This window comes from Parabacteroides sp. AM58-2XD, assembly GCF_003463685.1.
Classification (GTDB): Bacteria; Bacteroidota; Bacteroidia; order Bacteroidales; family Tannerellaceae; genus Parabacteroides; species Parabacteroides segnis.
Window position 1 is genome coordinate 57,672 of sequence record NZ_QSDP01000001.1, and the last position, 57,671, is coordinate 115,342.

Consider the following 57,671-nt stretch of genomic DNA (forward strand, 5'->3'; position numbering starts at 1 on the left):
GGCCGATACGTCGAAGTTTCCGATGCGGCGGGCATGTGAGAAGTCTATCCCTTCATAAATCGGGTTGCGGATACCTGAGAATACGTTTTTACGCAGGAATGGTTCTACCTCATATTTACCTTCTTTCCAGAAAGATTTGTCGCTCCACCGGTATTCCTCGTTGTCGGGATCGCCGTAAATACCTAAATAAGCACGCAAGGTCGTTACCGGTGTCAGGCTTGGCCGTTTGGTCCGGATGTTGATTACACCATTCAGGGCAGACGAACCGTACAGCACGGAAGAGGCCCCTTTCATAACTTCCACTTGTTCGATATTTTCCAGCGGAACGATATTCCAGTTAATGATTCCTGTACCCGAAGTAAGCGCACTCATTCCGTCGATCAGCACAAGACTTCGTGAACCGACGCCGTAGGTCCAGCCGTTACCGCCACGGATAGAAGGCTGTTTGTCGTTGATATCGACTCCCGGCATTGTATTTAGTGTGGCACTCAGGTCGGTTGGCGCTTGCTTGGTAATATCTTCGGCCTTCAGCAAATCCATGGAGACGGTGACATTACTTAGTTTTTGTTCAAAACGTCCGGCACTGACTACCACATCTCCCAACAGGTTGGCTTTTACCTGCATGAATATATTTCTTGTCTTCGTTTCATTCCGGTTGATTACTACCGGCACCTGTTCGTTCTCATAACCGATGTAACTGAACAGCAGGTCGACGCCCCCTTCCGGAAGGTTGATCTGATAAGAACCGTCTGCCTCGGAGATTGTACCGTTTGTTTCTCCCGTGATCCTTTTATAAGTAATGTTGACTCCGGCCAATGGTTCATTGGTCTCTTTGTCATATACGAACCCTTTCATGATCTGTCCGAAAGCGGGACCCGTCAGGAAGGCTAGTAAAAATAGTATTGTATATTTTTTCATGTCTGTACTCTTTATTTATTATTGTATCTCCTTTTGTTTGCTTAGCATCATGCCTAGTTCCAGTGTTTTTGTTTGTTGCAGGCTACTGGAAAGCATTTCAAGCAAAGATGTTATCATCGGTCCCATCGGTCCGCCAATTATTTCTTCCGGAAGAAGATCTTTTATTAAGGGTAACAGCGGAAGGAAAGCTGCAATTTCATCTTTATCCAGATACAGGAATATATCTCCCTTATAAGCGATTTGTTTGCCCATGCTGCTGTAAGGGGCTTCCGAATTTTTGCGGATATTCATCCGGATACCGGTAGTACTCCATTTATTAAGCTGCTGGTAAATGGCCGCGATAACGGAAGCATCGAGGCCGCCGTCTGCCTTAGTCTTATTCTGTTGAATCTGGTAAAGAATCATATCAATGTTGGGGACTATATAAAGTTCTGAGTCGTCTTTTACATAATAAGAAGCCAGATTGATCGGCGAAGTGAGCCATTCGCTCTCTTTTCTGTTCGGGGGAGTATTTATCAAGTCTCCAATAGCTTTGCCTTCCGGCATGGTGGCGTAGCGGGCTGTGATATTTCCATCCGGATTGAAAGAGACTTCATTGATAAACCAGCAGATCAGGTTTCCTGCAATAGGCTCCAGTATGGGAATTACCTGTCCCAGAAGAGCATTATCAGTTACCATATGAAAGGCATGGCGCATCAAAGTATATTCTCCCAAAACAGGGTCTGTTTCAGTAGATTCCCCACCTTGCACCGGATACCATGTTCCATTTGAAGTCAGTTGGTTCGATGCTATTTTTACATCGGTCAGATCGAGTGTCATTTTGCCTTTTTCAACATTTCCTTTATAAGCAAAAGTAGTGCCGTTGTTTCCGGTTCCGTTTCCTGAAAAAGAGTAACTGTTGCTTCCGGAAGTAACTGTTACGTTCTCCAGCAATGTTGTGGCTTCCCCGGGGAGGACGTAATGCAGTGTAATGGTTGCCGCATTGTTATCGGTTAGTTTGAAAGAGACATCCTTACCGATGAACTCACGTCCACTGTAAGTCAGGTTCAGTGTATTGCCACCTTCCGGTGTGCTCAACTTATTGGAATAGATTCCGTTTAATTCGGAACCGCCATCATCATCATTGTCATCGCAGGCAAACAGGAAAGGGACCATGCAGATAACATAAAGAAAGTTGCGCAATAAATACTTGTTCATTTACTTTTCTTTTTATTGTTTAATTTTGATGATACAAAGTACTGATATAACTTTGTACCAAACAATAGCTATATTTCAGAATCAATATTCCATTATTAAGAATTGACCTTTTGGTGGTATAATAACTATCTGTATATTAGTGTATGGTAAAATGACATTATTAATAATAGAATATCGAATGTGAAAAATAGACATTGACGGATATGTTTATATCTCCTTTCTTTGTTCTCATTATGTTAATGAGTATATTGTTAGGATTTTTAGCCTTTTTGGTCCGGATGCTTTTTAAAAGGAAGATAGCAGATAAAAAGGTAAGTGAGGCTTGTGAGGTAAAAGAACAATGTCTCCCGGATGGCAAAGAAGGCAAAGAAGTCTGATTTGTGATGAAAAAACTACGTGTAAAATATTGAAGAATGAAAATACTGCTTGTAACAAGAGGATCGCAAGGCGATGTACTGCCTTATCTGGCTGTAGCCCGCGAGTTGGTTAAACGGGGTCATGAGGTGACGGTAAATATTCCCCATGTTTTTGAGGAAATGGCAAAGAAATATCCTGTAAAAGTCGTTTTGCAGGATTTTGATAATATTGGCGGGATGATGGCCGACGCAGCCGAGAATAAACAGAGTTTCAAAAGGATTGTCGAGTGGACGCGCGATGCGATAGACAAACAGTTTGTGCAGGTAATTCCGCTTTTGGAACAGAACGATGTTCTTGTAGCTGCTAATACTGAATTTGCCGCTACGGGGATTGCCGCGTATTGCAAGAAGCCGTTCGTCCGCACTTCTTTTGCGCCTTTTCTTCCGGGCGAGAAAATGCCTCCTCCTGCTTTTCCTTATCCGAAACCCAATCCGTTCATTGCACCTAAATTGCTTTGGCTGATGATGAACCGGGTATCCAACTATATGGTGAAGGATACGATAAATAAGAATCGTCGGAAATACGGGTTGGCTCCAATCAGTAACTTTGGGGAGGATGCCGGAAAGAACAGCGATAACTTCTTATTATACAGCCGTTACCTGGGACATACCGATCCCGTCTGGGACAAACGTTTTCGCTGGAATATAGGCGGGTATTGTTTCAATGATACCTTTGAATATGATGAAGAGGCTTATCAGGAATTGATGGCATTTATCAAAAAGGAACAGACACCGGTTCTCTTTTTTACGTTAGGTAGTTGTACATCGAACGACCGGGAGCGCTTTTGCGGTATGCTGGCCCGTATCTGCAAACGGAAGCAATACCGGCTGGTGGTTGGTTCAGGTTGGGCAAAGACCGGAGAGACGTTGCAGGGGAATGAACAACTGTTCCTGATGCAAAAGCCGATTCCGCATCATCTGATTTTCCCTCATTGTGACGCTGTGATTCATCATGGAGGAAGCGGAACGACGCATAGTGTGGCACGTGCCGGGAAACCTCAGCTGATCACTCCTTTACTTCTGGATCAGCCTTATTGGGGGTATCGGGTCCAGGTACTCGGAGTCGGTCCGGAAAGAGTGAAGATCGCAAAGGTATCGGAAAGTGAACTGGAGCAAAAAATGAGTGACCTGATCAGCAATCCCGAATATAAAAAGAATGCGGCGATGCTCAGTGAGCAAATTGAAAGTGAAAAAGGAATCGAAAACATCTGTAATTATATAGAATCTTTGGCACGATAACCCGTTTTTTACCGCAGTTTGTTCTTGTTGAAATGCGGTCCAGCCTTGAAGATAAAAAAGAAAGTGGATAAAACTGTCAGGCAGGCTCCAAACAGATAAGCGTGGTTGAATCCGCCGAATTCCTGTGCGATACTTCCGCCGATCATTAATCCGATTCCGATACCGACATCCCAGCTAGTGAGGTAGGTGGAAGTTGCCGTTCCGCGCTGGCTGTTGGGTGCCAGATTGACAAACAGGGTGTTGAATGCCGGGAACATGGTTCCGAAAGCAACACCTTGTGATAAAGCGATGGCTATATATAAATAGGAAGTGAACGTCGGATTCCATTTCATCAATGCATCGAGGGAAGCGAGCGCAAAGAAACTGGCACATGCCAGATACATCCCCAATGTAATAACCAGTGTGATACGCCCTTTATCTACCTGCCGGCCGGAAAACAGCCTGGAAGTTGCGAGTCCGATCGCCATAAAGGTGAAATAAAGTCCCGAATTGACAGATATACCGATCTCGTCGGCATACATTGCCACATAGGTGGTTGTCATCCCGTAAGGAATGGAAAGCATTAGCAGTGAAATTCCAGCCCAAGTTCCTTTGACCAGGAAAAAGCGGTCGAGCGAAATCGGTTCTTTCTTTACCGGTTGCTTGTAAGGCGTTTTAACCAGATAAGCCATGATAAATCCCAAGAAGCAGGAAACCAGCGAGCAACTGAAAATCACTTCATAACTGAAACTGTTATGCATGAACAATCCGATCATCGGACCGAAACTCATCGCCAGATTATTCGCCATCCCATAATATCCGATCCCTTCACCACGGCGTGAAGAAGGAAGAATGTCAATCACGATCGTATTACCCGATACCGTGACCATCCCGAATGCGAATCCGTGAAGAATACGCAGCACAATGAAAATACTCAACACGCTGGCAATCATATATCCGGCGAAGATAACCATGAATATGGCATACGCCAACAGATATAACGGGCGACGGGCAAAGGTATCCAGCAGATATCCGGAAAACGGACGGATACAAAGACAGGCTATCGTATAACAGGACAGAATAAATCCGATCATCGACTTATCTGTCATAAACCGTTCCTGTAAATAGAAGGGCAGGATTGGCAGTATCAGGTAAAATGCAAAAAACAGCAGAAAATTAGCCGTTAATATGTAGCAAAAACCGAGTGATAATAACTTGTCTTTAGCCATTGCAGTGAATAGTAGAATGGTATTATTTGAAACCTAACTTATCAAAAAGTGCCCGCTCTTCTGTTGTCGCATTCTTTACCGTATAAGCGGCAAACTCCCGGGGGTGATGATAATTTGTCCGGAACCATTCGAACTTTTCCGGCGTTTCCCTCAGTGCTCTGTCTACAGCAAGCGGACTAAAACTTTTAAGTATTGCGTGTTCGATACGGTATTCCGTCACTCCGGCCAGATCGATAACAGGGTCGGCAGGCTCTGGCGGCATAACTTCTCTTAATTTCTCTATTTTCACACCGAAGAAACGTTCGATATTTTCCAGGCAGGTACGAGTCCCGTTGGCTTTGCCATCAGCGGAGAATCCGGCAATATGGGGAGTGGCAACGGCTGTAAGACTTAACAGTTCCCGGTCGATCGCCGGTTCGTTTTCCCAGCAATCTATCACTGCTTCGCTGATTTTTCCTGATTTCAGTGCTTTTATCAATGCCGTCGTATCGTGTACAGCTCCTCTTGAAGCATTTACAAACCAAGGCTTTTTTCGTGTTTTGTTGAAAAAACTTCGTTGGCAAGGTGACGGGTTGCAAAAGGTCCTTCTTTTGTCAACGGTGTATGGAAGGTGATGATATCAGCTTCTTCTGCGATCGTATCCAGCGAAACGAATCCTGCTGCTCCCTCTTCTTCTGCTCGTGGCGGGTCATTACGCAAGATATGTAAACCGTAAGCCGTACACAGTTTTTCCAGTTCTTTCCCGACATGCCCTACACCGACTATCCCGATCGTTTTTCCTTGAAGCGTTTCTCCTCTGCGAAGGGCTATCGTGATAAGTGAAGCCAATACGTATTGTGCAACCGAGACAGCATTGCAGCCAGGAGCATTTTTCCAGGTGATACCTGCTTCATCACAATATTTTATGTCGATATGATCGAAGCCGATAGTCGCTGTGGTGATCAGTTTGACACGGCTACCTTGGAGCAATTCGCGTGTACATTTGTCGATGCTTCGTACAATGAGAGCATCTGCGTCGTGGATGGTTGAAGGAGTAAACTCGTTTGAGTTGAGGTATTTTATTTCTGCGATTGGTTCGCTACGCCTTTCAGGTATGGGACCGTGTTGTCAGCTACTATTTTCATTTTATATGCTTTTTGCAGGGCAAAGATAGAGATTATTTGCGGAATAGACCGGTTGGTGATGACTTGAAATCAGAATATCCATTGATAGATTATCGAAAAAGATTTTCTACCTTTGTCAACAGTATTTACAGAAAGCAAAACGATTATTTATGAATTTCAGCGAACAGTGTTACCGGATATTTGAACAGGCTACGAAAGCGTATCATGTTTCTGATGATGTGGATGCAACCATGCATAATCCGTATGAGGTAAAAAGTATAGAGTTTTATCTTTATTTGAAAAACTGGATTGATGCTGTACAGTGGCATCTGGAAGATATCATCCGTAATCCGGCAATTGATCCGGTGGAGGCAGTGGCTATCAAACGTCGTATAGACAAGTCTAATCAGGACCGTACCGACTTGGTGGAATTGATCGACAGTTTCTTTCTGGATAAATACAAAGAAGTGAAAGTATTGCCGGATGCGACGATCAATACGGAAAGTCCGGCATGGGCGGTCGACCGGTTGTCTATCCTGACATTGAAGATTTATCATATGGCCGAAGAGGCTAACCGTCCCGATGCAACTCCCGAGCATAAAGCGAAATGTGAAGAAAAGCTGAACGTGTTGCTGGAACAGAAGGTTGACCTGTCAACGGCTTTGGACCAGCTACTGGCTGATATAAAAGCAGGACGTAAGTACATGAAGGTGTATAAACAAATGAAAATGTACAATGACCCGGCATTAAACCCTGTGTTGTACGGGAAAAAATAAAACGGAATGAAATGGCAAAATACTTATTATGCGACTCTCTGCATGGGGTATTTTGCCTGGTTTCGATGATTTTCTCTGTCGCTAAAGCGAATTATACTGAATGGTCTTGATGGCAAATTGATGTTGTTTTTAGGAATAATATATCTTATTGTCTTGTTTTAGGCAGTTGCTGTGATTGTAATGTTTGTCAGGATAATTGAAATAGGAGAGTCTAGTATACAATATTTAACATCGTGTCTATTTATATGAATTTCCAATCACCGTTTTAAATAAATTGTCATCTCGTTTAAAACGAATTTTTTTCATTTTAAATGAGATGAGGGTTTATTTAAGACGAAATATTTGTTAAATTCAGTCGGTGAAACTTTTTTGATGAGCCTTTTCCCCTTTAAAAACTATGCTGTACAGCAGATTTAAATTCCAGATGAAGCGAAAAGTTGTATTGGGTTTAAATATCTAATTCATATATTCATTTAGTCTTTTATATCATCATTTATGAATATTGACTATTGATAGATCAAAAGGATGTATTTGTGCAGTGAAAGTCTGAATAAGGATATTTGCTATCTTCTCCTGGGTGAGATAAAAGGTGCTGTGTCTGGTCAGGACTACATACAGCTTATTGCTGATAGGGGTAATTTGACATTTTGATAAATACGACGATATCCTGTCGTAACAACGATTGCTGTGACAATATGACAACGACATGTAATGAATTCAGATAACTTATTCCGGAAATAATTTATATCTTTGTGAACAGTATTGATAGAAGTTACGAATCATGAAAATGTATTAAATTCATTACATGGCAAAAATACTTGTTATAAGACTTTCTGCTATTGGCGATGTTGCTATGACGGTTCCAGTGATCTACTCTGCCGCCAAAGCAAACCCCCAACATACGTTTACTGTACTTACGCAGGCTTTCCTGATACCTGTTTTTATGAACCGTCCGGCAAATGTGGACGTGATCGGTATCAATACGAAGGCGGCAGAAAAGACATTGGGCGGATTGCTCCGGTTTGCCTCTGCGTTGGTCAAGTATGAGTATGATGTCGTATTGGATTTGCATAATGTGATCCGTACCATGATTATCCGAGGTATGTTCCGGATAAAAGGGAAAAAGGTTTATGTTGTGGATAAGGCAAGGAAGGAACGGAAACGGCTGACCGAGCGTAATCATAAGGAACTGAAACCCTTGCGTCCGGTGATAGAACGCTATGCCGATGTGTTCCGTGCTGCCGGTCTGAACTATACGGAAACTTTCACATCCCTTTATGAATCGAAGCCGGCCGATTTGTCGGCTATGGAAGCCGTGGCCGGAACAAAGACCGGTAAATGGATTGGAATTGCCCCGTTTGCCAAGCATCGCGGAAAAATCTATCCGGTGGACGATATGGAACAGGTTGTCGCTCGCTTGTCGGAAAATGAAGATTATACGATCTTTCTGTTGGGAGGTCGTGGTTATGAAGAAGCTGTTTTGGAGCAATGGGCATTCCAGTATCCGCGTGTAAAAAGTGTCGTCGGCCGTTATTCGCTGGATAACGAACTTGCTTGATCAGCCGGTTGGACGTATTGCTTTGTATGGACTCAGCCAATATGCATTTCGCTTCTCTGGTCGATACAAAAGTGATTTCGGTCTGGGGAGCAACGCATCCCTATGCCGGATTTTACGGTTATCATCAGGACCCGAAAAATGCCGTTCAACTCGATCTTCCTTGTCGTCCCTGTTCAGTCTTCGGCCAGAAGCCTTGTTTCCGGGGGGATTGGGCGTGCATGACACAGATTACGCCGGAGATGATTGTGGATAAGATAAATTCCACCTTGCAGAAATGAAAGTAGTAACGAATCCGGCATATCCTTTCCTGGCAGATTTTTTTTGTCATTTATCCGACCGTTTTGAGACGGAAGGAATCACGATATATGAGGGACGAAACGTGTTGAAGCGGTTTAATATCGAAGGATGTGAACTGGTGGTGAAGAGTTTCAAGGTCCCGTTCTTTGTCAATCGGGTTGTTTATACGTTATTCCGGAAATCAAAGGCCAGGCGTTCGTATGAATATGCTTTCGAGATATTGAAGCGGGGGAGCAACACGCCGGAACCTCTTGGATACATAGAAGAATATAAACATGGCCTGTTGAATCATAGCTATAGTGTTTCTGCGTATAGCGGAGCTCCGATATCCGGGAATACATGAACGGACAGCTGAAGGATAAAACCTTGTTGACTGCATTAGGTGTTTTTATAGCCAGTCTGCATCAGGCTGGAATTTTTCATATAGATTTATCACCGGGAAATATCCTGTATTATAAGGAACAGGAAACTTTTCGTTTCACTCTGGTAGATATCAACCGGATGCAATTTAAGAAAATAACAGTACAGGATGCGATCAGGAACTTTTCACGGTTGGCCATTTCCCGTGAAGCATTGTCATGTGTCACCTGTGAATATGCACGGATTCGCGGGTTGGATGAGGACTCTTTTGTACGGCAGACTAATCAATACAGTGATCGTGTTTATAAAAAGTACGCTTCCCATCTGGCATGTAAAGCCTGGAGGAAAGAGGGTGGAAATTGGTTTACCCAACCTTATTTCCAGTACGTCATGGCGAATCTGTTCAGTCATTGTCCTCTTTTCACGAAGGCTGTGCGAGATCGTTTCCATAAAAAACGTATCCGGATTTATACCTCTTGCATATTGCCGTTTGATTTCCGTAAAGTCTTTCCTGAAAGCTCTCAGGAGGATTGATCCTCTTTTTTTTGTGATTGGGAGGTCCAGCCTGTTATCTGTGAGCAGTGGCTGATATAATATGATTCTTCTTCCGACAGATTTTTAGAATCGTTATACCATGGCTTATGTTCAGCCTGATAAGGGTATGCCGTGCGGTATGCCTCAACCGACCGGCTTCTGCTCAGTCCGACATGCGGTCGGTAAAGGGCGAAAGTCGTATCGATGGGAGCCCGGAATAAACCGTTTTCGGTCGGACGGGCATAGTATTGTTTTTCCCAGTCAATTACTTTTTGCTTATGCTCGTACTGATCCGGCAGATTATCGATCCGTAATGAAAAACCGATTTTGCGGGCAAACGGATGCGCTTTCAGTTCTTTCAGGAAATAATCGATGAAATCGTCCGGACAATCAGCTATGGGGATGACATCTGAATCCGTATAGATATAATAGTCATTACAAAATTTCTTCTTCAACTCTGATTTCCACAAAGCCTTGAATCCGAGGTTCTCTTTAAGCCGGAATACGGTAAAGGGGCATGTCTGGTAATATTCCAGCAGAGGCGGGTAGGTTGAAGCGTTATCCAATATATAAATACGCGTATATCCTCTTGAAGTCAGACTGTCCGTCAATTGGATGAGTGTTGTCAACCGGTTGAAGTTATTGATGATAATAGGGATGTCCTTCCCGTTTGATATGTGGGATGGTATTATCTTTCCTTTGAGGAAATAATAATAATTCGCGATGGCTGTAGTCAGTTTCTTTAGCATATAGAGTAATAATTTATTTAGATGCTCTGATTAATCCTCTGCGTAAATAAGGGGGCTGCATGTCATGATTGTGTGTGTAGATCATGTAGCCTTTTGAAAAACTTGTTTTGAATCCGTTACCCTGCAATATGTCCGTTAATACAACTTCATCATCATGCCGGTGATAAGTACATAACGCAATTTGCATGGATTTATTTTCATTTATCAGACGTTTTGCCCCGTACAATAGATCTCGTTCTGCTCCTTCAACATCGGCTTTTATAAAATTCACAGAGGAGTCGTCAGAGAAAAACGAATCGAGAGTTATGCAGGTATCGGTATCTTTATTTCCGACAAATTTGTGAATAATGGATACTTTCTCTTTCCAGGGTTCAAATGTTTTTTCCAGAGCCTCTATCCAGTCGTTATCTGTTTCAAAAAGATAAACATGTTGTACTTTATCTATTACACTGAGCGAAAAGTTCCCTTCCGCAGCTCCGATATCTGATAGAATATCATTGTCTTTAACATTGAAATTTCCATCGGTATAACGGTGAGGAGAAGCTATGTCTTGTTCTGCTTGCAGGGCGTTGTAGGCACGCTGTATCCGCTTTACGGACCATTTACGTTTGAAATAAAGTCTTTTCTCTTCGTGCAGGACGTATTTTAGCTGAGAGTCGTCATCCGTGAAAACCTGAATGTCTTTCGCTTTGTACTGCTCCGTAAATGATGAAAGAAATGTTGTTATAGGATGTGATCTTAAGTATCCGATTGCTTCTTTCTGCTCATTGGATAATGAATTTTGCGGAAGAGAATCGAAATAAGACAGGATGACTTTTCTGAATAATTTTCTGCGGAGGCCGTGGGGTAAAATCCGACATTTGTAAAAAGAAGATAAAGCGAACATGATTGATCTGTTTTGATAGGTTTATTATATTTATTCTTGGAATGAGATGAATTCTGTCTGTACATAATATCCGGACAAAGATAATGATTTTCTTTTGTATGGTAGGTTGGAAGGCATGCATATTCTTACTGAATATTTTGCAGCTAAGAATCCATTCTCTACCTTTGTGGGGTAAAAGAGAGAAGAGATAGGCATTCTTTTCATATTATAAACTATATATGTATGATTCCGAAAGTAATTCATTTGTGCTGGTTTAGTGATGATCCTTTTCCTGTTGAAATAAAAATCTGTTTGGCAAGTTGGAAACGAATATTGCCGGATTATACGGTAAGGCGCTGGACGTATGCTGATGCGATGGCTATTGGCTGCGATTTTATAGTGGAGGCATTGCATGCTAAGAAATGGGCTTTTGCGGCAGATGCTGTACGTTTTTATGCGATTTATAAAGAGGGAGGAATATACATGGATAGCGATATGCTTGTAGAGAAACGCTTCGACTCTTTTATACCTCAGCATGGTTTTGCAACGTTTAATGAGCTGTGGGGTACGCTTTTTTTACAGGCTGCTTTCCTGATTGGAGAACAGGGAAATGCTTATTGTAAGGAGGTTTTTGAATATTACAACCAACGTCATTTTCTATTGCCTGACGGAGCTTTCGATATGTTGATCTCACCCAAGATTATGACGATGATTGCTGAGAAAAAAGGATATAAGAGGGAAGATGTCGAGCAGCGTTTGGGAGATGATATAATTATCTATCCAAGTTGCTACGTTTCTCCGTGTAAAACAATCAGATATCCTGAGGCTTTTGCCTGCCATCAGGTGTATGGCAGTTGGCGAAAACGTCGCTTCGGTAGAAAAATTGAGCGATTTTTAAAGCATATATGCCTTGTGGTTCGTTTTGCATTATTCAAACGGTAGAAAAAAATTGGATACGGAGAGTCTGAAAAGACTCTTATCGGCTTGGAATATCTAAAAGTGGATAATCGGTTGCCAGAACTTTTTCATTTTCCGTTTATACCATGAATGGCATCCGAAAGGTAACTGTCCGCCTGTCAGCTTATAACAGTAAGCCGGATATTTATCGAAGGCGAATCGGATTGCTTCCATAGCTTCCGGATAAATGAACCCTGTTGCTTCTGTTGCCCAGAACACGTCTTCATTATAGAGGTGATGCCGGTCTTGCGCCAGGTAGAAATTGATACGGTCTGCCTGTTCGCGGGTTACCCGGTAGTGGCTGTCGGTTTTGCGTAATGATAATCCTCCGTTCCCGATTTTGTTGTAGAGGTCTTGTTTGGATGGCTCTCCTTTTTGCCGGTGGTAGATATGTGCCAGATGCATAATGGTGGAGATAATGGGAAAGCGATATACCGGTTTTTGCAGCCAGGGAGCACCGATGTAATCATAGCCTTTGCTGCACCATTCCTTTAACTCATCCCGGAAAACAAAGGCATCCAGTTGGTAGATCAGTATATAAGTGCTGTCAAGGAACCGTTCGTAAAAAACGGAAGCAAGCATTAACCGGTTGTAACCACTGATCCCTTTAAAATAAGCATCATCGAATGACGTAAATGTCAATCTGGGAAATTCAGCCTGTAGTTCTGAAAGGTCCAAAGACTCGGGCTTTATTACAACCAGCGGATAAGCCTTTAAAATATCGTATGCCTGCATCAACGAACGTTTTTCCGTCGCAGTGAACGTATTTTTATAGATGGGTATGATTACTTTTACTAACTCCACAATTTACTACTATAACTTGTTATTGCGTCCAAAGATAACTAAAACTAAATAATTTGATCTAATCATGGTTGAGTGATTTCTGATCGAATGTAAGAAAAATCATTTCATAACAAATCTTTAACCAGACCAGAATACAGAACCATGACTTTACTACATATGGATGAACTATAGCCCTTCGGAAAAAGGGAGGTGTTAATTCCGTTGTAGAAATAGCGACGACGATAATGGTTAGTATAAGCAACCAATAGTTCAGTTTTTTATTTGAAGCAGGTGAGTTGACATACCAGATACCAACTCCGAGCATGGCCGTTACATAAGAACTAGCCTCGCTTCCGGAACTGAACAAGACTGTGAAAAGCAGTACATTGGCTAGTAGCAGGAAACGGAAAGAGAGACTTTTGTATTGCCTGATACGCAGATATGGAATAAAAAATAAAATGAGTCCGGGAACTATCAGCCATAAGTCGCTGTAATCGGGATTTCCGGATACCCTCCTGACTAATCCCAGTAAAGATACATTCTGTGAAATGGCGAACATATTATGTGAGTTTTTCTCAGTGATGGCAATAAACCAATCCTGATACTGGCTCATCGTATATTCCAATCCAAAGAAAGGAATCGGGAATATGAATAAAAGGATCGTCCAGAATAAACAAGATAGTAAGAATTTTATCTTGTGTTTTGAGAAAAAGAAGAAAGCCAGTCCGACAATTGAATATATTTTTACAAATGTACCGAGCAATATGACAAATGCTGCCCAAAAATCTTTTTTCTTTTCGATAAAGCAAAGGCCAACAGGATAAAGGCAGCGACAGATATATTGAATTGCTGGACTAACTGGGCTGTTATCAATTCGATATAAGCAGTCCAGCATATTATCGCTTTTTGGTTTTTTGACAGGGGCAGTTGCTGTATGGCGTAAAATAGCAGGGCTGTATTGGCCATTACCCATAATATCATTCCCAACCACTGGGGGAGAATGGCAAAAGGTGAAATGATAAAACTGAATATGATTCCGTAAAGATTGACGTCGCCATATTCTTCAGGATAAGGACCGTATAATGTGAGTCCGTGTATCGCGTGATTGTAAACACCTTCAAATATCTTGTAATTGTTGAACTTTCCGATAATCAACTTGGCTATGACTGTAATTGCTGCTGTAACCAGCCATATCGCAAGAATCGTTTTGTTTTCTTTCAGTTTAGGATTATGTAGAAAGGAGGTTACAAATTTGAGTTTACTGTTTATTTGAGGTCTGCTACTTACTATTCCCATTTTGTATTATGTTTTGTTGAAATGAAGAAAAGGTCATAAAAGTATAGTCCTTTTTTATAGAGAAGGATATCAAATCGTCCAATCGTTTTATCATACCTTCTCCCGAATGATTGGTTATGATAAATGGTAAATTCCATTTTTTCAGATTGGTAAATTCCCAGGGGTGAAAATAAGTAACAATGTAGCCATCGTGTTTCAACGTTCTCTGAAATAACCACCGATAGACTTTAGCCGGGAGGTTATGGTAGGCCAGCCAGAATAGAGGAAAACGGAAAACAGGAGAAACAGATGCAGGAAGTTGCAGGACGTCATCTTTGTAAAACCACGTGCGGGGTTTATCCAGGTGGTTGTATCTTCCTGGAATACATGTCGGGTTTAATGAAGAATTATATGTATATCCTGCTTTTTTTATTTCTTTTTCATCGATCGGCATCATACGTGCCATACGGAATCCTTTTACAGGCTGCCCGGTTTGTTGCTCAAGAAATTCGCGGGAGCGTTTCAAATCTTCCATTTCAAATGAAGAATGATAGTATCCGTGTGAGGCGATCTCATGACCGTCCTGTAGGATGTTCTCGATGATTTCGGGAGCGTGAGCAGCGAAATTGGCCGTGCAGAAGAAAGTGGCATGTATCTGGTGTCTTTTAAGGCAAGCCAATATCTTTCTGGTCCCTTCGATAGACACAGCCATTTGTTGTTCAAATGGCACTTCTATCCCATGTTCCAGGGGAACATCGAATTCTTCAATATCAAAACTGAGTAAGATCATTGCTGAGTAAAATTGAAAAAAAGTTTACCATTTCACGTTTTAGCACTTTGAATCCCATGTCGGATACTGTCAAGCCATCCCTGATACGTGACTGTACGGCCTGTATGTTCATTTTTTTCCGTTGAGCCTTGTATATGAACTCAGTATCAAACAAGAAGCTATTAACTTTTGTTGATAAAAAAATCGTTTTGCCTGAGCGGTTGAATCCTTTGAGTCCGCCTTGAGTATCACGTATTTTTAAACGAAGGAAAACTGCGTTGCATAAATGGGACGATTCGGAAAGAAATCTCCGGAAAGGCGGTAAATTTTTTGGTAATTCCTGTCCCTTATGGCAACAACGATATCTGCTCCGTTGAGTAATGTGTTGATTACCTGTCTGAAAGAACTATCTGTGTAGGGGAAGTCATAGTCGGTATATATGATATATTCCGATTGACAATGCCGCACAGCTTCACGCAGAGCGTATCCTTTCCCTCTGTTGGGACGATAGTCAATTACTTGGACTCCGGGGATTCCGTTTTTTAATGCGGCAACTACTTCCGGTTCGTATCCGCGTTTAGAACCGTCACTAACAATAAGCAAGTGAAAATTTACAGGATTAAACAAGGATTGTATCTCTTTGAATTTCCTGATAACCTTTTGCTCCCAGCCGGAAGGTGGGTTATAGCAAGGTAAAATAAGATCAATATCAGCTCTGCAATTCATCTTCTATTTCTTTAATCAACTCTATAGGTAAACAGATGCTCTACGTAAATATCTGATGCAAAGATATGATATTAAATTACTTGTATTGATGTTTAAACTAATTTGTACGGATATTGACAGACGTTTACAGTGTTGGCGTATAAATAAATATACAGAAATAAGTTGTATCTTTGCCTATCATTTCAGAACGGAAAAGAAGAATAAAATAAATGGAAAATATAAAGGTTGCAATTATTGGCCTGGGATATGTCGGGTTACCGTTAGCGCATTTGTTCGCAACCAGATATCCGGTTGTTGGTTTCGACATTAAGCAGGATCGGGTTGAGGCCTTAAAGAAAGGGCAGGATATAACGATGGAAGTCTCTGACGGAAAACTGAAATCTGTTTTATTGTCTCACTTACCGGAATTTGATGAAACAGGGCTCTATTTTACATCTGCTCCTTCTGATCTTCAGTCATGTAATTATTTTATAGTAGCTGTGCCTACTCCTGTAGATAGTCATCATAGTCCGGATTTGACACCTTTATATAAGGCCAGTGAAACAGTTGGGCGTGCATTATCAAAAGGGGATATTGTTATCTATGAATCAACTGTTTGTCCGGGCATTACAGAAGAGGAATGCGTTCCGATTCTTGCAAAGACTTCAGGATTGGTATATAATGAAGACTTTTTTGCCGGTTATTCTCCTGAGCGTATCAATCCGGGGGATAAGGAACATACGGTAGAGAAAATTATGAAAGTAACCTCCGGCTCCACACCGGATGCGGCGGAGAAGGTAGATGCGCTATACCGTTCTGTAATTACTGCCGGAACATTTCCGGTATCCAGTATCCGCGTGGCAGAAGCATCTAAAGTGATTGAAAATACGCAGAGGGATATTAATATTGCTTTTGTAAACGAGTTGTCTAAAATTTTCCATCTGTTGGATATAGATACAAACGAAGTGTTGGCTGCTGCCGGAACGAAATGGAACTTTCTGCCGTTCAGACCGGGGTTGGTTGGAGGTCACTGCATTGGTGTCGACCCTTATTACCTGATCCGGAAAGCGCAGGATTACGGATATCATCCCGGCCTGATCCTGTATGGGCGTCGTATCAATGATACGATGGGCGAATACATAGCCAACCGTGTGGTGAAATGTATGATTAAAAAGGATGTACCGGTTAAGAATGCGGAAGTGCTGGTGTTGGGTTTTACCTTCAAGGAAAATTGTCCGGATGTGAGGAATACAAAAGTAGGGGATGTTGTCCGTGTATTGAAAGATTACGGCATCAATGTCTCTGTGTATGATCCTTGGGCTCGTGCGGAAGAAGTCCGGGATGAATACGGAATAGAGTTGACCGGGTCTTTATCCGAAGGCAGGAAGTATGATGTGATTGTACTGGCTGTGGCTCATAAAGAATTTCTGGAACTTGACATCCCGTCGCTTGTCAGTGAAAATCACGTAGTATATGATGTAAAAGGTTGTCTGAATCCGGAATGGGTGGACGATCGGTTGTAAATATAAATCCACAACATTATAGAATGAAAACAAACATACTTTTTTCCCTCCTTGTTTTTTGCTGTAGCTTTTTTACAATCTTTCCTGCCAATGCAGATTGGAGGGATAAAATACCCTTGTTAAAGTATTCTCCCCGTTATTTTGGTGCGAATGCTTTCCCTTTTCCGGAATTGATGGGCGGGAAGTTATCTCCGCGCTGGGAGGTCGAATTAAGAGGTGAATATCATAAAATGACCGGGGATAAGACGAAAGACGTTTTTGCCCGTTTGTATATCCCTATAGCCAAAGGACGTGCCGGTGTATCGCTTTACGGGGTGATTCAGGAATGGTACGAAACATCACCGGAAGTGCGTGACGAGCGTAATGCTGTCGATGTGAAATCTCCGATCCCTTGTCATGGGGATTTTATATTGAGTTGCCATTATCAGGTGCTGAAAAGTGAGAAATGGGTGGATATCGTGGTAAATGCAACTCTGAGAACAGCCAGTGGGGGACGTTTGTGTGATGCCCGTTATACAGATGCGGCTGCTTATTGGTTCGATTGTAATATTGGACGGACGTTGTGGCAGAATCCGGAAAAAAATGCCTCTGTCCGTTTACAGGGAATGGCCGGTTTTTACTGCTGGATGACGAACGATCTGATACATCGGCAGAATGATGCTTTGACATATGCGATAGGGGCACAGGCTACTTATCGTGGTTTTACATTGAATTGTGACTATACAGGCATAAAGGGGTACAGAGGAGACGGGGACAAACCGATGATTGTCCGCTCAAAACTCAATTATGAGATAAAAAAGAACATTATCTCTTTCGGTTATAAACACGGTATACAAGATTATCTTTACGATAGTTTTTCGTTGGCCTATATCCGCTGTTTCTGAAAACCATCTTGAAGGAGGATTTTTCTGTTATTTCCGTCCGAAATCAGCCGGAATTTCCCCCCACACCGAAGTCTCCCATTTCAGGATCGTTGTAGTATAGGTGTTTGTATTCAGCCATTTCTCGGCACGTTCGATCAGATCGAAGATTTGCTCGTTGACAGGTTCACGTTCCAGCAGAGTCTTGCATTTCTTCTTTTTGACCCAACTGATCGCATTACGGCTATCCGAATAAATAGGCAGGTTGCTTCCTTTCTGCTTTAACAGTGCCAGACCATGAACGAGTGCCAGAAACTCGCCGACGTTGTTTGTCCCTTTTTTCAAAGGTCCGATATGGAAAATCTCTTGTCCGGTGGCTGTGTAAACACCCCGGTATTCCATATCCCCCGGATTTCCGCTACAGGCGGCATCTACCGCCAGGCTTTCGTTGATCGGTTTTCCGACAGGTGCTTTCGGTGCCAGATTGGCGGCAGCTTTGGCTGACGAAGCAGTTTTCAGGTAATGCGTATATCCTTTCTCAAAGGCTTCAACGGCCTCTTCGCGGGTTTCGAACGATTTGTATTTCGCTCCTTCTTGTCCTTCCACCTGCATTTTACACTCTGCCCAGTTGTCGTAAACACCTGGGTTAAGTCCTTTCCACACGACATAATATTTGTTCTTCGCCATCTTCTATATTCTTCGGATATGATTTGCAAAGGTAATATTTTGTTACTTTTCTATTGAAAGAAAAGTAATGAAGAAAAAAAACTTTACATTTGCGGTAAACAATCATATACGAGATGAAGCGTATTTTTTTGATAGGTTATATGGGAGCCGGAAAGACGACGGTCGGCAAAGACCTGGCCAAACGAATGGGGCTTTCTTTTATTGACCTGGACTGTTACATAGAAGCCCGCTACCATAGAACGGTCGGGCAGATATTTGCTGAAAAAGGGGAGGCGGCTTTCCGTGATATTGAACGGCGGATGCTCCACGAAGTGGCCATGTTTGAAGATGTACTGATCTCTACTGGCGGTGGTGCTCCCTGCTTTTTTGACAATATGGAGTTTATGAACGAAACAGGCTCAACCGTTTATCTGAAGGTGTCGGTGGAAGAGTTGGCTAAACGTCTTGAAATCTGTAAATCGACTCGCCCCGTACTGAAAGGACGTTCCGGTGATGAGTTGGTTGCATTTATTGCCGAAAGCCTGGAGAAAAGAACTCCCCATTATATGAAAGCTTCAATCGTGTTTGATGCCGAAGTGATGTTGACGGAAACGGATGTGCATGAGATTTCGGAAGCATTGGAAAAAATAGTATAATATATAATGTAAGGCAGTTAGGAATTGCCGGCCGTGGAATCGTATTATGGAAGCAACAGGAGACAAACAGCTTCAGGGTTCATATATTACACAGGAACTGTTGAAGGAATTGAATAAGGTAGGTAATCGTTTACTGATTGGTATCCCTTGTGAACGGAAAGAGGGGGAAAAGCGGCTTGCGCTTACTCCTGAGGCTGTTGACATGTTGACCGATCGCGGACATCGTGTATTGGTAGAGTCGGGTGCCGGGTTGGGGATCAATTACTCCGATAATCACTATTCCGAGGCTGGTGCCGAGATTGTCGCTACTCCGGCGGAAGTTTTTCAGGCGGATATTATTTTGAAGATACTTCCTCCTCTACCTCAGGAAATCCTGTTGATGAAACCTCGTTCTACTGTCTTTTCCATGGTGCAACTCAATCTGTTTGCTCAGGACGCTTTTGAACTGATGATGGCCAAACGCATTACGGCAATCGCTTATGAACTGATGTCGGACGATCAGAAAAGGTGTCCTATCCTGAATGTTATTTCAGAGATAGAAGGGACAGCTTCTATTACCATTGCTTCCGAATTGCTGAGTAATACCCAGGGAGGAAAAGGTATTTTGCTGGGAGGAATCCCCGGAGTGTCACCGACTGAGATTGTGATCGTCGGTGCAGGAAATGCAGGAACCGTGGCTGCCCGTGCTGCTTTGGCGCTAGGTGCATCCGTTAAGGTTTTCGATGATGATATCAACAAGCTGCGCACGATTCAGCAAGTATTGGGGCAAGGTTTGTTTACTTCGACTTTTCATCCGAATGTATTGCATAATGCTTTCCGTACGGCGGATGTAGTGATCGGAGCTATGCGGTATATCAATACACGTTACCGTTATGTGATTGCGGAAGAATTGGTCAGGACTATGAAACGGGGTTCTCTGGTGATTGATCTGCGTATCAGTCAGGGTGGTTGTTTCGAGACAACCTGCTGTCTGGCTAAATCCGATCCGACCGTTTTTGAGCAATACGGTGTATTACATTATTGTATACCTAATATAAGTAATCGGGTGGCACGTACCACCTCGATGGCTTTCAGTAATATATTTGTACCCATCTTTCTTGCTTTGGGAGATGCCGGGACAGTCCAGAATATGATAAAGTCGGATGATGGCTTTCGTTCAGGTGTTTACATGTATTGTGGGAAACCTGTAAACAATTACGTGTCTAATCATTTTAATTTATCATCAAATAACCTGGATCTATATCTTTCTGCTTTTTAAGCCTCAAAAGTTTTGAACTAGCCAAGTTTATTCTTTACTTTGCGGAAATCTAACTACAAACAAGCGATTAAGCTAATATAAATAATTATGGCAGAACAAACAAAAGTAACAACGTTGGAGAAGGTTGTGATCCGTTTTTCGGGTGACTCCGGAGACGGTATGCAGTTAACCGGAACGATCTTTTCTAATCTGTCGGCTATTTTTGGAAATGAGATTTCTACATTTCCCGACTATCCGGCGGAAGTACGTGCTCCTCAGGGAACACTGAGTGGTGTATCAGGATTCCAGGTGCATCTGGGATCACGTAAAATTTTTACTCCTGGTGATAAGGCGGACGTTTTAGTCGCTATGAATCCCGCCGCTCTGAAAGTGAATGTGAAGCATATCAAACCAAATGCAATTGTTATTATCGATACCGATTCATTCAAGAAGAGTGATCTGGATAAGGCTTTGTACACAACGGACGATCCGTTCAAAGAACTGGGTCTGAACAGTGTGCAGGTTGTCGCTGCCCCGATCTCTACGATGGTGAAAGACGGTTTGGCAGAGTTTGGCTTGGATAACAAGTCTGCGCTCCGTTCAAAGAATATGTTTGCCCTGGGCCTTGTTTGCTGGTTGTTTGACCGTCCTCTGGAAGAAGCCATGAACATGCTTCAGAATAAATTCGCCAAGAAGCCGGTGATCGCACAGGCTAATATCAAGGCGTTGACAGACGGTTATAACTATGGTCACAATATCCATGCGTCAGTTTCTACTTATCGTATTGAAAGTAAGAAAGCTGAACCGGGATTCTATACGGATGTAAATGGAAATAAGGCTACTTCCTACGGTCTGATTGCTGCTGCCGAAAAAGCCGGCCTGCAACTTTTCCTGGGTAGTTATCCTATTACTCCGGCGACTGATATTTTGCATGAATTATCTAAACGGAAAGATTTGGGCGTAATTACCGTTCAGGCTGAAGATGAAATTGCCGGTATTTGTACGGCTATCGGTGGTAGTTTTGCCGGTTGTCTGGCTGCTACATCGACTTCCGGTCCGGGTTTGGCGTTGAAGAGTGAAGCGATCGGTCTGGCTGTAATAGCAGAATTGCCGCTGGTTATCATCGACGTACAGCGTGGAGGTCCATCAACAGGTATGCCGACAAAGAGTGAGCAGACCGACCTGATGCAGGCGCTTTACGGACGTAACGGTGAAAGTCCGCTGGTAGTGATTGCCGCTTCTACTCCGACAGACTGTTTCGATGCAGCTTACTGGGCTGGTAAGCTGGCTGTAGAACATATGACTCCGGTTATCCTGATGACGGATGCTTTCATTGCAAACGGTTCGTCTGCCTGGAAATTACCTGATCTGGACAACTATCCGGAAATCAAACCGAACTACGTGTCCAACTATCAGGGAGAAAAGCCCTGGAAGGCATATCGTCGTGATAAAGATACACAGGTTCGTTACTGGGCTATCCCGGGTATGGAAGGATTTGCACACCGTTTGGGTGGTCTGGAGAAAGATTACGATACAAGTGCTATCTCGACCGATCCTATCAACCATCAGAAGATGGTTACCACCCGCCAGGCAAAGATCGACAAAATTGCTGATTTTATCCCGGAACTGGAAGTGCTCGGAGATCCCGATGCCGACCTGTTGCTGGTAGGCTGGGGCGGTACATACGGTCATCTGTATGAAGCAATGGAAACAATGCATGAACAAGGCAAGAAAGTGGCTTTGGCCCACTTCAAATTTATCAGTCCGCTTCCGAAGAATACGGCAGAGGTACTTTCCAAATATAAGAAAGTGGTTGTTGCTGAACAGAATAACGGACAGTTTGCCAACTACCTGCGTGGTAAAGTTCCCGGATTCAATCCGTACAGATTCAACCGCGTGAAAGGACAGCCTTTCGTTGTTGCGAGATTAGTTGAGGAATTCACTAAAATATTGGAGGCTTAAAAAATGACAGATATAAAATTCGAACCGAAAGATTATAAAAGCGACCAGTATGTACGTTGGTGTCCGGGTTGTGGAGACCATGCCGTATTGAACTGCTTACACAAAGCGATGGCGGAAGTAGGAGTGGCTCCTCATAATATGGCCGTTATCTCGGGTATCGGGTGTTCTTCCCGCTTACCTTATTATATGAATACATACGGTTTCCATACCATCCACGGACGTGGTGCTGCAATAGCAACAGGTGTGAAGACTGCCCGTCCCGACCTGAGTGTCTGGCTGATCACCGGCGACGGCGACTGTCTGGCTATCGGTGGTAACCATTTTATCCATGCCGTACGTCGTAATGTCGACCTGAACATTGTTCTGTTCAACAATAAAATTTATGGTCTGACCAAAGGACAATACTCCCCGACTTCCGAACGTGGCTTCGTTTCTAAAAGTTCTCCTTACGGAACAGTGGAAGACCCGTTTATCCCGGCTGAACTGGCTTTGGGAGCACGCGGAAACTTCTTTGCCCGGGTGATCGATGTGGATTTGAAGAATACAACTGAAGTATTGGCTGCTTCTGCACGCCATAAAGGTGCTTCTGTCACGGAAGTGCTGGTGAACTGTGTAATTTTCAATGACGGCATTCATAAGAGTATCGTTGATAAGGAATATCGTGCAGACCGTACCATCTTCCTTCGCCACGGCGAAAAGATGATTTTCGGAAAAGAAGGTAACAAAGGTCTTGTGTTGGATGGTCTTAAACTGAAAGCCGTTACGATCGGTGAAGGTGGCTATACAATGGATGATGTGCTGGTTCATGATGCCCATGAAAAAGATACGACACTTCATATGATGCTGGCTATGATGAAAGATGATATGCCTATTGCCCTGGGTGTTATCCGCGATGTGGATGCTCCGGTATATGATGAAGCCGTTCATCAACAGATCGAAGAGGTACAGGCAAAGAATCCTACCCGTAAACTGAAAGACTTCTTAATGAAGGGTGAAGTTTGGGAAGTGAAATAAGATTTTATTATAATAACTGGAATAGGAGGGGTGATCATATGGTCATCCCTTTTTGTATATCTTAATTTAATCAATATATGTATTGATTTATAGAATATTGCATGGTTTCGTTATGAATGAAATAATTTTTTAGGATAAAAGTGAGTATAAAATAAAGATTTCTGTGTTCTGATAAAAAAGCAGTAAACATAGAATGAATAAAGATTATACAAAATATAGATCAGAGGAGCTATTAGAGGATGACTTTTTCGTCCAGTCTAATCTTTCTCCCTCTTTGGAAACGATTCACTTTTGGAAAAAGCAGATTACTTCCGGATTGGATGAACATGAATACCAATTGGCGGTATTTTTCCTTAATTCGGTAAGAGTGAAAAAGTCACAGATGAGCGAGGAAAGACAGGGACAGCTATGGGAAAATATTATGCAGTTGAATAAAAAGCAGGAATTGATTCGTAATCGTCGATTCCATGCATTTATGTATTCTGTTGCTTGTATTGCAGTTTTGGTTATATTCTCAATTTCATATATATATATTAATACAGAAAATGTTCTGGATGTAGAATCGATCGCACAGATAATGCCAGTTATTCCCGAAACAGATGAAATACAATTGGTAATGCCCGATAAGCAAATCCCCATCAGTGGACAAGATTCCAAAATCGAACATGATAAAAAAGGTACAGTTGTTGTTAATTCGGAAAAAATAGCGGAAGTTATTGATAAGTCAGACAAACGGTCGGAAGAATTTAATCAGTTGATCGTTCCGAATGGGAAACGTTCGACATTGGTATTTGAAGATGGAACAAAGGTTTGGGTGAATGCCGGAAGTCGTGTTGTGTATCCGGTTACATTTGCGAAAAAGAAAAGAGAAATTTATGTGAATGGTGAAGTCTTTTTGGAGGTGACTCCGGATAAAAATAAACCCTTTATTGTGAAAACCAATAATATGAGTGTTCAAGTATTAGGTACCTCTTTTAATGTAATGGCTTATGAAAAAGATCTGTCGACTGCTGTTGTTCTGGTGACAGGATCGGTGCAGGTTAATATAAAGAATGAAGAAGATTTTCGTTTAAAACCGAGTGATATGTTGTCTTTCTCTGGAGGCCGAGGTGAAGTGAAACAAGTAAATGTCGAAGATTATATTTTATGGAAAGATGGGCTTTATACTTATAGAAGCGAAAGCCTGTCTGTCATTTTAGACCGTTTATCTCGATATTATGGAAAAAAGATTAGTTATCAACCGGATGTAGCTACATTGAAATGTTCGGGAAAGCTGGATATGCAGGAAGATTTGGATGTTGTGTTAGACGGATTGACAAAGACAGCTCCGGTTGTATGTAAAAAAATAGATGAAGAATATGTATTAGTCAAAAAAGGTGAATAGAGGTTGTGTTTGTGGTTATCTTGCATTTTGATAGAATAGTGTTAACAACTTAAATCAGCGATGCCTATGAAGAATGTGTGATGAATAGATTATAAAAATTAACGTGTAAGTACGTACTTACAAAGAAGCCGGATAACACTGCCATGTTATCCGGCAAGATTTCTAGATTAACGAGTTAAAAATTAACCATTAAAATCATTACAAAGATATGGTAAATAAGCAATTCTCCAATTTTTGGAGTATTAAATATCGAATTATGAAATTGGCTACAGTGTTCCTCATTATAGGGATAAATGTAAGTTTGGCTAACAATACATATTCGCAGTCAACAATGCTGTCTTTGAAAGTAAACAATAAGACAGTGACAGAAGTTTTTTCTGAAATAGAGAAACAGAGTGAGTATGTTTTCTTTTATTATGACGGGGTATTGGATGTTAATCGAAAAGTAAAAGTAGATGTATCCAACCAAACAGTGGATGTTGTATTAAAACAGTTGTTTGCTGGTACGAATAACACTTTTGTAATAAAAGATCGTCAGATCTTTATTTCTAAGAAAAATTCCGATAGTTTGGTTGGTCCCTTACCAGTAAAAAATCAGAATAGAAATACTTTCAGAGGCAAGGTCTTAGATGAGTTCGGTGAACCGTTACCTGGAGCTGCCATTCAGGTTAAGGGTAGTACTCGTGGGGTAACAACTGATTTGGATGGGTCTTTTGAACTGGAAGTAAGTAAATCGGATCGATTGATTATTTCATTCCTTGGAATGGAAGATCAAGAAATAGTGGTAGGTAACCAAAACGATATCGTTGTTAAGATGAAACCGAAAGCAGATGAACTGGAGGAGGTTACAATCGTCGCTTTTGGTAAACAAAAAAAGGAGAGTGTCATTGGTGCAATTACAACACTTTCGACGGATAATATAAAAATGCCGGTAGGGAAGATTTCTACTAGTTTGGCTGGTCAATTGGCAGGCCTTGTTGTTACACAAACTTCCGGTGAACCAGGGGCTGGTGCTAATTTTTGGATTCGTGGTATTAGTACGTTTGGTGCAAATGACAGACCTCTGGTTTTAGTAGATGGTATAGAGCGTTCTTTGGATTTAGTAGATGCTGAAGATATTGAATCTTTGTCGATTTTGAAAGATGCGACAGCTACTGCGGTATATGGCGTGCGTGGTGCAAATGGCATTGTATTGATTACAACGAAAAGGGGAAAAGAAGGAAAGCCTTCTATCAGAGCAAATGTAGAATATGGTTTGTCTACTCCGACAGTTATGCCTAAAACTGCCGATGCGGGACAGTGGATTGATTATTATAATGATATTTCTTTGGATGCGTATGGTCGTCCGGCTTATACTCCGCAACAAAAAGAAATGTTCTTGAATGGAACGGATCCTGATTTATATCCGAATGTGAATTGGATGAAGGAGATATTTAAAAACATGTCTAATTCACAGCGCGTAAATTTAAATATATCTGGTGGGGGAAAGAGAATTCGTTATTACATATCAGGTTCTTATTATTCGGAAGGCGGTATTTTTAATGTACAGAAAAATTCTCAATATGATGCATCTCTCCGTTATAACAAATTTAGCTTTCGGTCGAATTTAGATGTAGATTTATCTTCTTCGACTGTGTTGAATTTGAATTTGTCTAATCAATATGAAACAAAGAATAGACCGGGAACAGGATTGGGAGATTTCTGGATAAGATGTATAGATGTTCCTCCAATAACTATGCCTACGGTGTATTCTGACGGAACAATATCTTGTTATCCGGCAAGTAACAATCCTTATAATATGTTGAATAATTCGGGATACTCAACCGATTTTTGGAACAATACACAGTCATTGATTGGATTAACTCAGGATTTTTCAGAGTTGATAACAAAGGGGCTGAAGGCAAATGTGAAATTTGCTTGGGATGCATATAATGGGGCAACATTGGATAGAAAAAAATCACCAGCAACCTTTTACGCAACAGGACGTGATGAGGAGGGTAATTTGATTTTTCACAAGAATTCAGATGGTAGTGATTATATTGATTTGACAAATAAAGGCTATTCCGGAAATAGATCTTGGGCCTTAGAAGCATCTCTTACTTATGATCGTGTTTTTAATGATGTACATCGTGTAGGCGGATTATTTCTTTATAATATGAGGGAATATAATGATAATGTTCCAGGAAGTTATATCGCTGCGTTTGCCCATAAAAATCAGGGTATTGCAGCACGTGCTACATATTCGTTCAGAGATACCTATTTCATTGAAGGAAATTTTGGTTATAATGGTTCAGAGAACTTTTCTCCGGGACATAAATTTGGTTTTTTCCCTTCTATCGCTGCAGGATATTTGATTAGTAATGAAAATTATTTTTCGGGATTGAATTCTGTTGTTGACCTGTTGAAAATAAAAGGATCTTATGGGTTGATTGGTAGTGACGAAATTGGAGGACAACGTTTTGCGTTTAATTCTGAAATGAGTTGGACAGGAGGATATCAGTTTGGAGAAATGAAAGAGAATTGGATTAGCGGTATTGCTACGGGTCGGATTGGAAATCCTAGTATTTCATGGGAAACTGCAAAAAAATTGAATGTAGGTCTGGAGATGGGATTTTTTAATAAGTTAAAAGCCCAAATTGACTTTTTTCATGAGAAAAGAGAAGGCATTTATATAGAACAAGAAAGTGTTCCTTCTGTTGTTGGAAATAATATTCGTCAATGGATCAATTTAGGAAAAATGCAAAATGGAGGAGTTGATGCATCTTTAGAGTATACTCAGAATATTAATGATTTTATGATTCAGGGACGTGCTAATTTTACGTTTAATCGTAATAAAAAATTATATGATGATAAACCTACTCCAGTGTGGGCTTATCGTGAAGATGTTGGGGTTCCTTTATATCAACAGCGCGGATTGGTTGCTATGGGATTATTTGAATCAGAGGAAGAGGTGAATAACAGTCCCAGACAGTTGGAGGAGCGAAACCGGGTGATATTAAATATAAAGATATAAATGGTGATGGAATTATTGATACGAATGATGAAATTGCTATAGGTAGAACACATATCCCTGAAATTAATTATGGTTTTGGTCTCAGTATGGGATGGCGTGGTTTTGATTTATCATTCTTCTTTTCAGGAGTAGGAAATGTCACTCGTATTATACAAGGTGGTGCTATTTGGGGAGTTGGAGGTAATATAGAGGCTTTAGGTGGTTTTTTTGCTGAGGTTGCAGAAAATAGATGGAGGCCGGATAATCCGGATCCTAATGCAAAATATCCGAGAATGTATATGGCCCCAAGTCAAAATAATACTCAACCGTCAACATTTTTTCAACGAGATATGAGCTTTTTACGATTGAAAAACGCTGAATTCGGCTATACGATTCCTAAAAATTTAACAAAGAAGATCGGTCTTTCAACAATGCGCTTGTATATACAAGGTCTTAATTTGTTGACTCTTAGTAAGTTTAAAATGTGGGACCCGGAACTGGATACTAATTCAGGAATGGCGTATCCAAATATGACAGTTGTGAACTTTGGTTTGAATGTTAATCTTTAAATATATAGGTTTGATGAAGCGATTAAAATTATATTTGTTATTGTTATTGGCTCCATTTTTTCCTTCTTGTGAAAAATATATGGAGGTAGAGCTTAACAATCAGATTTCAATAGATGAGGTTTTTGATAAACGTAGTACTACGGAAGCTTATCTGGCACAAGTTTATGGTTTTCTTCCGGATGAAGGATACCCATTGGGAAATGAAGGTAGTGGTATACCGCGTAGTGATGAAGCTACTTTTTCCTGGCCAAATTTGGATTATACGCCAATGAATAATGGTACTTACGGAACGGATTATTGGGCGTATCAAGTTTGGGCGGATTATTATAAAGGAATAGCACAAGCTACTATTTTCATGAATAATGTGCATCGTTGTACAGAACTTTCAACGGAACAAAAAGATATAATGCATGCAGAGGCTCGTTTTATCAGAGCTTATATGTATTCATTACTTTTACGAGATACGGTCCGGTTTTTATTTGGGGTGATCAGGATCCTGATCAGGCAATCAAGCCAGAAACAATTGATAGGCATTCGTTAGATCAGAATGTGGAATTTATTTTATCCGAATGGGAAAAAGCAATAGCTGTATTACCACTTGAAATTGAATCGCCTCAGTGGAAAGGGCGTATAACAAAAGGAGCTGCGATGGCCGCGAAATCCCGGTTGACATTGTACATGGCTCGTCCGTTATTTAATGGTTGCGAATTGTATAAGGGTATGAAAAATATGTATGGAGATTTTTTATTTCCTCAATCAGAAGATCCTGCAAAATGGGATGTTGCAGCAAAAGCAGCAAAGGATGTAATTGATTTGAATTTGTATGCTTTATATGAAGACACGGAAGAGAATGATCAATTTCGCAAATATATCAAATCTTATATGGGAGTAATGTTTAAAAACTGGAATTCAGAGGTTATTTGGGGACGTTGGTCTAGTGCGTGGGATTGGCAGGTAAGATGTGCTCCTCCTCGTGTTGTTAAGGAAGGTTATGGGGGTTTTTGCCCTTCTTTAAAATTGGTTGATACTTATCCGATGGCAGAGTCCGGTCGTTATCCTGTTACAGGTTACGAAGCTAACGGTAATCCAATTATTGATCCGAAGTCAGGATATCAGGAGACCGGTTTTACTTCTCCATATAGACATCCTTTGGATACATTCGTAACGATTAATGCTCATAATAGTTGTGTAGGACGCGATGCTCGTTTTTATGCCTCTGTTTTGGCCAATGGTATGTATTGGATTAATACATTTAAAGGACAAAAATTGGTTACGTTTTATGATGGAGGAACCTCTTCTTATCAATCTTCAGGCGATGTGGTGAAAGTTGGGTATTTGTGGAGAAGAATGAATAATCCGGAAAATAATATAGAAGAAAACAGGTGGGGGGAATTTTGTTTTCCAACGTACCGTTTAGCCGAGATTTATTTAAATTATGCTGAAGCATGTAATGAAAAAACTTCTAGGGACGAGGCGGAGGCTTTGAGATATATTAATAAAGTGAGAAACAGAGTTGGATTGAATAATCTTGAAGTTGCTTATCCGGAAGTCAAGGGAAACAAATTGTTACTTAGAGAATTAATTCTGAAAGAACGCATGGTTGAGCTGGCTTTTGAAGGGCATCGTTTCCATGATATTCGTACATGGATGATTGCTCCGAAAGAGTTTAACGGTCCATATTATACACGCAATGTATTGTCTAAAACTTATGAAGGGTCATGGACACGTACAGATCAAATTTTTAATTATGAAATGGTTTTCGAAAATAAGCATTATTTTCAACCAATTCATGATAATCAAAGGAAAGAGATGGTTAATATGACTCAGAATTATGGTTGGTAATACAAATTTAAAGAATCATATAAAATGAAACTAAGAAAATATATATCACAATTCATTGTCTTTTCATTCCTGTTTGTGGGCATAATTGCCTGTGAGGACTATAGGTCTCATAATATGGTGGATGATACAGTTTATTTGTTGAAGCCGGATTATAATCAAATCAACGTTTTCCAATGGGGAAATTTTGATTATGATTTATGTGTTATAAAAAGTGGAGTAGGTCAACAAAATGCCGAGTTGGAATTAGTTGTTGATCAGGAAGTACTGGATACCTATAATATAAAGCAAGGAACAACCTATAAGGTCTTACCGGAAAATTGTTATACTCTGAAAAATTCTAAACTTGTAATTTCAGAAAAGGAATCATCTAAAGCTTTTGAATTCGTTTTCGATTCAAAGAAGATTCTAGAATTGCAGGATGATGGGAATATTGAATTTGTATTGCCTTGCCGCATCATCCCTTTAAATGCAATTTCGTCTGATCAGGATCGAATGTATACGATTATAGCTCCTTCTGTGAAAATGCCTTATATTGAATTTGCGAACTCTTCGTCATTGAATGTGGCAACAATTGATCCTACATCTTCTAATGAAGAAAAGTTTATCGCTAATATACAAACGAATTATAATAATAAATGGGATCTGACATATATATTGGGTATTGATCCGGATGCTTTGATCCCTTATAATGAAGATAGGGTATCAAAAGATATGAAACCTGTTGAATTATTACCGGCTGATGCTTATACTTTGGTAGAAGATACGTGGAAAATTCCGGCAAAAGCAAATGAAAAAGATTTTGAGTATGTCCTTCACAAGAATAAGCTGCAAGGAACAGATGGTTCTTATAAATTTGGAGAATATGCTATTCCTGTACGAATTGAATCCGTTTCTATGCATGGAATAAATCCGGATAAAGCAACTTTGATTTTACCAGTCTCTTTCCAGCCGATAACATTTGATCGTGCTACCTGGGAAGTAATTGATTGGTCTAGTGTAAGAGATGATGATGGCGGTGGCGTGAATACTGTATTGGACGGGAATTTGGATACTTATTGGCATAGCATGTGGGAGCCAGATGCAAGTTTACCACATTATTTGGTAATCGATATGAAAAAAGAGCGGGATGTGATGGCTATTGAATTGATCAGGCGTAAGAACAATTCGAATACTAAGTATGTGACATTCGAGTTAAGTACAGATGGAGAGACATTCGAACAGGTGTGTGATATGGATTTTGGAAATGCCGATAATTATGTATCTTCAATGGAAAAAACGATTGTTCCTAAAAAAGCGCGGTATATAAAATGTATCGTACATGAAAGCAACAATCCTCCTCACGCCAGTATTGCTGAAATCTTGGTGAAAGGTATTGATTGATTTATAATGAATATAGTGGCTTGGGGATATGTTTCTATATCCCCGGTTTCTTAAAAAGATTATCATGGAACATCGGTATGTAATAAGGATAGCAACACTGGTCATGGTATTGATTCTGGGTTGCCAGGGATTATCATCCCAAAAAGTAACAGAAGATTGGGATAAAATTCCGGTTAAAGCTCTTTTTTTAGCTCCTCCGCGCCCCGGTGGTATAGATGAGTTTTGTTATTTTGTTAAAGACGCTTTGCCTAGAGAAGGGATAAATACTTTAATACTTCGTTTTAATTACGGATATAAATTTGAAAGTCATCCGGAATTGATTGATATGTATGCTTTATCTAAGGAAGAGGTTCAACAGATAACCCAAGCATGTTTGGATGCGGGAGTAAGATTAATACCTAAAATAAATTTGTTAGCCCATCAATCGGAGCAGACACAAATAGGAAAATTATTAATTCATTATCCGGAATTCGATGAATCCCCGGGATTTGATCCTCCTAGTCCATGGATAGAGCCGAGTGCGCGAGGAGGCTTTTATAGTAAGTGTCTTTGTCCTCAACATCCGGATTTATATAAAGTAATATTTCCTCTTATAGACGAATTAATTGATGTATGTCAGGCAGATGCGTTTCATGTAGGTTTAGATGAAGCTTGGATAGTAGCACATGAGAGCTGTTCACGTTGTTTCGGTGCAGATCCGGCGGTTGTTTTCGCTAATCATATAAAGGCTTTACATATGCATCTTAAGAAGAAAAATTGTGAAATGTGGATGTGGAGTGACCGGTTGATAGATGGATACACTACAGGATTAGGGGCTTGGCAAGCTTGTATGAATGAAACGCATCGAGCTATTGATATGATACCAAAAGATATTGTTATTTGTGACTGGAAATACGAGGATGCTCCTCCAACGCCCGAATATTTTGCGATAAAAGGATTTAATGTGGTAGTTTGTACGTGTGTTAAAGCGGATGTGGGTATAGCTCAAATGGATATGTTGAATATGGTCCGACAAAATGGAAAAAGGCAAGATTATTCATGTGTTCTCTCTTCTCGTTTGAGAGGATTTTGCGGAACAGCCTGGGAACCTGCATATCGTTTTATTAAAACTTATTATGGACAACCGACCGATTTGGAAAGTGGAGCTGCTTTGGCTTTTAAAAAAATAATTGAACATATTAGAGAATTGGAGAAGAGAAATAAAACAAACTAAGATTAATATGCAACGTCGTGATTTTATAAAAGGTTCCACCTTAGGGTTTGGTGCCTTGTTAACAGGTGTGGCTGGAACTGCCTGTACTTCCGTAAAAGAAGCAGAAGAAACAGTGAGTAAAGCTGTAGAGAAAGGTAAAAGTAGGAAGCAGTTATTTAATATGTGCGGATATGCAGCTCCGGCGATTCCTACTGTCCGGATTGGTTATGTAGGGATTGGTAGTCGTGGCAGTTGGGCCGTGACACGTATGATGAATGTGAAAGATGTTGAAGTAACGGCTTTATGTGATCTGAATGAAGGTGCTGTAAAAAGAAATCAGGAAACACTTCAGCGCTTTAACCGCCGTCCTGCAAAAGAATATTTCGGAGATGATTACAGCTGGAAACAATTGTGTGAACAGGATGATATCGATTTGGTTTATATAGCCACTCCCTGGAAATGGCATACACCGATCGCTGTCTATGCCATGGAATGCGGAAAGCATGTGGCAGTGGAAGTTCCGGCAGCTGGAACACTGGAAGATTGCTGGCAACTGGTAGAGACTTCGGAGCGAACAAAGAAACATTGCATGCAGTTGGAAAATTGCTGTTACGATTTCTTTGAGATCCTGACAGTGAACATGGTACAGAAAGGTTTGTTCGGTGAAGTAATTCACGGTGAGGGTGCTTATATCCATGAACTGTTGAGCGGTATGTTCGGTGAACCGCAATGGCCGACCTGGCGGTGGGATGAAAACCATAAAAGCGGAAACCCTTATCCCACCCATGGTTTGGGACCGGTATGTTGGGCTATGAACATCAACAGAGGGGATAAGATGGAATATATGACATCTATGTCTACCGATGATTTTTTGATGGAAGCTAAAGCAAAAGAACTGGCAGTTCAGAACGATTATTATAAACCGATGGCTGCGATGAAGTACCGTGGAAATATGAATACATCGACGGTTCGTACAGCAAAAGGTAAAACGATTATGATACAACATGATGTGAGTACTCCACATCCTTACGATCGTTTACATGTTTTGACCGGTACTAAAGGTTTTTGCCGTAAGTTTCCCGAGCCGGGAAAGATTGCTTTTGGCGATAACTTTGTCAGTGAAGAAAAGATGCGTGAATTGGAAGTACAGTATACTCCGGAAATGGTAAAACATATTGCGGATGTTGCAAAAGTAATCGGTGGCCATGGCGGTATGGACTTCATTATGGATTGGCGTATGATTGATTGTTTGCGTAACGGTTTACCACTAGATATGGATGTGTATGATGCTGCAACATGGTGTAGTATTACTCCACTGAGTTACTGGTCGGTTGCTAATCGTTCGAACTCGATCGATGTCCCTGACTTTACTTGTGGTGCATGGATAACTAATAAGCCGGTCGACTTGACTCTGAGAGGAGGAGGAAATACAGGAGTTGTAATACCGTAAATTTATGCAAAACCGTTGTGAACCTTCATGGAGTATTTCTTCTGAAAATTTATCCGGGTAACTCCCGTGAACAGCGAACTTCAGGAAAAATTTGAAGTTAGAGTAGTTGCTTATAAAGTAAATAGACTTGAGAAGTTATGTTTACTTTATGAGCAACCCAATCTAGTATTGACTAACAGTAATAATACGAATTGCAATTCTACTTTAGAGAAGGTGCTACGCAGTTTTTTTAAAGACCTTTGAATTAGGTTTTGAGTAGACTGGTAGTTCATGTTCATGATTTGACAGATGTCTTCATACGACAGTCCTTCGACAAAGCGGTAATAGATGACCTCTCTTTGTCGTGGAGAAAGGATTTCGAGCATGCGGACCATCTTTTCATTCAGGAATTGCTTCTTTTCATTATTAATAATTTCATCTTCGATCGTGTATTCTGCAGCAAAGACCGGTTCGATTGTATCTATTTGACTGTAGGTATATCCTTCCGGAATACATTGAACAAATTATTTTTCAGTGCAATAAAAAGATATAGTTTGATATTGTCGGTCGTTTGAAGATGTTTACGATTCTGATATATTTTTACAAATACTTCTTGTATACAATCTTCTACTAATCCGCTATCAGGTGTAAAGTGCATACCGTAAGCATACAATGCCTGAGAATATTGTTTATAAATATATGTATAAGCTTCGTCATCTCCATGAAGGAATTGTTCCCAGATCATTTGATCGGAATATTCTGTTGTGGTTGTATCTACTGTAATCTTTGTGTTTTTTTGCATAAAAATATTACTGGTTAGATTCCTTATTTCAGTAACAGAACACAAATATTAAAAAAATCTACTCACTCTCATTGAAAAAAATGTTTTTTTTACAAGAGTCATATTTTGACATTTTTGTTCTAGATTGTAAAGTGCAGTTTGCAAATTGATTATCCGATTTGTTAATTGCATGGAAAAGAGCAATTATTACTGAAAAATTTCCTTAATAGAGTACCAGCTATAAAAAAATGTATTACTTTTGTACCGGTCTTAACAAGGCGCGATAATAGCAAGTTAGATGTAGGTATTGGAGCCCTGTTATTTTAATTTCGCGAGAGAGAAAAGTTATATAAAGTCAATCATTTAAATTATTATCAAGAATGGCTAATTTAGATTTAAGCAAGTACGGAATTACCGGTGTAACAGAAATTTTACACAATCCGTCTTATGATGTTCTGTTCGCAGAAGAAACAAAACCATCTTTGGAAGGTTTTGAAAAAGGTCAGGTAACAGAACTGGGTGCTGTAAACGTAATGACAGGTGTTTACACAGGTCGTTCACCTAAGGATAAATTCTTTGTAAAGAATGAAGCCAGCGAAGACTCAGTATGGTGGACTTCTGAAGAATATAAAAATGATAACAAGCCTTGTACTGAAGAAGCATGGGCTGATCTGAAAGCTAAAGCTGTAAAACAATTGTCAGGCAAACGTCTGTTCGTTGTCGATACATTCTGCGGTGCAAACGAAGCAACTCGTATGAAAGTTCGTTTCATCATGGAAGTAGCTTGGCAGGCACATTTCGTAACTAACATGTTCATCCGTCCGACAGCTGAAGAACTGGCTAACTACGGTGAACCTGATTTCGTATGTTTCAACGCTTCTAAAGCAAAAGTTGACAACTATAAAGAACTGGGGCTGAATTCTGAAACTGCTACAGTTTTCAACCTGAAGACTAAAGAACAGGTTATCCTGAACACTTGGTACGGTGGTGAAATGAAGAAAGGTATGTTCTCTATCATGAACTACATGAACCCGCTTCGTGGTATCGCTTCTATGCACTGTTCTGCAAACACGGATAAAGAAGGAACTAGCTCAGCTATCTTCTTCGGTCTGTCTGGTACAGGTAAGACTACTTTGTCTACTGACCCGAAACGTCTGTTGATCGGTGATGACGAACATGGATGGGATAACGAAGGTGTATTCAACTACGAAGGTGGTTGCTATGCTAAGGTTATCAACTTGGACAAAGATAGCGAACCGGATATCTACAACGCAATCAAACGCGATGCTCTGTTGGAAAACGTAACAGTTGCTGCTGACGGTACTATTGATTTCGCAGATAAGAGCGTAACAGAAAATACTCGTGTTTCTTATCCTATCTATCACATTGAAAACATCGTTAAGCCGGTATCTAAAGGTCCGCACGCAAAACAGGTTATTTTCCTGTCTGCTGATGCATTCGGTGTATTGCCTCCGGTATCTATCCTGACTCCGGAACAAACTCAGTACTACTTCCTTTCTGGTTTCACAGCTAAATTAGCAGGTACAGAACGTGGTATTACTGAACCGACTCCTACATTCTCTGCTTGTTTCGGTGCTGCTTTCTTGTCATTGCACCCGACTAAATACGGTGAAGAACTGGTTAAGAAAATGGAAATGACTGGTGCTAAGGCTTATCTGGTTAACACTGGATGGAACGGTAGCGGTAAACGTATCTCTATCAAAGATACAAGAGGTATCATCGACGCTATCTTGGATGGCTCTATCGACAAAGCTCCGACTAAGGTTATTCCTTATTTCGACTTCGTTGTTCCGACAGAACTTCCGGGTGTTGATCCGAAGATCCTTGATCCTCGTGACACTTACGCTGATGCTGCTCAGTGGGATGAAAAGGCTAAAGATTTGGCTGCTCGTTTCCAGAAGAACTTCGCTAAGTTCACAGGCAACGAAGCTGGTAAGGCTTTGGTTTCTGCTGGTCCGAAATTGTAATTCAAACGCCAGAGGTAAATCTTACCAAAGGTTAAGAATAATATCATCAAAAAGCGTAGAACATACCGTTCTGCGCTTTTTTTTGTATATCTACATTAATTTTATCATAAATGTTAGTTTGTTTTAAAATCTATTGTTATCTTTACCGCGTATTATCCGTTAATGTGTGGGTTTAAGGTATAATGATAAAACGTTTATTACTGATTTTAGGAGTCGCATTGTTTTTGTCGTCGTGCGGCAAGGACGTCTCTTACCGAATAGAAGGCAAGTTGTCTAATTTGGAAGATGAGACGCTATATGCTGTTTTTGAGAATGACAATTATAAAGTTGTTGATACCATAACCTGTGAGAAACCCGGACAATTCTCCCTGAAACGGAACGAAGGAGACTTCAATACCGTAACGATTTTCTTCGATAATAAAAAATGCTGGACTACGGCTTACCTGATGAAAGGAGAGAAAGTCACCATAACCGGCGATGCTCTTTACCCGGCTTTGCTTCAGGTGAAAGGCGGACGTGTCAACGACCAGTTGAATTCTTTCCGTAAAAGTGTTGCTCCCCTGCTGAAGGAACAGGCAGACCTGATCAAGATATTAACGAATAAAAGCAGTCATACAAATACAACGGAAGAAACTGATATCCCTTCCCGTCTGACGAATGTAAACCATACCCTGAGTGAACGGGCGATGGAATATATACAAGAACATCCGGATGAAGAAGCTTCGGCTGTTTTATTGCAATATTATTTTATGAATCCGGATGATACCCGCAAAATGGATGAATTGCTGGCCGTGTTAAGTCCGAAATTGAAAGACTTTTATCTGATTCGTAAATTGCAGGATTACAGCATGAAAGCACAGCGAACTTCTTTGGGCGCGGAAGCTCCGGGTTTTAATGTAAAGAATGTATATGGACATACTGTGAGTCTGGATTCGTTCCCGCAGCGATATTTGCTACTTGCCTTTACGGCTCCTTGGTGCGATATGTGCCAGACAGAAGATCTGTTTTTGGATAAGGTCGCGATGAAGTATCCGAAAGAGAAAGTCGATATGCTGTTGATCAGTCTTGATGACGACCCGCAGGAAGTACGCAAGTTGTTGGCAAAGGATAGTATCAACTGGAATTTGGTAACCGATTCTGCCGGACAAGCAACAATGCTCGTTGATCTGTATAATGTGAATGCACTTCCTCGCTGTTTTCTGATTGATGAGGATGGAAAGATCATCATGAAAACGGACAACGGTGTAGAAATAGAACAAACACTTGAAAAACTGGTAGAAAAATGAGATAACGAATTATAAACTTCCAACCAAAATCATTAATTATGTTAGTAAAATCTTATGCAGCCGCGGTGCAGGGCATCTCTGCAACTATTGTCACCATTGAAGTAAATTGTACGAAGGGAATCCAATTTTTTCTGGTAGGTCTTCCCGATGTAGCTGTACGTGAAAGCCACGAACGTATCATTTCTGCGCTTCAGGTGAGTGGATATAAATTTCCCCGTAATCGAATTGTGATTAATATGGCACCTGCCGATATTCGGAAGGAAGGTTCTGCTTATGATCTGCCACTGGCAGTCGGGATACTGGCAGCCGCCGAGGAATTGGACGCTTCGCGGCTGGATAAGTTTATCCTGATGGGCGAACTATCGTTGGACGGAAGCCTGCAACCGGTAAAAGGCGTGCTCCCTATTGCTATTAAAGCTAGGGAAGAAGGTTTTAAGGGTTTCATATTGCCCAGGCAGAATGCCCGTGAGGCCGCTGTTGTCAATAATCTGGAGGTTTATGGAGTCGAAAATATCAAAGAGGTGATCGAATTCATGGGCGGAAAGCGCGAATTGGAACAGACTGTTGTTGATACGAGGAAAGAATTTTATGCTCGTCAGGAGCAGTTCGAGTTTGATTTCTCTGATGTACGCGGCCAGGAAAATGTAAAACGTGCTCTGGAAGTCGCTGCGGCAGGAGGTCATAATCTGATTATGATCGGGCCGCCGGGAAGCGGAAAATCAATGCTGGCAAAACGGCTGTCCACGATCCTTCCGCCATTCACTTTACACGAATCGTTGGAGACAACTAAGATACATTCTGTGGCCGGAAAGATAGGTGTGGAAACTTCCCTGATGGTGCAACGTCCGTTCCGTTCGCCGCATCATACCATTTCAAATGTGGCAATGGTGGGAGGCGGTGCTTATCCTCAACCGGGTGAAGTGAGTCTGGCTCATAACGGCGTGTTGTTTCTCGATGAATTGCCGGAATTCAACCGGAGTGTTTTGGAGGTGATGCGACAACCGTTGGAAGATCGGAAGATCACTGTTTCGCGTGCCCGTTTCTCGGTCGATTATCCGGCTAGTTTTATGCTGGTTGCCTCGATGAATCCTTGTCCCTGTGGTTATTACAACCATCCCGACCGTCCCTGTCTTTGTCCTCCGGGTGCGGTACAGAAATATATGAACCGTGTATCCGGTCCGTTGCTCGACCGGATCGACATACAGGTGGAGATTGTACCAGTCCCTTTTGAAAAGATATCCGAACAACGTCCGTCTGAACCCAGTGCAGCTGTCCGTGAACGGGTTGTTAATGCCCGTTCGATCCAGGAAAAACGTTTTGCCGACTACGAAGGTGTATATTGCAATGCACAGATGACCACGCAACTTCTGCATAAATATGCTGTACCCGACGCCGCTTGCCTGTCTCTTCTTAAAACGGCTATGCAACGTCTGAGCCTTTCTGCCCGTGCTTACGACCGTATCCTGAAAGTTGCCCGTACCATTGCCGACCTTGATGCCTCTGAAAAGATAGAAACACGCCATCTTGCCGAAGCCATCAATTACCGGAATCTGGACAGGGAGAGCTGGGGATTGTAAAAATTATTCCGTACCTTTGCCCCTCAAAAAGAGAACACAAGGTATGGAAAAACATTTTAAGAGAACGCTGATAACTACGGCGTTGCCGTATGCGAACGGACCGGTACATATCGGACATCTGGCCGGGGTGTATGTACCGGCCGATATTTATGCCCGTTACCTTCGTCTGAAGGGGGAAGAGGTATTGATGATCGGGGGATCGGACGAACATGGTGTGCCTATTACCCTCCGTGCTAAGAAAGAAGGTGTTACACCGCAGGATGTAGTGGACCGTTTTCATGGTATTATCAAGAAGTCTTTCGAGGAGTTCGGCATCTCGTTCGATATCTATTCACGTACAACTTCGCCTACGCATCGTCAGGTGGCGTCGGACTTTTTCCGTACCCTGTATGAAAAAGGAGAGTTTGTTGAAAAGACCAGCGAACAATATTACGACGAGGAAGCTAAACAATTCCTTGCCGACCGTTATATAACCGGTACATGTCCGCATTGCGGCAACGAAAAGGCTTATGGTGACCAGTGCGAAGCCTGCGGTACATCGTTGAATGCAACAGACCTGATCAACCGAAGTCTGCCATTAGTGGTAGCGAACCGGTGATGAAGGAGACCAAACACTGGTATCTGCCCTTGGATAAGCATGAACCGTTCCTGCGTAAATGGATTCTGGAAGATCATAAAGAATGGAAACCAAACGTGTACGGACAATGCAAGAGTTGGCTGGATATGGGATTGCAACCGCGTGCCGTAAGCCGCGACCTGGACTGGGGTATTCCTGTTCCGGTGGAAGGAGCGGAAGGCAAAGTGCTTTACGTATGGTTCGATGCGCCGATCGGTTATATCTCCAATACAAAAGAATTACTTCCCGACAGTTGGGAGACTTGGTGGAAAGATCCTGAAACCAAGATGGTACATTTCATCGGTAAGGATAATATCGTGTTCCATTGTATTGTATTCCCAGCCATGTTGAAGGCCGAAGGTACTTTCAATCTGCCGGAGAATGTGCCTGCCAATGAATTTCTGAACCTGGAAGGCGACAAGATCTCTACTTCCCGCAACTGGGCGGTATGGTTGAACGAATATCTGGTGGATATGCCGGGAAAACAGGATGTATTACGTTATGTCCTGACTGCCAATGCGCCGGAAACAAAAGATAACGACTTTACCTGGAAAGACTTCCAGGCACGCAATAATAACGAGTTGGTTGCCATCCTGGGTAACTTCGTAAACCGTGCCCTGGTGCTGACTGAGAAATATTTCGAAGGAAAAGTGCCGGCAGTAAGCGAACTGACTGACTATGACCGTCAGACTTTGAAAGACTTCGAAGATGTAAAAGCAAATGTGGAGCGTCTGCTCGACACCTATCATTTCCGTGATGCTCAGAAAGAAGCCATGAACCTGGCCCGTATCGGTAACAAATATCTGGCAGATACGGAACCCTGGAAGCTGGCAAAGACAGATATGACTCGTGTGGCAACGATCATGAACATCGCTTTGCAGATCACAGCCAACCTGGCTATTGCTTTCGAACCGTTCCTGCCGTTCAGCATGGAGAAACTCAACAAGATGTTGAATGTAGAACCGTTAGGCTGGAGCCGTCTGGGCGCAACCGACTTGCTGGAAGCCGGACATCAGCTAGGCAAATCCGAACTGTTGTTTGAAAAGATCGAAGACAGTGTGATCGAAGCGCAGGTTCAGAAGTTGCTGGATACAAAGAAAGCGAACGAAGAAGCCAACTATAAAGCGAAACCGATACGCGAAAACATCGCGTTCGATGATTTCACAAAACTGGATATCCGTGTGGGAACGATCCTGGAATGTACAAAGGTGCCTAAGGCCGACAAATTGTTGCAGTTCCGTATCGATGACGGTTTGGAGAAACGTACAATCGTTTCCGGTATCGCCCAGCATTATGCCCCCGAAGAGTTGGTCGGAAAGCAGGTTTGTTTTATTGCCAACCTTGCTCCGCGTAAGTTGAAAGGCATCGTATCGGAAGGTATGATCCTCTCTGCTGAAAACTTCGATGGCAAGCTGTCTGTCATCACTCCGGAAAAAGAAGTGAAACCGGGTAGCGAAGTAAAATAACATAAGATCTCCGGTGCTATGGAACGTAAGAGTGCCGGAGGTATGAATGATAATAGAGCCGGTATTCTTATCTGTAAGAGTCCCGGCTCTCTCATAGGTAAGAGTCCCTGAGCTCTCACTTATCATAGAAAAGAATGTTAAAGGTCTTTTATGCAATAAAAGATTATTTGGAACGTTTTAATCTTCATAAGATAAACAGTGGTATACAATAGGAAAGATGTCTGAAAAACATATACAAATGGTTGACTTGCAAGGTCAGTATCATCGCCTGAAAGAGGAGATAGATGCCGCCATGCAAACTGTTATTGAAAGCAGTGCCTTTATCAATGGTCCTCAGGTGAAGGCTTTTGGCGATCACTTGGCTGAATATCTCGATATTCCCTATGTGATTCCTTGCGGGAACGGTACGGATGCTCTTCAGATCGCTTTGATGGCGTTGCAGTTGCAGCCGGGGGATGAGGTGATTGTTCCGGCATTTACCTATGTGGCAGCTGCCGAAGTGATCGCTTTGCTGGGATTGACTCCTGTGCTGGTGGATGTAGATCCGCGAACCTATAATATCGATCCCCGTAAAATAGAAGAATCTATTTCCCGTAATACCAAGGCAATCATTGTAGTTCACCTGTTCGGCCAGTCCTGCGATATGGCTCCGATCCTGAGAATAGCCGGCATGTATCATCTTCATGTGATAGAAGATAATGCGCAGTCCGTTGGTGCGGAATATACTTTCCCGGATGGGCAGGTGAAGAAAACGGGGACAATGGGCGTTATCGGTACGACTTCGTTTTTCCCTTCCAAGCCGCTGGCCTGTTTTGGTGACGGAGGCGCTTTAATGACTTCTGATGAGAGTCTGGCAAAGCGTATCCGTATGATCGCAAATCATGGTCAGGAAGTTAAATATCATCATAAGCTCATAGGATGTAACTCTCGTCTGGATACCCTGCATGCCGCTGTTTTGGATGTGAAGCTGAAGTATATCGATGAGTTTACAAAAGCCCGGCAGGTCGTTGCCCGAAGATATGACGAAGGTTTGGCTTCATGCGAGCAGTTGATTCTTCCGAAGAAGAGTGATTTCTCGACACATGTCTATCATCAATATACGGTTCAGTTGAAACCGGTTCCGGAGTATCCCGATACGGCAAAGCATCGGGAGGCATTACAAGCGGCTCTTAAAGAGAAAGGTATTCCTACCATGGTATACTATCCCGTTCCTTTACAAGCACAAGATGCTTATAAATGGATGGCACGTACCCCCGGAAGTATGGAAAATGCAGCCCGTTTAAGCAACTGTGTCCTATCCTTGCCGATTCATACGGAGATGACAGTGGAAGAACAGGAATATATAATAGATGTATTGGTAAAGGAGTTAGAAAATAGAAAGATTTGAGCTATCTGTTTATAGTGACGGTAGTAACCAATTCCCCTCTTGAGAGGGGAGCTAGGTACAATCGGTCAATAATCGGATAGTTCACATTTGATAAAATATGAAAGAAAATAAGATAAAATTCGCTGTAGTCGGTTGTGGTCATATCGGAAAGCGCCATGCCGAGATGGTAACCCGTGATCAGGATGCCGAATTAGTCGCTTTATGCGATATTCGTCCTCGCGAAGAATTGGGAATAGAGGCGTATGAAGTTCCTTTTTTTGCCGGTTTGCAGGAATTATTGCAGAGTGGCATTCAGATAGATGTCATTAATATCTGTACTCCGAACGGTTTGCATGCACCTATGGCGGTACAAGCCATCGAAGCCGGTTGTAATGTGGTGATAGAAAAACCGATGGCGTTGACACTGGCTGATGCGGAGAAGGTGGTATATGCTTCTTTGAAATACCGTAAACAGGTATTTTGCGTCATGCAGAACCGCTATTCCCCTCCTTCCGTGTGGATTAAGGATATGATCGACTCCGGGAAATTGGGTAAAATATACATGGTTCAGTTGAACTGCTATTGGAACCGTGACGAACGTTATTATAAACCGGTGGCTGGCATGGGGATGCAGCATTGGATGGGGGTACGCTTTTCACCCAGTTCTCCCATTTTATTGATATCATGTACTGGCTGTTTGGCGATATTTGTAATATCCAGGCTCGTTTCGCAGATTTCAATCACGAGAAACTGACTGCTTTTGAAGATTCAGGCTTCGTAAACTTCAACTTCGTGAACGGAGGAATGGGTAGTCTGAATTATTCAACTTCTGTATGGAACAGGAATATGGAAAGCAGTATGCTGATCGTGGCCGAGAATGGCAGTGTAAAGATCGGCGGTCAATATATGAACGAAGTGGAATATTGCCATGTGAAGGAGTATGAAATGCCCGAACTGGCCCCAACCAACCCGGGTAATGATTACGGCCCTTACAAGGGATCGGCTCAGAATCATAATTTCGTGATCCGCAATGTGGTCCGTGTCCTTTCCGGTTCAGGATCTGAATGTATCACGACCAACGTACTGGAAGGTATGAAAGTAGTGGACATTATACAGCGCATCTATGCTCAAAAGTAACGATTCTGAATAAGAAATGATGATCGGTAATTCCCCTTTCGTATAAATAACGATTTTAGAAGGGAAAGAATCCCTTCAAATTCCTATCTTTGTGGAAGTTTTGTCATTCCCGGCATGGGACTGACCAACATTGTTGTGCTCTCATTCTTATGAAAAGGACTGAGATATATAGAAAAACTCAAATTGAACAGATAGCATGAAACAGATTTTAGTTACCGGAGGAGCCGGTTTTATCGGCTCTCATCTTTGCGAACGCCTGCTGAAAGACGGGAATAATGTGATTTGTATGGATAATTATTTTACAGGTCTGAAACAAAACATTGTTCATTTACTGGACAATCCCTATTTTGAGCTGGTTCGTCATGATGTGACATTCCCGTATTATGTGGAGGTTGATGAAATTTACAATCTGGCTTGTCCGGCATCTCCGATACATTACCAGTTCGATCCGGTGAGTACGACTAAAACATCTGTTATCGGTGCTATCAATATGCTTGGGTTGGCTAAACGTACCAAAGCACGTATTCTTCAGGCTTCTACCAGTGAAGTTTACGGTGATCCGATCGTCCATCCCCAGGAAGAAAGTTATTGGGGAAACGTGAATCCGATCGGTTTGCGCAGCTGTTATGATGAGGGCAAACGTTGTGCGGAAACTTTATTCATGGATTATCATCGCCAGAATAAGGTAGACGTTAAGATTATCCGTATTTTCAATACCTATGGTCCCCGTATGCGTCCGGATGACGGCCGGGTTGTTTCCAACTTCATCATGCAGGCGTTGAAAGGTGAAGATATTACTATTTACGGTGATGGAAAGCAAACCCGTAGTTTCCAGTATGTCGACGACCTGGTGGAAGGTATGGTTCGTATGATGGCTTCCGAAAACTTTACCGGACCTGTCAATTTAGGCAATCCGGGAGAGTTCACCATGCTGGAGTTGGCAGAGATCATATTGAAGATGACTAATTCGAAATCAAAAATAATATTTACCCCTCTTCCTTCTGATGATCCCAAACAGCGTAAACCGGATATTACTTTAGCAAAAGAAAAACTGAATGGCTGGGAACCTAAAATCCGTTTGGAAGAAGGTTTGATAGATACAATTAAATATTTCAAGAGCCTTTAATTTTGCATTTTGATTATAAATTATGAAAATAGCGATAGTAGGAACAGGCTATGTCGGCCTGGTTACCGGAACCTGTTTTGCAGAAATGGGGACCGAAGTTTTTTGTGTAGATGTTAACACCGAAAAAATTGAAAACCTTAAAAAGGGGATAATCCCTATCTATGAACCCGGTCTGGAAGATATGGTCCATCGTAACCAGCAGGCCGGAAGATTACAATTTACAACCGATCTTACTGAATGCCTGGACGAAGTGGAAGTTTTGTTCAGTGCCGTAGGTACGCCTCCCGATGAGGATGGTAGCGCCGATTTGAAATACGTGCTTGAGGTAGCTCGTACTGTCGGTCGGAATATGAAGAAACATATTCTGGTCGTAACAAAAAGTACGGTTCCCGTCGGTACGGCAAAGAAAGTACGCCGGGCTATCCAGGAAGAACTCGATAAACGTGGAGTAGAGATCGAGTTCGATGTAGCTTCTAATCCTGAATTTCTGAAGGAAGGAGCAGCGATCAGTGACTTTATGAGTCCGGACCGTGTTGTTGTTGGTGTAGAATCTGAGCGTGCAGAAGAGCTGATGACTCGTCTGTACCGTCCTTTCCTTTTAAATAATTTCCGTGTGATTTTTATGGATGTGCCATCTGCCGAGATGACCAAATATGCAGCGAACGCCATGTTGGCTACCCGTATCAGTTTTATGAACGATATTGCCAACTTGTGTGAGATTATCGGTGCGGATGTGAATATGGTACGTAAAGGTATCGGTTCCGACAATCGTATCGGTAACCGTTTCCTGTATGCCGGTATCGGTTATGGCGGTTCGTGTTTTCCTAAAGACGTGAAAGCATTGATCAATACAGCCAAGCAAAATAATTATCCGATGCGTATCCTTCAGGCAGTCGAGGAAGTAAATGACGAACAGAAATCTCTTTTGTTCCATAAACTCGAAAAGCATTTTAATGGAGACCTGAGAGGTAAACGTATCGCTATCTGGGGACTGGCTTTTAAGCCTGAAACAGACGATATGCGCGAAGCTCCTTCTTTGGTTTTGATAGAAAAACTGTTGGCGGCAGGTTGTGAAGTATATGCTTATGATCCTGTAGCTGTAGAAGAATCCAAACGTCGTATCGGAGATGTTATCCATTATGCAAAAGATATTTATGATGCAGTAGTGGATGCCGATGCCCTGATGCTTGTAACGGAATGGAAAGAGTTCCGTATGCCTTCTTGGTCTGCAATAAAGAAACTGATGGCTACCCCGCTGGTTCTTGATGGCCGTAATATTTATGATATCAAGGAGATGGAGGAGAACGGGTTTGTTTATCATTGTATAGGGAGGTAAATACATATTGTAAACTAAAATTAATTAACTATGAAAGAAAATGTGATTAGATTCAGTGATGTAGAAAGTTGCATAATTGAATTACGGGATCAAAGAGTTCTGCTTGACAGGGATGTCGCTATGCTTTATGATGTAGAAACAAAAGAAATAAATCAGGCAGTCAAAAATAATCCGGATAAATTTCCTGCCGGATATTTAATCGAATGTAATAAAGTTGAGAAAGCCGAACTGGTCAAAAATTTTGACCGGTTCAATCCTTTAAAACATTCAACAGCTCTTCCGACAGCTTTTACTGAAAAAGGACTTTACATGTTGGCAACAATCCTGAAAAGTAACAAGGCAACGCAGACAACAATCGCAATCGTTGAAGCTTTTGCAAGAATCAAGGAATTGTCCAGAACTGTTTTACAGTTACCTACCGCCGATGAAGCACAGCAGAAAACACTTATGCAGCGCACGAGTGAGTTAATGGCTGACTTATTAGATGATGAACCGAAAGTAACAGATTCGGAAACGACAATAGAATTGAATCTGGCTGTTTTAAAGTTTAAGCATACGGTGAAAAGAAGATAAGAGTGATTGGTCATAAAGAAGTTTTTTGAAAAATAACTATCATACTATCATATTTTGTTTGTACTCTTTGATTTACAGGATATATAACTATGATGGTTGATGAATTTATCTATCATAGAACTATCATAAACTGTCATTACCGTCCTACTCTCCGTCTGTTTTGTGTTAAGTATGGCATTTAATTTGTCAAAGTAGTTATCTTTTTTAGCTAAAACAGGGAGAAAATTTTCCCGGGACCCCTATTTCGACAGTTTTTATACCCCGGTTTGAACGGTGCTGACACCCGGGTGTGGAGATGGTTAAGACCCGGGTGTCAATGATTTATATAGTTATATCTTTGAAAATAAACAATATACTGTTTGAAAAAAGATAGCTGTTTTTATGATAGTATGATAGGGTAGTTTGTATCTATCATGTATACTGTCATAGCCTGTGTGTAATGAAATTGAAACTGTATAAGTGTTTAAATGAGAGTATGACAGTTGTTTTGAAAGAAAAATCAAAACTAAAATTAGAAATGCCTTATTCCTGTTAGTGATTATGGCTGAGGAAACTTTGAAAGATAAAACGGCTAAAGGCCTTTTTTGGGGAGGGATTAGTACGTTCTTCCAACAAATAATAGGAATGGTATTTGGGATTGTGATAGCCCGTATACTTAGTCCGGATGACTATGGATTGGTGGCTATGCTTGCTATTTTTAGTGCTATTGCCAATACGATTATGGATAGTGGCTTTACTACGGCGTTGATTAATAAAAAGACTATTCGGCATGAGGACTATAATGCTGTCTTTTGGTTTAGTGCGTTTTGTGGAATAGTTATTTATATGATTTTATTTCTTGCTGCTCCTCTGATTGCCCAATTTTATAATAAACCGGTTCTTCTTAATCTTTCCCGTGTATTATTCTTAAGTTTCTTGATTTCAAGTTTTGGGATAGCACATAATGCTATTTTATTTAAGAGGTTAAAGGTGAAGCAACGAGGAATTATTGATGTCGCTGCTGTATCTATTTCAGGAGGAGTTGGCTTAATATTTGCATTGCTGGATTTTGCCTATTGGGGATTAGCTATACAATTAGTTTCTCAATGTTTAGTGGCAACCTTATTGCGTTGGTGTTTTTCTGGGTGGAGACCAACCCTTTCCTTTGATCTTTCTCCAATCAAAGAAATGTTTGGATTTAGTTCTAAAATATTATTTAATAATATTTTAGGGCAAGTGAATATGAATATTTTTTCTGTACTGTTGGGTAAATTCTATACAGATACAGATACGGGTTACTATTCACAAGGGAATAAATGGATGGTCTTAGGGAATATGACAATAAGCAATATGATACAGGGGGTGGCACAACCTGTTTTGGTTGAGGTCGCGGATGACAAAGAACGACAGAAGAAAGTTTTTAGAAAAATGTTACGATTTGGTGCTTTTATTTCTTTTCCTGTATTATTGGGACTGGCTTTTGTTGCCAAAGAGTTTATATTACTAACAGTTGGAGAAAAGTGGCTCAATAGTGTTCCTTATCTTCAAATTCTGACTATTGCGTATTCATTTAGTTTTATTACTAATTTATATTGGGCAATACTATTTTCTCATGGCAAGTCGAACATTATACTTTATGTAAGTTCTACTTTTTATGGTCTTAATTTATTATTGGCTTTATTTTTAGCTTCTTATGGAATTTTCCCAATGATAATAGGATGTTCCGCTCTTACTCTTTTATTAAATTTTGGATGGCATTTTTGTGGTAAAAAATATATTGGTATTCAAACAATTGAGTTATTGCGGGATATTTCTCCTTATTTATTACTCGTTTTTTTCTGTTTTTCTATATCTTGGTTTGCAACAATAGGTATTAATAATTTGTATTATTTGCTTACTGCCAAAATTGTTATTGTAGCGGTACTGTATATTTTGATATTGTGGCTAACGAGGTCTGTTGTATTGAGAGAGAGTATTTCTTTTATTTTTAAAAAATAAATAGAAACAGCATATTGTATGATTGTAAAATTGTATAGAAAACTTCCTGTAGGATTTAGGGTGATAATTTATAATTGTTTTTTAGGGACCATATTAAATTATATCCGTAATCCACAGGCTCTTAAATATTGTTTCAAGGAACCTCAGATTAAACGGAAGCTGATAGAATTTTTACCGTTGTTTAAGAATAAGAACGGCTTGGAAGTAGGCGGAGGATCTTATATTTTTAGTAAAGAAGGTAATTTGCCGATCTATTCTGTGGCTAATAGGGTTGATGGATGTAACTACTCTTATCAAACGGTTTGGGAGGGTAATTTGAGTCAAGGTACATACAAATACAAAGGTGTAAATTTAGGAACTCAATTCATAGGAGAAGCAACAGAAATAAAAATGATTGTCGGTAAAATGTATGATTTTATCATTTCATCAAATTGCTTAGAGCATGTCGCTAATCCACTCAAAGCCGTTAAAAGTTGGTTGAACGTATTGAATGCAGGTGGATATATCCTTCTTATTTTACCTAATAAAATTTCTAATTTTGATCATAGAAGACCCGATACTTCCTTTTCTCATTTGTTGGAGGACTATGCAAATGATGTGAATGAAAACGATATGACGCATTTCGATGAAATAATAGAATTGCATGATCCGGATAAGGATGTTGTGGGTAATAACAAAGATGTTTTCATAGGACGTCTATGAAAAATGATGAAAATCGTTGTTTTCATCATCATATTTTTACTGTTAAGCTATTGGAAAAGATTTTCTCATACTTTAATTTGGAGATTATATATTCTCAGGAAGGCTGGGATAATATTTATATACTAGGGCGTAAGTTGAAATAATATGAAAACGCTTGGAATCGTGATATTTTATTACCCAACTGATGAAGTTTGGAAAAATATCGCATCATATATAGATTTACTTGATAAGTTGATTATTTGGAATAATACCCCTGGAAATCAATTGGATTTGCATTTTCCAACTTGGGAAGAGAAAATCGTTTTGATGGGAGTAGGTAAAAATCTAGGAATAGGAAAAGCTTTAAATAAAGCTATCTTGTATGCGAAAGAAAATCAATATGACTATTTATTGACGATGGATCAGGATAGTCATTTTGTGAAAAAAGATTTCAAGTTGTATTTGAAAACGATCAAGGAATCAAATATCAGGTCTATTTTCTCCCCGAACTATTTGCTTCATGACAAAGCATTGTATACATCTATAGATGACGGCTTTATTGAAGTAGAAACAACGATGACATCTGGAAGTGTATATCCTGTAGAAGTTTTTTCTAAAATCGGCTTGTTTCGGGATGACTTTTTCATTGATGCGATAGACACTGAGTTTTCTTTGCGTGCAAAGAAAAGTGGCATCACTACCCGTGTGATGCCACAAGTATACTTAGTTCATGGTGCCGGATACCAAAAGACAAAACATAAATTTTTGTGGAAAACATTCTTTCCCAATGAATATTCGCCAGTAAGATCTTATTATATTGTAAGAAATGGTATAATAACAAAACGCTTATATCCATGGGCTAATTGGAAAGGATTTCTGTACTATTGGTTCTATAAAAGATTATTTTTTGTTATATGTTACGAAGATAATAAGTTCGCTAAGATAAAAGGCCTATTGTATGGTTTTTATCATGGTATGATTGGAAAAACAGGAGAACAAACGATTTTTTAATGAAACAAAATAATAAAGCAAGAGTATTAGCTTTCTATCTACCTCAATATCATCCTATACCGGAAAATGACAAGTGGTATGGTAAAGGTTTTACAGAATGGACAAATGTAGGTAAAGCTAAACCTCTATTTCGAGGACATTATCAACCGCAAATTCCTGCAGATTTAGGTTATTATGATCTTAGAGTTTCTGAAACAAGAGAAGCTCAGGCAGAGATGGCTAGAGAATATGGTGTTGAAGGTTTTTGCTATTGGCATTATTGGTTTGGTAATGGACGCAGATTGTTAGAACGCCCATTTAATGAAGTATTATCTTCGGGAAAGCCTGATTTCCCTTTTTGTCTTGCATGGGCTAATCATAGTTGGCATGGTATTTATTGTGGCTTGAAAACTAAAGAGCCAGTAATGAGACAAACTTATAATGGAATAGAAGATTACAAAAAACATTTTTATGATGTGTTGCCTGCTTTTAAGGATAAACGTTATGTGACGGTTGATGGTAAACCGTTCTTTTTAGTTTTTTCACCGCAGGAAATTCCTGATTCCAAAGAGTTTATAGATTGTTGGCAAGAACTTGCCAAACAAAATGGACTTTTTGGAATCCATTTTGTAGCTCATACTTACCGACCTGATTATATAGATACTTTGTTGGCGCTAGGATATAATGCTGTTAATGTTGTCCGATTGTTTGAATATCAAAGAGTAGGGTTGTCTTTGTTAAGAATGGCAATTAATAAAATTAATAGAGAGATATTTAAACATGGATTTTGGTATGAATATAAAGATGCAATGAAATATTTCTCTGGTCTGGAAGATAAAAGAGAGAATGTGTATCCTACTTTAGTTCCTAATTGGGATCATTCTCCAAGAACTGGTAAATATGGTTCTATACTAAAAAATTCAACCCCAGCTTTGTTTCAGAAGCATGTGGAGACTGTGGTTAAGTCAATATCTGATAAATCGGATGAACACAAAATTGTCATATTGAAATCATGGAATGAATGGGCCGAAGGTAATTATATGGAACCAGATTTGAAGAACGGTAGAGGTTATTTAGAGGCTTTGGCTAACGGACTAAAAAAGTAAATATGTATCGGACCCCTATTTTATTTTTAATATTTGCACGTCCGGATACTACACGAAGAGTATTTGAACGCATTAAGCAAATTCAGCCAACAAAGCTGTATATAGCAGCAGATGCTCCACGTGAGAATCGCTCGGATGAAATCAAACGAAGTCAGGAAACCCGTCATATTATTGATTTAATTGATTGGCCTTGTGAAGTTCATACTCTATTTCGTGATACTAACTTAGGTTGTAAAATGGCTGTTTCGACTGCTATTTCATGGTTTTTTGAATGTGAAGAATATGGTGTAATCTTAGAAGATGATTGTTTGCCGGATTTGTCATTTTTCCCTTTCTGCGAAGAATTATTGTTGAAATATAAGGATGATGAGCGTATTGGACACATTGGGGGAAATAACTTTTTGCGAAATGATGTAAAGAGTGAGTATAGTTATGATTTTTGCTCTGTATCCCATATTTGGGGATGGGCTTCCTGGCGGAGGGTCTGGAAAGATTATGATGTGAATTTTCCTTATTGGAATGAGGTTCGAGACGACAAGTACAAGCGGAAAGGTTTATTCCGAAATTTGAAGGAAGAAATATATTTTTCAACTTTTCTTTCAGATGTGTTAGGAGGTAATAGGGGTATTAATACCTGGGATGCTCAATATTTTTTTATGCATAGACTCCAGAATAGATTATCGATTTATCCTATGGTTAACTTAGTTACAAATATTGGTCTGCATTCAATTGAGGCTACACATACTACTGCCCGGAATGATGATTTATTCGTTCCTTCTGAGGAAATGAAATTCCCTTTAAAACATCCGGTTTATATAAAGGCAAATGTGGAAATTGATGATTTTACTGTTGCCCACCAATTTTTTTCTTATAAAAGGCTGGTGCGTTATTTTTTAGGCATGTATTAAATATCATGAGTTTTATGTATATTCGATTTTTACTGTTCTTCAAATATGTGATTGAATCTTTTCTCAACACCAAAAGGTATCGATTAACTAGAAAAACTAAATTGTATTTGGAGTCGGCAAGTTGTAAATTGCCCTTACAAGATAAAAAAGAGATTATGGAATATTTAAGATATTCTTTGATTTCACAAATAAACTATTCTTTTAGAAACAAGTATTTGACACAAAAAATCAAATTGACAAAAGATAAAAGTAATGGACTCTTCTATGTAAATCATAAAGGGAAAAGGCTTTATTTTAAGCGAGAATTATCAAAAAGTGCAATAAAGGATTTGTATCGGTGTTTATGTATAGAACAAGATAAAGATTCTCCTCACAGTTATTCATTTGGGGAGATGTCTTTTCAAAATGAAATTGTAGCGGATATAGGTGCAGCTGAAGGTATATGGGGATTAAGTCTTATTGAAAGTGTAAAGACCCTATATTTGTTTGAATGCGATGAAGGATGGATAGAAGCTCTTAATTTAACTTTTTCTCCTTGGAAAGAGAAGGTTCGTATTATAAATAAATATGTATCGGATAACTCGGAAGGGTGTATGATTCGGCTGGATGATTATTTTTATGAAAAGGGCATAAATCTTTCTACTATAAAAGCTGATATTGAGGGGGCAGAAGAAGTTATGTTAAAAGGAGCAGAGAAAATGATTCAAAATGGAGTGCTGAAAAAAATAATAGTATGTTCCTACCATCGTCCAAATGATGAGAAAATGATTTCCGAAATGTTGGGAGATAATTACTTGTTATCTATTTCTAAAGGATATATGTTGGATGTTTATTCGGATGTAGATTATGATTCAATAGATATTTCCTCTATTTTTAGAAAAGGTGTAATATATGCGAAATATAAATATTAAGAACAAATAATAGGTACTCTATGAAGGTTTTGTATGATCATCAAATGTTTTCAATGCAAAAATATGGAGGAATTACCCGATATTTTTCTGACTTGATATTCGATTTGCCTCTTGGATATGAGGGCGAATTACCTATCTTATACAGTGAAAACCATTATTTAAGAGAAAAAGAGGATGTCGTAACGAGGAAGTTTTCAGATATACTTCCTTTTAGATTAAAAAGATTATATTACTATCATAGAAATACAACATTGTCTAATCAGGCAATAAAGAAGAATGAATTTAATTTGTTTCATCCTACTTATTATGATCCATATTTTATAAAAAAATCAAGAAGCCTTTTGTCATTACTGTCCATGATATGAATCATGAGAAGTTTCCTGATTTATTCTTGACGTATGATAATACATCTGAAAATAAACGTTTATTGGCAAAAGAAGCTGCACATATCATAGCTGTTAGCCAGAATACTAAAAAGGATTTGGTTGAACTGTTTGGCATTAGCAGATAAAATTACAGTCGTATATCATGGCTATAAGCAGCATTGTAAATCAGCGGGGGCTCTTTTTGATAATTATCTTTTGTTTGTGGGGGAACGTAAAGGCTATAAAAATTTCTGGAACTTTATAAAGGCAATGGTTCCTCTATTGAACAAATATAAGGATTTAAAAATTGTATGTACAGGGAATCCCTTTAGCCGAGAAGAATTGGAACAATTAAATCAAATCAAATTAATAGACCGGGTTATTCAAAAATCAGTTTCAGATAGTGAGCTGGCTTCTCTCTACAGATATGCGTTAGCTTTTGTTTACCCATCTATTTATGAGGGATTTGGCATTCCTATATTGGAAGCATTTCAAAATGATTGTCCGGTTTGTTTGAGCAAGGCAAGTTGTTTCCCTGAGATAGCCGAAAATGCGGCTGTTTATTTTGACCCATCTGATTTGGATTCGATAACAGAGGCTGTACGTAAAGTTATTGAAAATAAGTATCTTGCTGATGATTTAAGGGATGCAGGAAGGATAAGGCTGAAAGACTTTTCAATAGATTTGATGGTGAAAAATACTTGTGAAGTTTATAATAAATATGCATTTTGATATTATTGGGGGGAGTTATAGTAGCTTATGAATATACCGATTTTAATAGTTCACAAGGGTAATACTTTCTATTTACCTATAGTACTGAGGCAGTTACGATTGTTTAATCCTAATAGCCGGATTTGTCTGATTAGTGATGAAAGTACAAAGTGCTATGATTTTGTAGAGCATTATGATATAAAGAACTATTCAGAGGGCCTTATACATTTTGGAGAAATTTATAAGCATAGATCATCTAATCCATATGATTATGAGCTCTTTTGTTTTCAAAGGTGGTTTGTCATTAACGACTTTGTTAAAGAAAATGGCTTGCAGGATTTTTTGTGTATGGATTCTGATGTGTTGTTCTATTGTAATGTTGATGATGTCTTTAATCAGTATTTAGGCTGTGATTTTACTATTTGCAATAAATTGGGGCCAGGCTGTTCTTTGTTTAATGCTCATTCAATTAAAAGTTTCTGCGATTATATGATGTTGATGTACACATCTCCTTCTTATATAAATAAAATGGATGGGATTTATGAAAACTTGAAGTCTGAAAAAAAATTAGGTGGGATTTGTGATATGACCGCATTTGTTTGGTACCAGGAGAATGTTAAATGTAATGTTATAGATATTGCAACTCCAATAGAAGGCTCTTGCTTTGATGGTTGTATTACATGGTCTGCTGGTTTTGAAATGAAAAATGGTAAAAAGAAAGTCTACTGGAAAGAAAATCTTCCTTACGGAAAACTGGAAAGTGATAACTCGTTAATCCGTTTTTACTGTCTTCATTTTCAAGGGCGTTCAAAATACTCTATCTTTAAATATATATTAGATAAGAACAAAGTTCACCATTCAGGTTTCTGGTATGATTTAAAATGGTTATTATCGAAGGATATTCTGAATGCCCGTTTAAAAGGCATAAAAAAGGCAATCAATAATCCGAAGATGGTGGTTAATTTTGTTAAGGCGAAACTAAAGTAAGCCGTAAATTTTTAATGTAAATACAAATAGGAAAGTCTAATTAATGCAACAACCAGTTTTCTCAATCATAACAATCACCTATAATGCTTCCCGTTGGTTAGAGCAGACTATTCTTGGGGTGCTGAGCCAATCGTATCCGAACATTGAATATATCGTTATTGACGGAGGCTCGACGGATGGGACGGTGGATATTATAAAGCAATATGCTTCCGGAATTTCCTATTGGGTAAGTGAGCCGGATAAAGGTATTTATGATGCAATGAATAAAGGTCTTCAGAAGGCTACGGGCGACTATGTGTGGTTTATTAATGCCGGGGATTCTTTATTTACTTCCGATATCGTACAACGAGTTGCCTCTTTAGTCCAGAAGAAGAAAGTTCTGCCTGATATTATTTATGGAGAAACAGTTATTGTTGATGAAGAAGGTAAATCGTTAGGACAACGGAGATTGAAGGCCCCAAACAAACTTACATGGAAAAGTTTCCGAATGGGCATGTTAGTTTGTCATCAGTCATTTATAACAAAACGTAGTATTGCTCCGTTATATGATTTAACATATCGCTATTCTGCTGATTTCGACTGGTGTATCAAATGTATGAAACAAGCAGGTAAAATATATAATACGCGAATGACATTATCTAACTTCCTGGATGGTGGGGTTAGTACGACCCAGCGCAAAGCCTCTTTGAAAGAAAGATATGATATTATGTGCCGGTATTATGGAGTAATATCAACATCTTTGCTCCATGTCTGGTTTGCTATTCGCTTTTATTTTGCTAAGTGGTTCAAAGGTAGAGTGTAAACGAAAATATATAGAAGATACATATTATGCATAGTATGATGAAAAATGTGGGTAAGCATGTGGCTGCCCTTGTCTTGTTTTTAGGGTTGGTGATGGCTTATTTCTCTCCCGCAGTGTTTGATGGAAAGGTTATCAGACAAGGTGATAATGTGAAAGCTGCCGGCATGGGAGGAAGTCAGGTCGATAAATATGCAAAGACTGCTGAACCGGGTGAGTTTAGTGTATGGTCGGATGCTATGTTTTCGGGGATGCCTTATGGACCGGGATATGGAAGTCCGGCTCCGGAATTGCCCTCTTATGGCATTGTTGACGGATGGTTGAAGACTCCGGGATATACTCATGCTGCCATGGTTTTTACCGGATTGGTCTGTTTTTATCTGTTGATGTGCATCATGGGAGTGAACTGGTGGCTGGCGATAGCGGGAGCGATTGCCTTTGCTTTTGCTTCTTATAATATAATCATTATTGAAGCGGGACATATTGTAAAGGCTTATGTGATAGGGTATATGCCTGTAACGTTGGCGGGTATGTTCTTGCTGTTTAAACGAAAATGGCTTTGGGGAGCA

At 40.3% G+C, this 57,671-nt stretch carries 47 protein-coding genes and 6 pseudogenes (2 of these 53 cut by a window edge); 40 read left to right on the plus strand and 13 right to left on the minus strand.

Annotated elements, in window-relative coordinates:
• Together DXA15_RS00250 and DXA15_RS00255 are read right to left on the minus strand one after the other, a co-directional pair.
• A protein-coding gene (locus DXA15_RS00250) for a TonB-dependent receptor (protein WP_128132740.1) crosses the window boundary here: on the minus strand, positions 1–918 show its 5' portion. The gene continues 1,896 nt to the left of window position 1, outside the view; only the first 918 of its 2,814 coding nucleotides appear in the window; its start codon is at positions 916–918; its stop codon lies beyond the left edge, outside the window.
• Between the two features lie 18 nt (positions 919–936).
• Positions 937–2,115 (minus strand): DUF4925 domain-containing protein, encoded by a 1,179-nt coding sequence (locus tag DXA15_RS00255; protein WP_128132741.1) that lies wholly within the window; start codon positions 2,113–2,115, stop codon positions 937–939.
• A gap of 413 nt (positions 2,116–2,528) precedes the next feature.
• On the opposite strand from DXA15_RS00255, the gene DXA15_RS00260 reads away from it, so the two are divergent.
• Positions 2,529–3,770: a glycosyltransferase gene (locus DXA15_RS00260; protein WP_128132742.1), complete on the plus strand. Its 1,242-nt coding sequence runs from the start codon at positions 2,529–2,531 to the stop codon at positions 3,768–3,770.
• Positions 3,771–3,778: 8 nt separating this feature from the next.
• Here DXA15_RS00260 and DXA15_RS00265 read toward each other — a convergent pair whose 3' ends face one another.
• Both DXA15_RS00265 and pdxB read right to left on the minus strand, forming a co-directional pair.
• A complete protein-coding gene (locus DXA15_RS00265; protein WP_128132743.1) occupies positions 3,779–4,978 on the minus strand; it encodes an MFS transporter in 1,200 nt (399 codons plus the stop codon).
• A 22-nt stretch (positions 4,979–5,000) separates the two neighbouring features.
• A pseudogene (gene pdxB / locus DXA15_RS00270) lies at positions 5,001–6,102 on the minus strand (4-phosphoerythronate dehydrogenase PdxB).
• Between the two features lie 149 nt (positions 6,103–6,251).
• Between pdxB and DXA15_RS00275 the strand changes: the two are divergent.
• The 4 genes and pseudogenes from DXA15_RS00275 to DXA15_RS00290 all read left to right on the plus strand — a co-directional run bounded on the left by DXA15_RS00275 (position 6,252) and on the right by DXA15_RS00290 (position 9,606).
• A complete protein-coding gene (locus tag DXA15_RS00275; RefSeq protein ID WP_046145740.1) occupies positions 6,252–6,857 on the plus strand; it encodes a DUF4254 domain-containing protein in 606 nt (201 codons plus the stop codon).
• Positions 6,858–7,662: 805 nt separating this feature from the next.
• Positions 7,663–8,693: pseudogene (locus DXA15_RS00280) on the plus strand (glycosyltransferase family 9 protein).
• Positions 8,690–9,055, plus strand: a complete 366-nt coding sequence (locus tag DXA15_RS00285) for a hypothetical protein (RefSeq protein ID WP_128132744.1) — start codon at positions 8,690–8,692, stop codon at positions 9,053–9,055. Before DXA15_RS00280 ends, DXA15_RS00285 begins: the two are co-directional and overlap by 4 nt.
• The gene (locus DXA15_RS00290; protein WP_128132745.1) at positions 9,052–9,606 is read left to right on the plus strand and encodes a lipopolysaccharide kinase InaA family protein; all 555 of its coding nucleotides are present in this window, start codon (positions 9,052–9,054) and stop codon (positions 9,604–9,606) included. Before DXA15_RS00285 ends, DXA15_RS00290 begins: the two co-directional genes overlap by 4 nt.
• On the opposite strand, the gene DXA15_RS00295 is transcribed toward DXA15_RS00290, so the two are convergent.
• Positions 9,594–10,355, minus strand: a complete 762-nt coding sequence (locus DXA15_RS00295) for a glycosyltransferase (protein WP_009860680.1) — start codon at positions 10,353–10,355, stop codon at positions 9,594–9,596. The genes DXA15_RS00290 and DXA15_RS00295 overlap by 13 nt on opposite strands.
• Positions 10,356–10,368: 13 nt before the next feature.
• Positions 10,369–11,241 (minus strand): FkbM family methyltransferase, encoded by an 873-nt coding sequence (locus DXA15_RS00300; RefSeq protein WP_009860681.1) that lies wholly within the window; start codon positions 11,239–11,241, stop codon positions 10,369–10,371.
• Positions 11,242–11,463: 222 nt separating this feature from the next.
• On the opposite strand from DXA15_RS00300, the gene DXA15_RS00305 reads away from it, so the two are divergent.
• Positions 11,464–12,162 carry a glycosyltransferase family 32 protein gene (locus DXA15_RS00305; protein WP_128132746.1) on the plus strand — a complete coding sequence of 233 codons (699 nt, stop codon included), beginning with the start codon at positions 11,464–11,466 and terminating at the stop codon, positions 12,160–12,162.
• Positions 12,163–12,213: 51 nt separating this feature from the next.
• Here DXA15_RS00305 and DXA15_RS00310 read toward each other — a convergent pair whose 3' ends face one another.
• The 4 genes and pseudogenes from DXA15_RS00310 to DXA15_RS25645 form a co-directional block, all read right to left on the minus strand.
• Entirely contained in the window at positions 12,214–12,981 is a 768-nt protein-coding gene (locus tag DXA15_RS00310; protein WP_046145735.1) for a DUF5672 family protein, read from the minus strand.
• A 58-nt stretch (positions 12,982–13,039) separates the two neighbouring features.
• Positions 13,040–14,256, minus strand: a pseudogene (locus DXA15_RS27815) (glycosyltransferase family 87 protein).
• Positions 14,240–15,025, minus strand: coding sequence for a polysaccharide deacetylase family protein (locus DXA15_RS00320; protein ID WP_046145734.1), 786 nt, complete (start codon positions 15,023–15,025; stop codon positions 14,240–14,242). The pseudogene DXA15_RS27815 and the gene DXA15_RS00320 overlap by 17 nt, the downstream one beginning before the upstream one ends.
• 237 nt (positions 15,026–15,262) lie before the next feature.
• Entirely contained in the window at positions 15,263–15,730 is a 468-nt protein-coding gene (locus DXA15_RS25645) for a glycosyltransferase (protein WP_233566589.1), read from the minus strand.
• Between the two features lie 209 nt (positions 15,731–15,939).
• Between DXA15_RS25645 and DXA15_RS00330 the strand changes: the two genes are divergently transcribed.
• Both DXA15_RS00330 and DXA15_RS00335 read left to right on the plus strand, forming a co-directional pair.
• On the plus strand, positions 15,940–17,232 hold the full coding sequence (locus tag DXA15_RS00330; protein WP_046145732.1) for a nucleotide sugar dehydrogenase: 1,293 nt from the start codon (positions 15,940–15,942) through the stop codon (positions 17,230–17,232).
• Positions 17,233–17,348: 116 nt separating this feature from the next.
• A complete protein-coding gene (locus tag DXA15_RS00335; protein ID WP_232312399.1) occupies positions 17,349–18,116 on the plus strand; it encodes a hypothetical protein in 768 nt (255 codons plus the stop codon).
• A gap of 27 nt (positions 18,117–18,143) precedes the next feature.
• Here the strand turns inward: DXA15_RS00335 and DXA15_RS00340 are convergent, their stop codons facing one another.
• Complete coding sequence (locus DXA15_RS00340; protein ID WP_009860689.1) at positions 18,144–18,779, minus strand: viroplasmin family protein; 636 nt, start codon at positions 18,777–18,779, stop codon at positions 18,144–18,146.
• A 113-nt stretch (positions 18,780–18,892) separates the two neighbouring features.
• On the opposite strand from DXA15_RS00340, the gene DXA15_RS00345 reads away from it, so the two are divergent.
• From DXA15_RS00345 to DXA15_RS00390, 12 genes and pseudogenes are all read left to right on the plus strand, one after another.
• Entirely contained in the window at positions 18,893–19,414 is a 522-nt protein-coding gene (locus tag DXA15_RS00345; protein WP_010801356.1) for a shikimate kinase, read from the plus strand.
• Positions 19,415–19,460: 46 nt separating this feature from the next.
• On the plus strand, positions 19,461–20,672 hold the full coding sequence (locus DXA15_RS00350; protein ID WP_046145730.1) for an alanine dehydrogenase: 1,212 nt from the start codon (positions 19,461–19,463) through the stop codon (positions 20,670–20,672).
• 87 nt (positions 20,673–20,759) lie between these two features.
• Positions 20,760–22,613 (plus strand): 2-oxoacid:acceptor oxidoreductase subunit alpha, encoded by a 1,854-nt coding sequence (locus DXA15_RS00355; RefSeq protein WP_048313986.1) that lies wholly within the window; start codon positions 20,760–20,762, stop codon positions 22,611–22,613.
• A gap of 3 nt (positions 22,614–22,616) precedes the next feature.
• Positions 22,617–23,627 carry a 2-oxoacid:ferredoxin oxidoreductase subunit beta gene (locus DXA15_RS00360; protein ID WP_009860693.1) on the plus strand — a complete coding sequence of 337 codons (1,011 nt, stop codon included), beginning with the start codon at positions 22,617–22,619 and terminating at the stop codon, positions 23,625–23,627.
• A 193-nt stretch (positions 23,628–23,820) separates the two neighbouring features.
• Complete coding sequence (locus DXA15_RS00365; protein WP_128132747.1) at positions 23,821–25,011, plus strand: FecR family protein; 1,191 nt, start codon at positions 23,821–23,823, stop codon at positions 25,009–25,011.
• 256 nt (positions 25,012–25,267) lie between these two features.
• On the plus strand, positions 25,268–28,024 hold the full coding sequence (locus DXA15_RS00370; RefSeq protein WP_233566591.1) for a TonB-dependent receptor: 2,757 nt from the start codon (positions 25,268–25,270) through the stop codon (positions 28,022–28,024).
• Positions 28,025–28,110: 86 nt separating this feature from the next.
• Positions 28,111–28,572 carry a hypothetical protein gene (locus DXA15_RS25650; protein ID WP_233566592.1) on the plus strand — a complete coding sequence of 154 codons (462 nt, stop codon included), beginning with the start codon at positions 28,111–28,113 and terminating at the stop codon, positions 28,570–28,572.
• A 79-nt stretch (positions 28,573–28,651) separates the two neighbouring features.
• Positions 28,652–29,187 (plus strand): annotated as a pseudogene (locus DXA15_RS25655) (RagB/SusD family nutrient uptake outer membrane protein); the annotation flags it as partial.
• A gap of 276 nt (positions 29,188–29,463) precedes the next feature.
• Positions 29,464–30,414 (plus strand): RagB/SusD family nutrient uptake outer membrane protein, encoded by a 951-nt coding sequence (locus DXA15_RS25660; RefSeq protein WP_233566616.1) that lies wholly within the window; start codon positions 29,464–29,466, stop codon positions 30,412–30,414.
• Positions 30,415–30,438: 24 nt separating this feature from the next.
• On the plus strand, positions 30,439–31,794 hold the full coding sequence (locus tag DXA15_RS00380; protein WP_122326758.1) for a DUF1735 domain-containing protein: 1,356 nt from the start codon (positions 30,439–30,441) through the stop codon (positions 31,792–31,794).
• Between the two features lie 64 nt (positions 31,795–31,858).
• Positions 31,859–33,007 (plus strand): family 20 glycosylhydrolase, encoded by a 1,149-nt coding sequence (locus DXA15_RS00385; protein ID WP_158579622.1) that lies wholly within the window; start codon positions 31,859–31,861, stop codon positions 33,005–33,007.
• Between the two features lie 7 nt (positions 33,008–33,014).
• Complete coding sequence (locus DXA15_RS00390) at positions 33,015–34,436, plus strand: Gfo/Idh/MocA family protein (RefSeq protein ID WP_233566594.1); 1,422 nt, start codon at positions 33,015–33,017, stop codon at positions 34,434–34,436.
• Positions 34,437–34,582: 146 nt separating this feature from the next.
• Here DXA15_RS00390 and DXA15_RS25665 read toward each other — a convergent pair whose 3' ends face one another.
• Together DXA15_RS25665 and DXA15_RS25670 are read right to left on the minus strand one after the other, a co-directional pair.
• Entirely contained in the window at positions 34,583–34,810 is a 228-nt protein-coding gene (locus DXA15_RS25665) for a sigma factor-like helix-turn-helix DNA-binding protein (RefSeq protein WP_233566596.1), read from the minus strand.
• A gap of 86 nt (positions 34,811–34,896) precedes the next feature.
• Complete coding sequence (locus DXA15_RS25670; RefSeq protein ID WP_233566598.1) at positions 34,897–35,217, minus strand: sigma factor; 321 nt, start codon at positions 35,215–35,217, stop codon at positions 34,897–34,899.
• Positions 35,218–35,576: 359 nt separating this feature from the next.
• Between DXA15_RS25670 and pckA the strand changes: the two genes are divergently transcribed.
• The 20 genes and pseudogenes from pckA to DXA15_RS00495 form a co-directional block, all read left to right on the plus strand.
• Positions 35,577–37,184 carry a phosphoenolpyruvate carboxykinase (ATP) gene (pckA, locus tag DXA15_RS00400; RefSeq protein WP_128132749.1) on the plus strand — a complete coding sequence of 536 codons (1,608 nt, stop codon included), beginning with the start codon at positions 35,577–35,579 and terminating at the stop codon, positions 37,182–37,184.
• A gap of 182 nt (positions 37,185–37,366) precedes the next feature.
• Positions 37,367–38,470: a TlpA disulfide reductase family protein gene (locus tag DXA15_RS00405; protein ID WP_128132750.1), complete on the plus strand. Its 1,104-nt coding sequence runs from the start codon at positions 37,367–37,369 to the stop codon at positions 38,468–38,470.
• Between the two features lie 38 nt (positions 38,471–38,508).
• Positions 38,509–40,047, plus strand: coding sequence for a YifB family Mg chelatase-like AAA ATPase (locus DXA15_RS00410; RefSeq protein WP_128132751.1), 1,539 nt, complete (start codon positions 38,509–38,511; stop codon positions 40,045–40,047).
• A 43-nt stretch (positions 40,048–40,090) separates the two neighbouring features.
• Positions 40,091–42,129, plus strand: a pseudogene (gene metG, locus DXA15_RS00415) (methionine--tRNA ligase).
• Positions 42,130–42,346: 217 nt separating this feature from the next.
• On the plus strand, positions 42,347–43,516 hold the full coding sequence (locus tag DXA15_RS00420; RefSeq protein ID WP_199676164.1) for a DegT/DnrJ/EryC1/StrS aminotransferase family protein: 1,170 nt from the start codon (positions 42,347–42,349) through the stop codon (positions 43,514–43,516).
• 97 nt (positions 43,517–43,613) lie between these two features.
• Positions 43,614–44,632: pseudogene (locus DXA15_RS00425) on the plus strand (Gfo/Idh/MocA family protein).
• A 196-nt stretch (positions 44,633–44,828) separates the two neighbouring features.
• A complete protein-coding gene (locus tag DXA15_RS00430) occupies positions 44,829–45,758 on the plus strand; it encodes a UDP-glucuronic acid decarboxylase family protein (RefSeq protein ID WP_128132752.1) in 930 nt (309 codons plus the stop codon).
• 22 nt (positions 45,759–45,780) lie between these two features.
• The gene (locus DXA15_RS00435; protein ID WP_128132753.1) at positions 45,781–47,094 is read left to right on the plus strand and encodes a UDP-glucose/GDP-mannose dehydrogenase family protein; all 1,314 of its coding nucleotides are present in this window, start codon (positions 45,781–45,783) and stop codon (positions 47,092–47,094) included.
• A gap of 30 nt (positions 47,095–47,124) precedes the next feature.
• Positions 47,125–47,667, plus strand: coding sequence for an ORF6N domain-containing protein (locus DXA15_RS00440; protein ID WP_010801368.1), 543 nt, complete (start codon positions 47,125–47,127; stop codon positions 47,665–47,667).
• 540 nt (positions 47,668–48,207) lie between these two features.
• On the plus strand, positions 48,208–49,644 hold the full coding sequence (locus DXA15_RS00445) for a lipopolysaccharide biosynthesis protein (protein ID WP_128132754.1): 1,437 nt from the start codon (positions 48,208–48,210) through the stop codon (positions 49,642–49,644).
• Positions 49,645–49,662: 18 nt separating this feature from the next.
• Complete coding sequence (locus DXA15_RS00450; protein ID WP_233566600.1) at positions 49,663–50,346, plus strand: methyltransferase domain-containing protein; 684 nt, start codon at positions 49,663–49,665, stop codon at positions 50,344–50,346.
• A 144-nt stretch (positions 50,347–50,490) separates the two neighbouring features.
• Positions 50,491–51,336, plus strand: a complete 846-nt coding sequence (locus DXA15_RS00455) for a hypothetical protein (RefSeq protein WP_128132755.1) — start codon at positions 50,491–50,493, stop codon at positions 51,334–51,336.
• Positions 51,336–52,421, plus strand: coding sequence for a glycoside hydrolase family 99-like domain-containing protein (locus DXA15_RS00460; RefSeq protein ID WP_128132756.1), 1,086 nt, complete (start codon positions 51,336–51,338; stop codon positions 52,419–52,421). Before DXA15_RS00455 ends, DXA15_RS00460 begins: the two co-directional genes overlap by 1 nt.
• Before the next feature lie 2 nt (positions 52,422–52,423).
• Complete coding sequence (locus tag DXA15_RS00465; protein WP_128132757.1) at positions 52,424–53,329, plus strand: hypothetical protein; 906 nt, start codon at positions 52,424–52,426, stop codon at positions 53,327–53,329.
• Positions 53,330–53,484: 155 nt separating this feature from the next.
• Entirely contained in the window at positions 53,485–54,240 is a 756-nt protein-coding gene (locus DXA15_RS00470) for a hypothetical protein (RefSeq protein ID WP_128132758.1), read from the plus strand.
• Between the two features lie 361 nt (positions 54,241–54,601).
• Entirely contained in the window at positions 54,602–54,751 is a 150-nt protein-coding gene (locus DXA15_RS27820) for a hypothetical protein (protein ID WP_128132759.1), read from the plus strand.
• Positions 54,726–55,337 (plus strand): glycosyltransferase family 1 protein, encoded by a 612-nt coding sequence (locus tag DXA15_RS00480; RefSeq protein ID WP_233566602.1) that lies wholly within the window; start codon positions 54,726–54,728, stop codon positions 55,335–55,337. The genes DXA15_RS27820 and DXA15_RS00480 overlap by 26 nt, the downstream gene beginning before the upstream one ends.
• 27 nt (positions 55,338–55,364) lie before the next feature.
• Positions 55,365–56,303: a hypothetical protein gene (locus DXA15_RS00485; RefSeq protein WP_128132761.1), complete on the plus strand. Its 939-nt coding sequence runs from the start codon at positions 55,365–55,367 to the stop codon at positions 56,301–56,303.
• Positions 56,304–56,346: 43 nt separating this feature from the next.
• Positions 56,347–57,105 carry a glycosyltransferase family 2 protein gene (locus DXA15_RS00490; RefSeq protein WP_128132762.1) on the plus strand — a complete coding sequence of 253 codons (759 nt, stop codon included), beginning with the start codon at positions 56,347–56,349 and terminating at the stop codon, positions 57,103–57,105.
• A gap of 26 nt (positions 57,106–57,131) precedes the next feature.
• Positions 57,132–57,671: the 5' end (the start) of a YfhO family protein gene (locus DXA15_RS00495; RefSeq protein ID WP_128132763.1), read on the plus strand. 1,977 nt of this gene lie beyond the right edge of the window; 540 of the gene's 2,517 nt are visible here — the first part of the coding sequence; its start codon is at positions 57,132–57,134; its stop codon lies beyond the right edge, outside the window.

Bases quoted from the DNA above. Each gene is read 5' to 3' on its own strand.
- DXA15_RS00255 (WP_128132741.1), bottom strand. From the start codon at position 2,115: ATGAACAAGTATTTATTGCGCAACTTTCTTTATGTTATCTGCATGGTC.
- DXA15_RS00260 (WP_128132742.1), top strand. From the start codon at position 2,529: ATGAAAATACTGCTTGTAACAAGAGGATCGCAAGGCGATGTACTGCCT.
- DXA15_RS00265 (WP_128132743.1), bottom strand. From the start codon at position 4,978: ATGGCTAAAGACAAGTTATTATCACTCGGTTTTTGCTACATATTAACG.
- DXA15_RS00275 (WP_046145740.1), top strand. From the start codon at position 6,252: ATGAATTTCAGCGAACAGTGTTACCGGATATTTGAACAGGCTACGAAA.
- DXA15_RS00285 (WP_128132744.1), top strand. From the start codon at position 8,690: ATGAAAGTAGTAACGAATCCGGCATATCCTTTCCTGGCAGATTTTTTT.
- DXA15_RS00290 (WP_128132745.1), top strand. From the start codon at position 9,052: ATGAACGGACAGCTGAAGGATAAAACCTTGTTGACTGCATTAGGTGTT.
- DXA15_RS00295 (WP_009860680.1), bottom strand. From the start codon at position 10,355: ATGCTAAAGAAACTGACTACAGCCATCGCGAATTATTATTATTTCCTC.
- DXA15_RS00300 (WP_009860681.1), bottom strand. From the start codon at position 11,241: ATGTTCGCTTTATCTTCTTTTTACAAATGTCGGATTTTACCCCACGGC.
- DXA15_RS00305 (WP_128132746.1), top strand. From the start codon at position 11,464: ATGATTCCGAAAGTAATTCATTTGTGCTGGTTTAGTGATGATCCTTTT.
- DXA15_RS00320 (WP_046145734.1), bottom strand. From the start codon at position 15,025: ATGATCTTACTCAGTTTTGATATTGAAGAATTCGATGTTCCCCTGGAA.
- DXA15_RS25645 (WP_233566589.1), bottom strand. From the start codon at position 15,730: ATGAATTGCAGAGCTGATATTGATCTTATTTTACCTTGCTATAACCCA.
- DXA15_RS00330 (WP_046145732.1), top strand. From the start codon at position 15,940: ATGGAAAATATAAAGGTTGCAATTATTGGCCTGGGATATGTCGGGTTA.
- DXA15_RS00340 (WP_009860689.1), bottom strand. From the start codon at position 18,779: ATGGCGAAGAACAAATATTATGTCGTGTGGAAAGGACTTAACCCAGGT.
- DXA15_RS00345 (WP_010801356.1), top strand. From the start codon at position 18,893: ATGAAGCGTATTTTTTTGATAGGTTATATGGGAGCCGGAAAGACGACG.
- DXA15_RS00350 (WP_046145730.1), top strand. From the start codon at position 19,461: ATGGAAGCAACAGGAGACAAACAGCTTCAGGGTTCATATATTACACAG.
- DXA15_RS00355 (WP_048313986.1), top strand. From the start codon at position 20,760: ATGGCAGAACAAACAAAAGTAACAACGTTGGAGAAGGTTGTGATCCGT.
- DXA15_RS00360 (WP_009860693.1), top strand. From the start codon at position 22,617: ATGACAGATATAAAATTCGAACCGAAAGATTATAAAAGCGACCAGTAT.
- DXA15_RS00365 (WP_128132747.1), top strand. From the start codon at position 23,821: ATGAATAAAGATTATACAAAATATAGATCAGAGGAGCTATTAGAGGAT.
- DXA15_RS00370 (WP_233566591.1), top strand. From the start codon at position 25,268: ATGAAATTGGCTACAGTGTTCCTCATTATAGGGATAAATGTAAGTTTG.
- DXA15_RS25650 (WP_233566592.1), top strand. From the start codon at position 28,111: ATGGGATGGCGTGGTTTTGATTTATCATTCTTCTTTTCAGGAGTAGGA.
- DXA15_RS25660 (WP_233566616.1), top strand. From the start codon at position 29,464: ATGTTTAAAAACTGGAATTCAGAGGTTATTTGGGGACGTTGGTCTAGT.
- DXA15_RS00380 (WP_122326758.1), top strand. From the start codon at position 30,439: ATGAAACTAAGAAAATATATATCACAATTCATTGTCTTTTCATTCCTG.
- DXA15_RS00385 (WP_158579622.1), top strand. From the start codon at position 31,859: ATGGAACATCGGTATGTAATAAGGATAGCAACACTGGTCATGGTATTG.
- DXA15_RS00390 (WP_233566594.1), top strand. From the start codon at position 33,015: ATGCAACGTCGTGATTTTATAAAAGGTTCCACCTTAGGGTTTGGTGCC.
- DXA15_RS25665 (WP_233566596.1), bottom strand. From the start codon at position 34,810: ATGGTCCGCATGCTCGAAATCCTTTCTCCACGACAAAGAGAGGTCATC.
- DXA15_RS25670 (WP_233566598.1), bottom strand. From the start codon at position 35,217: ATGCAAAAAAACACAAAGATTACAGTAGATACAACCACAACAGAATAT.
- pckA (WP_128132749.1), top strand. From the start codon at position 35,577: ATGGCTAATTTAGATTTAAGCAAGTACGGAATTACCGGTGTAACAGAA.
- DXA15_RS00405 (WP_128132750.1), top strand. From the start codon at position 37,367: ATGATAAAACGTTTATTACTGATTTTAGGAGTCGCATTGTTTTTGTCG.
- DXA15_RS00410 (WP_128132751.1), top strand. From the start codon at position 38,509: ATGTTAGTAAAATCTTATGCAGCCGCGGTGCAGGGCATCTCTGCAACT.
- DXA15_RS00420 (WP_199676164.1), top strand. From the start codon at position 42,347: ATGTCTGAAAAACATATACAAATGGTTGACTTGCAAGGTCAGTATCAT.
- DXA15_RS00430 (WP_128132752.1), top strand. From the start codon at position 44,829: ATGAAACAGATTTTAGTTACCGGAGGAGCCGGTTTTATCGGCTCTCAT.
- DXA15_RS00435 (WP_128132753.1), top strand. From the start codon at position 45,781: ATGAAAATAGCGATAGTAGGAACAGGCTATGTCGGCCTGGTTACCGGA.
- DXA15_RS00440 (WP_010801368.1), top strand. From the start codon at position 47,125: ATGAAAGAAAATGTGATTAGATTCAGTGATGTAGAAAGTTGCATAATT.
- DXA15_RS00445 (WP_128132754.1), top strand. From the start codon at position 48,208: ATGGCTGAGGAAACTTTGAAAGATAAAACGGCTAAAGGCCTTTTTTGG.
- DXA15_RS00450 (WP_233566600.1), top strand. From the start codon at position 49,663: ATGATTGTAAAATTGTATAGAAAACTTCCTGTAGGATTTAGGGTGATA.
- DXA15_RS00455 (WP_128132755.1), top strand. From the start codon at position 50,491: ATGAAAACGCTTGGAATCGTGATATTTTATTACCCAACTGATGAAGTT.
- DXA15_RS00460 (WP_128132756.1), top strand. From the start codon at position 51,336: ATGAAACAAAATAATAAAGCAAGAGTATTAGCTTTCTATCTACCTCAA.
- DXA15_RS00465 (WP_128132757.1), top strand. From the start codon at position 52,424: ATGTATCGGACCCCTATTTTATTTTTAATATTTGCACGTCCGGATACT.
- DXA15_RS00470 (WP_128132758.1), top strand. From the start codon at position 53,485: ATGGAATATTTAAGATATTCTTTGATTTCACAAATAAACTATTCTTTT.
- DXA15_RS27820 (WP_128132759.1), top strand. From the start codon at position 54,602: ATGAATCATGAGAAGTTTCCTGATTTATTCTTGACGTATGATAATACA.
- DXA15_RS00485 (WP_128132761.1), top strand. From the start codon at position 55,365: ATGAATATACCGATTTTAATAGTTCACAAGGGTAATACTTTCTATTTA.
- DXA15_RS00490 (WP_128132762.1), top strand. From the start codon at position 56,347: ATGCAACAACCAGTTTTCTCAATCATAACAATCACCTATAATGCTTCC.